Origin of the sequence: Ancylobacter sp. VNQ12, from assembly GCF_049445835.1 — a bacterium.
Lineage (GTDB): Bacteria > Pseudomonadota > Alphaproteobacteria > Rhizobiales > Xanthobacteraceae > Ancylobacter.
The window spans coordinates 228499-284141 of the sequence record NZ_JBMSDU010000001.1; the positions used below are offsets into that span (position 1 = coordinate 228499).

Below are 55643 nucleotides of genomic sequence, written 5' to 3' on the forward strand. Positions count from 1 at the left end.
TGTTCGGCGTGCAGAAAATCGTCAACCTCGCCTGCGGCTCGTTCTACGCGCTGGGGGCCTATTTCGGCATTACCGCCGTCGCCGCCGCCACTGCGCTCGGCCTGCCCGGCTACGCCGTGCTGCCGGTCCTGCTGCTGGCCGGCCTGCTCATCGGGCTGGTGGGCCTGCTGGTCGAGCGCCTGCTGCGGACCGTGTACCGGCGGGACGAGAGCCACCAGCTGCTGCTGACCTTCGGCCTGCTCCTGGTGTTCCAGGACGTGATGCGCTTCCTCTGGGGTGCGACGCCGCTGACGCTCGACAACGCCTATCTCGCCTATGGCACGGCGGAGATCGCCGGCGTCCGGGTGCCGACCTATAATCTCCTCGTCATCGCCGCCAGCATCGCCATCGCCGTCGGACTCGGCCTGTTCCTCCAGCGCACGCGCACCGGTCGCATCATCCGCGCCACGGCGGAGAACCGTGAGATGTCGGAAGGGCTCGGGGTCAATTCCAACCGTGTCTTCGCCGCCGTGTTCACGGTCGGCTGCATGCTCGGCACGGTCGGCGGCGCGCTGGTGGTGCCAGCCTCCGCCGCCTCGCTGGAAATGTCGGTCGAGCTGGTTGTCGAAGCCTTCGCGGTGGTGGTCATCGGCGGACTGGGCTCGATGCGCGGGGCGATCGCCGGCGCGCTCATTGTCGGCCTCATCCGCGCGGTCGCCATCATGGTGCTGCCGGAGGCCGAAATTCTCTCCATCTATCTGGTCGTCATCGCGGCGCTCATCCTGCGCCCGGCCGGCCTGTTCGGAAGGGCGATGGCATGAGTGCTCCCCATATCGTCGAGAGCGCGGTCGTGGCGCGTCCCCCTTCCGAGGCGTCGCGGGTCTCCGGCCTGTGGGCCTTCCTGGTGATACTGGCGGCGATGGCGGCGCTGCCGTTCTTCGCCTCCACCTACACGCTGACGCTGATGGTGCCGTTCTTCGCGCTGGCCATCGCGCTGCTGGGGTTCAACCTGTTGTTCGGCTACACCGGACTGCTCTCCTTCGGCCATGCCATGTTCCTCGGCATCGGCGCCTATACCGCGGCGGTGATGACCTCGAAGCTCGGCATCCTGTCCTTCGAGCTCATCCTGCTGGTATCGATCCTGGCCTCGGCGATCATCGCGGTGCCGGTCGGCTTCCTGTGCGTGCGCTACACCCGTATCTTCTTCGGCATGCTGACGCTGGCCTTCGGCATGCTGTTCCACTCGGTGCTGTACAAGTTCTACGGTCTTACCGGCGGCGACCAGGGCATGCGGGTGCTGCGCCCGCTGCTGTTCGGCATGGAAGTCGAGGGCGGCAAGACGGCGTTTCTCACCGGGGCGTTCTATTACTACGCACTCGGCCTGCTCGGCCTGCTCGGCCTCGTCATGTGGCGGATCGTGCGCTCGCCCTTCGGGCTGCATTTGCAAGCGATCCGCGAGAACGCCCAGAAGGCCTCCTATCTCGGCGTGCAGGTCACGCGCATGCGGCTCGCCGCCTATGTCATCTCCGGCGTCTATGGCGGCATCGGCGGGGCGATCCTCGCCATCACCATCGGCCTTGCCGACCCCGAGATCGTGTACTGGACCCAGTCTGGCAACCTCGTCTTCATGGCGGTGCTCGGCGGCTCCGGCGCCTTTGTCGGGCCGGTCGTCGGCTCGCTGGCCTTCGTGCTGCTGCAGGACACGGTGATGTCCGTGACCCAGTACTGGCGCTTCGTCATGGGCGCGGTGCTGATCCTGCTGGTGGTGTTCTTCCCCGGTGGCCTGTCCGGCATTGCCGGTAGCCTCCTCAATCGCTTCAAGCGCGGGAGCTGAGCCATGACGGCCCTTCTCGAAGCCAATACGGTCTGCAAGAGCTACGGTCCCTTCCACGCGCTGACCGATGTCTCGATCTCCATCGCCGATGGCGAGTTCATCTCCATCGTCGGGCCCAATGGCGCGGGCAAGAGCACGCTCGTCAACGTGCTCACCGGCCTGCTCAAGCCGACCTCGGGCCGCGTCTCGTTTCGCGGCACCGACATCGGCGGCATCGGGCCGGTAGAGCTGGCGCGCCGCGGCATGGCGCGCGGCTTCCAGCTGGTGAACATCTTCCCCGAGCTGACCGTGCGCGAAACCCTGGCAGTGGCGGCCTCGTCGCGGCTGAAGCGCATCGCCAACCCGCTGCGCAGCCTCGTCCGCGACCGCGAGGTGAGCGAGGCGGTCGAGGAGGTGGCGGACATCTTCCACCTTCGCCCCCGCCTCGACCAGCGCGCCCGCGCGCTGTCGCAGGGCGAGAAGAAGCTGCTCGACGTGGCAAGCGCCTTCGCCCTCAAGCCGGAACTCATCCTGATCGACGAGCCGACCTCGGGCGTCTCCACCGGCGACAAGCATTCCATCATGGAGCTGCTGATCGCCGCCTGCCGCAAGGCCGGGGTGCGGGCCATCATCCAGGTGGAGCACGACATGGATCTGGTCGCGCGCTATTCCGACCGCATCGTCGCGCTGCAGGCCGGTCGGGTACTGGCCGACGAGAAGCCGGAAGCCTTCTTCAGGGACCCGGCGCTGATCGCCGCCGTGGTCGGCACAAGACCGCCGCAGATGAAGACCAAGACCGCCGCGGACACCGCCGCCTTTGCGCCCGTGCACCGGTCCGTCGGTCTGGGCGCCGCAAACCACGGGAGCGCCGCATGCTGAACATCTCCGGTCTCAAGGTCGACATTGCGGGCAGCCGCATTCTCAACGGGCTCGACCTCACCGTGGAGCCGGGCGAACTGGTCTGCCTGATCGGCCGCAATGGCGCCGGCAAGACCACGACCTTCCGCACCATCATGGGCCATCGCCAGCCGGCAGCGGGCTCGATCACCTTCAAGGGTCAGAGCCTCGTCGATCTGCCGACCTACAGGATCGCCCAGCTCGGCATCGGCTATTCGCCGGAGGAATCCGACGTCTATGCCGATCTCACCGTGGCGGAGAACATCGCGCTGCCGACCTGGACGCGGGCTTCTCCACTCTCGGAAGAGGAGCGGGTGGAGCGCTCGCTGAAGGTCTTTCCCAAGCTCCGGCAATATCTGGCGCGCGGCGGCGCCCAGTTGTCCGGCGGCGAACGCAAGATGGTGTCGGTCGCCCGCGCACTGGCGCTCGACCCCAGCCTGCTGCTGCTCGATGAGCCGTTCGAGGGGCTGTCGCCGGCGATCATTCCGATCATTTCGGAAGGCATAGCCTCGATCCGGGCGATGGGCGAGGCGGTGCTGATGGCGGAATCCAACGTCCATCACCTGCCCGAATATGTCGACCGGCTCTATGTGGTGGAGCGCGGCGAGATGATCTTCTCTGGCACGCTGGCGCAGGCGCGTGCCGACCGCGCGGTGATGCGCGTGATCGCCGGCGAGATCGAGGTCGAGCACGGCTGATACCGACCGGGCGCCCGCCCTCGGCGCGGCGCCCGGCTCACGTCAGGCCTGCGATGTCAGTCGTCCAGCGTCTTGCGGGCGAAGGATTCGATGTAGTCGATCAGCTTGTCCGACGCGGCGGCCGCCGCCTTGCGGTCGCGGCGCGCGATCGCCGCCGCGAGTTCCGCGTGCAGATGGGCTGCGAGCGGCAGGTCGGCGACGCGCTTGTAGTGCTGGTACCAGAAGCGGCGCGAGAGCGCGTGCATCAGCCCCATGGAGCGGCTGGCGAATTCGTTGCGCGCGGCCTCGGATACCAGAGTGTTGAGCTTGCGGTCCAGCCGCATGAACTCGATGCCGTCCGCCCGCTCGGCGGCGGAGCGCATGCCCTCGGCGATCCGGGCGAACTGCTCGCATTCCTCGTCGCTTGCCCGCTCGGCGGCGAGCTCGGCCATCAGTCGCTCCAGCACGCGCCGCGTCTCCAGCAGGCGAAGCTGGGTGCGCAGGTTGATCTCCGAGACCAGCACACCGCGCCGCGGCAGCACCACCACCAGCCCGTCGCGGGCCAGGCGCTGCAACGCCTCGCGGATGGGCGTGCGCCCGATATCGAGCCTCTGCGCCAGCGTCAGCTCGGAGAGCACGGTGCCGGGCGGGAGCTGAAGCGTGGAGATCAGCTCCTCAAGCTGGCGATAGGCGCGATCCGTCAGCGTGAGGTCGTCCGGCTCCTTGCTCTTGTCCGCTCGGCGCGCGCGCGAGCCGCTGGTCTTGCGGATGTCCGGATCGGCGGCGCGTTTGGTGCCTGCTGGCGGCATGGGGGGCTCCGGTGGGAACGGCGAGAGGCGGCGTCAGGCTGGCATATCAGTGAATCGCACTTACAATATCTGGTCGCGTGGCGCCATAAAGGCGCAGCACGGCCTGCGCGAAGCGCTGGGGATCGCGCGCCATCGGATTGTGGCCGGTGTCCGGCCAGATCTCCAGCGCCGCATCGGGAATCGCGGCGGCGATGAGCCGGCCATGGGCCAGCGGGCACTGGTCGTCCTGTTCGCCGTGCAGCACCAGGGTCGGAAGGCGGATGCCGGCCAGTGCCGGGCGCAGATCCGCCATGCGGACGGATGCCCAGGCGCCGGCGACGGCGACGGGCGCGGCGCAGGCGACCAGTCCCAGCCGGGTGGCACGATCACGGGCCTCCTCGGCAATGTCCGCGGCGGACATGGCATGGAACCAGACCGCCTCGCCCGCCGGCCGTGCCGTTCCGCTGGCCAGTACCAGGCCGTCCAGCCCGTGCGCGCCGTGGCGGGCGAGAAGGGTCAGCGCAACCAGCACGCCCATGCTCCAGCCCACCAGCGTCACCGGACCCGGCACGGCCGCGATCACCGCATGAAGGTCGGCGGCGAAATGTTCGAGCGTGTAGGCGCCCGGATCTTCCGGAGCCGGCGAGCGCCCGCGTCCGCGCATGTTGGGCATGAGAACGGTGCGCTCCCCACCGAGCCGAGGCGCGACCTCGCTCCATGCCGAGGCGGTGCCCTGAATGCCGTGCAGCAGTACGAAGGCCCCGCGCGCCGGATCGGCCTGCCTGTTGACGCACAGGCATTCCAGGGCGCCGTCGGGGGTGGCGACGAACTCGGTGGTGAACGCGGTCATGAAAGGCCTCACGCCGCGCGGGCGGTGAGGGAAGCCTCTATGTCGGCGCTGGTGAATTCCCATTCATTGCCGAAATTGGCGACCACGCTACGCATGAAGCGCTCATAGTTCTGCAGGGCCGGTCCGGGCGCGCCGAAATGGTCGGCCAGTATGGCAAGGGCGAGCTGGGCTGGGGCGATGCCCTCGTAGCTCCATTCGAAACCGTCGCGGCTGATCTCCCTGATATCGGTGCGTTCCGGCAAAAGGACGCCGTCCACCGTCACCGAAACGCCATCGATGGTTCTGTCTCCACGATAAATCTTCATGGCAATCATCCATTAGCTACCGACATGTAACATATTAGATGTTTATCGAATGTCTGGCAATTGGCTTGTGGGGCCATCGACGTTCCTCGCTGCGGTTCCAGCGGGGAAGGAGCGGTACCGAGGGTGGGTTGTCGCGGACGCGGTCATGCCGGGCCGTTGTCGGATCGCGAGCATTCACATGCGCGCGTGCCGGTCTTCGGTGAAGATCGCACTATCAGCGAATAACGCGATCGCCCGCGAGCGATGCGGGGGCGCGCCCGGTGCTTCAGGGCGACCGTCGCGCATCGGCGGCGAAAATGCCTCGCCGATGCGCGACCACGCGGATCGTTAAGAGGGGCGGGACCGGTTTCAGTAGGTCGCGGCGGGATTGACCTGCCAGATCTCGTCGACCAGCTTGCCATCGCGGTAGAGCAGCACGTAGCGCACCTTGACGGTGTTCTTGCCGGCGAAGGTGGCGTCGATTGTCACGGTGCCACCCTTGGGATTGGCCGCCTCCGTTGCCGTCGCGATGTTGGCCTTCTGGGCGCCCTGGGCAGTGAAGAATTTCGACCAGACCTCCTTGATCTTGTCGGGCTGGCTGTAGGTGCCGTCGAGCGGGCCGCCGACCCAGTGCAGCGTTGCGGCGGGACTGTAAGCGGCGGTGACAGTGGCGAGATCGCCGCCGGCAATGGCATTGATGCGGGACCGTGCGAGGTCTTCGGCGGGGCCCGCCAGCGTGGCCGAGCCGGACGCGGCGACGAGGAGGAAGGCAGCGGCGAGAGTAGAAAGGCGCATGGCGGGTGTCTCCAAATGTGGCCTGCACACGGGAAGACGCCCGCCGCGCCGGTTTATTCCGTCCGGCGGAGCTGGCGTTCCGAAATTTTCGCGCCGTGCTGTATGGAGGTGCCGGACGGGCCAGGGCGAAGAACCGGAGAAAAATCCGTGCCGGGCCGGAATAATCGGGACGGCCCGGCGTCCAACCTTCCGAAGGCGCATCGCGCCGGAAGGAGAAAAGCCCATGCGACAAAGACAGCTGTCTCGTGTCGGTCTCGTGCTGGCCGCGTGCCTCGCCGGCAGCGCGGCCGAGGCGCACGACCATGGCCATGACGGCGCGGTCGTCTCCGCCCCGAGCGACGAGACGCCCTTCCTCACCGAGAATGCCGCCGCCATGGACAAGATGATGGCGGACATGGAGGTGAAGCCGACGGGTGATATCGACGCCGACTTCACGGCGATGATGATCCCGCACCATCAGGGCGCGATCGACATGGCGGTCGCCTATCTGCGCTACGGCACGAACCCGCAATTGCGGCGGCTCGCGCAGGAGATCGTCGTCGAGCAGCAGCAGGAAATCGCCGCGATGCGTCTCGCGCTCGGCCAGCCCCTGCCGCCTTCCGCGCCGGTGCCGACGCAGCCCGGTGCCGCACCCCTCCACGACCATTCCGCCATGTCTCACAGCAGCATGTCCGCCGACAGCATGACAATGCCGGCCATGCCGATGCCGACGAAGTAGGAACCGACCGATGAAAAAGCCCTTCCTGACCGGCGCGCTCGCCAGCGCCATGCTCGCCTGCGCGGCGCCCGCCTTCGCCGGACAGGCGCCCTTCGCCGCCGCTACCCCGGACATTCCGCTGAGCAGCCGCGACCGCGTCTATGCCGCCGAGCAGTTCTCCAACACCATTTCCGTCACCGATCCCGCCACCAACAAGCTGGTCGGCGTCATTCGGCTGGGCGATCCGCAGCCGATGAACTTCAGCCCGCTCTACAAGGGGCAGGTGCTGGTGCACGGCATGGGCTTCTCCCCCGACGCCAAGACCCTCGCCGTGGTATCGATCGGCTCGAACTCGGTGACATTCATCGACACCGCGAGCAACATGGTGAAGCACACCACCTATGTCGGCCGCTCGCCGCACGAGGCGTTCTTCACGCCCGACGGCAAGGAGGTGTGGGTGACGGTGCGCGGCGAGGATTACATCGCCGTGCTGGACGGGACGACCTATGAGGAGACGGCGCGCATCAAGGTGCCGAACGGTCCGGGCATGCAAATCTTCTCGCCCGACGGCAAATACGGCTATGTCTGCTCCTCCTTCATGCCGGAGACGGTGGTGGTCTCGGTCGCCGACCACACGATCGTCGGCCATGTGAAGCAGGAAAGCCCGTTCTGTCCGAACATCGCCGCGACGCCGGACGGCAAGCAGGTGTGGTTCACGCTGAAGGACATCGGCAAGACGCAGGTGTTCAAGGCCCAGCCCCCCTTCGATGTCATCCGGACGATCGACACCGGGCCGATCACCAATCACGTCAATTTCGCGCGCAATGCCAACGGCACCTTCGCCTATGTCACCATTGGCGGACTGAACGAGGTGAAGGTGTTCCGCACCGACGATTTCTCGCAGGTCGCAACCATCCCGGTCGGCAAGCTGCCGCATGGCATCTGGCCCTCGGGCGACGGCTCGCGCGTCTATGTCGGCCTGGAGAATGCCGACGCTCTCGCCGCCATCGATACGTTGGCCAACAAGGTGGTTGCGACCATCCCGATCGGTCAGGCACCGCAGGCGGTCAACTACGTGCCAGGCGCGGTGCCGGAGGGCGACGGCACCTCGAACCTTCAGCCGCTCGGCATTGCCGGACAGGCGGCCCATCTCGGCCTCACTGGCGACGGCAAGGCCGCGGACAAGGCGCCGACCAGTGTCTCGCTGTTCGACCAGGGGCTGATACAGATACTTCAGGCTTCCGTCACCGGGTTGGCGCCGAAGAAGCCCTACGTGCTGGCGCTGGCCAGTGAACCGGACGGCAAGGGCACGCTGGAGCCGCTCTCCGCCTTCATGACCAACCCGGCCGGCTCAGCCATCGTCAACGCCGCCGGCCCGATCCGCCAGATCGTGAAGAATGAGACGAAGGGCTTGCGGCGTTATCTCGTTATCGCCGAAGGCACGAGTGCGCAGCCCGGCGCCGTGGTGCAGCGCCAGACGCTAGATTGACATGCCGTTGCCGCCCTTCGGGGCGGCGATCCACGGCGGAGCGCCCTTGCCGGCATTCCGCCGCTCCCGGAAGGAGACGCCATGACCCACGAGATGGTGCATCTGATCAGGCCGCTTATTCCGGCGCTGCGGCGCTATGCGCGCGCGCTGCTGCGGGATCGTGCGGCGGCTGACGATCTGGTGCAGGACTGCCTGGAGCGCGCCATCAGCCGCTGGCACCAGCGGCGCGAGGATTACGACGCGCGGGCATGGATCTTCACCATCCTGCACAATCTCGCCATGACGCGGCTGCGCCGTTCGGCGCGGCGCCCCGTCCATGTCGGCCTCGATGAGACCGATGCGACCGGACTTTCCGTGGCGGCGTCGCAGGAGGACGGTCTGCGCCACCGCGAGCTGCTCGCGGCGCTGGCGCAACTGCCCGAGGAGCAGCGCTCCGTGCTGCTGCTGGTCACGGTCGAGGAACTCTCCTATGCCGAAGCGGCGCGGGTGCTCGACGTGCCGATCGGGACCGTCATGTCGCGCCTGTCGCGCGCCCGCGAGCGCTTGGCCCGGCTGATGTCCGCCGAGCCGCGCGCGACGATCTCCACGCCTTACCTCCGGAGCGTGAAATGAACTCCCGCCCCATTTCCGAAGACGACCTCAACGGCTTCGTGGATCGTACGCTCGATCCGGCCCGTCACGCGGAGGTGAGCGCCTATCTCGACGCCCACCCGGATATCGCACAGCGCGTCGCCCTCTATGGCGAGCAGAGCGACATGCTGCGCGCCGCCTTTGCGCCGGTGATCGATGAGCCGGTGCCCACGGAACTCGACCTGGCCCGTATGATCGATGAGCGCCGCCGCCCGAGCCAAATGCCGCGCTGGGCGATGGCGGCCGCGGCAGTGTTGCTGCTTTCGCTCGGAGGCGCGGGCGGCTGGTCGCTGCGCGGCATGGCGCCCGCGCCCAACGAGGGTGTTCAGGCCCTCGCCCGCGAGGCGGCGGCGAGCTATGCGACCTACGCACCCGATCAGGTGCGGCCGGTCGAGATCCGCGCGAGCGATCGCGACGTGCTCGCGGCCTGGACCGCCAAGCGTATCGGCCGTCCGATCGGCATTCCCGATCTGACGAGGGCGGGTTATCGCCTCATGGGCGGGCGTGTCGTGCCGACCGAGCACGGACCCGCCGCCCTGTTCATGTATGACGACGATCACGGCACCCGCCTCGTCATGCTGGCGCGTCCCATGAGGGCCGAGCCGGACATGCCGATGTCGCCGCATGTGCAGGGAAGCCTGAACGGCTTCGCCTGGGCCGACAACGGCCTCGGCTACAGCCTCGTCGGAGGCGTGGCATCCGACAGGCTGCATCCGCTGGCGGACGAAGTGCGCCGCCAGATCCGCAGCGAGGCCTGAGTATGAGGCGGTCACCATGCTTGCCGCCTATCTGAGAGCGCTGCTCGCCGGGGCGGCCGGGCTCGTCGTCAACTTCCTCCTCCTGGGTCTCGCCGACCGGCTGGGGATCGTGACCGCCCGCGGCGGCTTCCAACGCCTGGTGAAGCTGTGGACCGGGCCCGCGCTAGGCGCCCTTGGCGTCGATCGCGGCTGGGCCGCGCTCGATCTTCCCGATCCGAGCGGCCCGCTCTTCACGACCGGCTTCAAGGTCGTCGTCGGTCTCGTTATGGCGATGATCTATCTCGGGATACAGCCGCTGCTGCCGGGGCCCGCTCTCGAAAAGGGGCTGGTCTATGCGCTGCTGGTCTGGCTGATCAATGCCGCCCTCGTGCTGCCAGCCCTCGGCCAGGGCTTCGCCGGCATGAAGATGCTCAGCGCGACCGGAATTATCGTCTTCGCCATGGCCCACACGGCCTTCTTCCTCGTGCTCGCCGCGTTGATCTAGGCCGTGAGGGAGGGGCGGTCAGCTGTGGCGTCCGGGCCGCGCCGGTTCCTTGCTGTCGCGGATGATCTGATGGCGCAGGCTGGCGACATCATTCATCGTCCGCTCCGCCTCAACGGCAATCATCGCGAGGAAGCCCAGGGCCACCAGTGCCAGCGCGATCTCGACCATGTGTTTCCTCCCTGTTTTGAGGAAGCAACTGTCTTCGGTGGTTTCCGTTCCGGAACAAGGATGAACTGGAGCGTTTCTCTTCAGCCCATGGCCAGCGCCGCTACCGGATCGAGGCGGGAGGCGTTGCGGGCAGGCAGGTAGCCGAACACGATCCCGATCACCGTCGAGCACAGCACCGCCGCGACGATGGACGTGGTCGAATAGATCAGGCTGAAGCTGGTGCTGAACCAGGCGAAGGCGATGCCGAAGCCGAGTGCCAGCGCGATGCCGAGCACGCCGCCGAGCAGGCACACCAGCACGGCCTCGATCAGGAACTGCTGGAGGATGTCGCTGCGCCGCGCCCCCACCGCCATGCGCACGCCGATTTCCGACACCCGCTCGGAGACCGACACCAGCATGATGTTCATCACGCCGATGCCGCCGACCACCAGCGAGATCACCGCGATGACGGCGATCAGCAGCGTCATGGTCTGCGTCGTCGAGGTGATGGTGCGGCGGATGTCGTCGGTGTTGAGGATGAAGAAGTCCTTGGTGCCGTGGCGCTGGGTGAGCAATCGCGTCACCGCCTGCTCGGCGAGGCTGGTGGAGACATCGTCCGCCACCTTCACCGTGATGCTGCGCAGCGAAGTCGAGCCGAGCAGCCGCGCCTGAACCGTGGTGTAGGGCAGGTAGACCGACAGGTTCTGGCTGGAGCCGAAGCCGCCCTGCTGCGTCTGCGTCACTCCGACGACGCGGGCGGGCACCTTGCCGATGAGGATGACCTGCCCGACGGCGCCGCCCGGCGTGCCAGCAAACAATGTCTTGCGGGTGTTCTCGTCGATCACTGCTTCCTGCGCGCGTCCGCTCACCGCATCCGTGCCGAAGAAGCGTCCCTCGGCGATCTTCGTGCCCTTGGCAGCGAAATACTGCTCGCTGACGCCGTTCACCAGCGCGTTCGCCTCCTTCGCGCCGTGACGGACCACCACCGAGCTCGACACGGTCGGCGTGACGGCTGCGACATAGGGCTGCCCGGAGAGCGTGTCGGCATCGGCGACCACGAGCGTGCTGATCTTGGCGGAGCGCACGTCACCGAAGCTGCGGCCAGCGAAGACCTCCAGCGTGTTGGTGCCGAGACTGGAGATGTTGGTGAGCACGCGCTGGCGCGAGCCTTCGCCCAGCGCGACCACGCACACCACGGAGGCGATGCCGATGATGATGCCGAGCATGGTGAGCAGCGCGCGCATCCGGTGCGCGTTCATGGCGAGCAGCGCCATGCGGAGCGCCTCGCGGGTGCGCCCCAGCGTGCGGGCCGTTCGTGTGCGGAGGGAATCCGCGTGGAGAGTCGTTCCACCGGCGGCGGGACGGGGTTGGAGACCCGGCGGCGCGACTGCCGGCGGCGCGTCGCTGCGGCGGTCGGCGATGATCGCGCCGTCGCTGATCTCGATGATGCGCCGCGCGCGTTTCGCCACCGCGGGGTCATGCGTGACGATGACGACGGTGCGCCCTTCGGCGTTGAGTTCCTCGAGGATGCGCAGCACCTCCTCGCCGCTGGTGCGGTCCAGCGCGCCGGTCGGCTCGTCGGCGAGGATCACGTCGGCATCGTTCATCAGCGCCCGTGCGATCGAGACGCGTTGCTGCTGGCCGCCGGAAAGCTGTCCCGGCCGATGGTCGCGGCGGGGCCCGAGGCCGAGCCGCGCCAGCAGGCTGTCCGCCCGTGCGTGCCGCTGGCGCGGCGAGGTTCCCGCATAGACCGCCGGCACCTCGACATTGCCGCGTGCCGACAATTCGCCGAGCAGATGGTAGCGCTGGAAGATGAAGCCGAAATGCTCGCGCCGCAGCGCTGCCAGCTCGTTGGCGTCGAGTTCGGCGGTCTCGCGGCCGGCGATGCGGTAGCTGCCGCCGGTCGGCCGGTCGAGGCAGCCCAGTATGTTCATCAGCGTCGACTTGCCGGAGCCGGACGCGCCCATGATGGCGACCATGTCGCCGGCCTCGATGGTGAGGTCGATGCCGCTCAGTGCCGACAGATGCTCCTCGCCAGCGGCATAATCGCGCCGGACGCCCGAGAGCGACAGCAATGGCTCGCCCATGGTCTAGAACCCCATCGGCGGCGGCGGGCCGCCTGAGCTGGACGCCGCAGGCGTCGCGCTCGCCTCCTGCAGCACCACCCGATCGGTTTCACTGAGGCCGGAACGCACTTCCACGGTCATGCGGTTGTCGAGCCCGATCTCGATCTCGCGCTCGCTTGCCCGGCCATCGCTGCCCAGTATGCGCACGCGGGCCTTGCCGTCGACGGCTTGGCCGACCAGCGCGGAAGAAGGGATGGTGAGCACGCCGCGCGCGCTGCCCAGCACGATATGTACCTCGGCGGTCATATAGGTGCGCAACCGGCCATCCGGGTTCGGAACGTTGAAGATGCCGTTGTAGTAGATCGCGTCGGACGAGCTCGAACTCGTGGAGCTGGAGCTGGAGGACGTGGAGGACGAACTGAAGCTGGAATCGTTGCGTACCGATTCCGGTGCCGGCTCGATGAAGCCGAGGCTCGCCTCATAGCGCCGGTTCGGCTCGCCGAGAATGGTGAAATAGGCCGATTGTCCGGGCTCGACGTGAACGACGTCGGCCTCGGAGATCTCCGCCCGGATCATCATGGTGTCGAGCTGGCCGAGCACGATGATGGTCGGGGCGGACTGGCTCGCATTGACCGTCTGCCCCTCCTGGCTGACGATGGCGAGCACCGTGCCGTCGATCGGCGCCGTGATGCGGGTGTAGCCGAGATTGGCCTCGGCGGTGGCGACCGATACCTCCGCTTCCTCGATCTCGGCCTTCAGCGCCTCGATCTGGGCGCGGGTGACGTCCGCGTCGGCGACCGCCTCGTCGAAGCTGGTGCGCGAGACGGCCTTGGTCTCGACCAGCTGGCTTTGACGGTCGAGCGTCTTCTCGTTCAGCACCAGCGTTGCCTGCTTCTCCGCCAGCTGGGCGCGGGCCTTGGCCAGTTGCGCCTTTGCCGTGCGCAGATCGTTCTGCTGGGTGATCGAGTCGATCTCGGCCACCAGGTCGCCGGCGCGCACCCGGTCGCCCAGCGCCACCTTGACCGAAGTGATGCGACCGGACGCCTGCGCGCCGACCGCGACGAGCTTGGTCGGTTTCAGCGTGCCGGTGGCGAGCACGGTGCGCTCGACATCGCCACGTACGACCGGCGCGGTGATGTAGGCCGGCGGACCGGCGGCAAACAGGTCGCCGCGCAGCAGCCACCCGACGGCCAGGGCGGCGAGCACGGCCGCCGCGAGCATCGGACGGAAACGGAAGAACAGGCGGGAGAGAGAGTGCATAGGCCTTCGATCGTTGAACGGACCGGCCCCGTGCTGACGTCGCGGACAGGCGCAGCCGCTGGGAACCGCCATGTGAAGGGACGGCGGGCGCACCGCGAGGTGCACCCGCCTTCCCCCGAAAGCCGATCAGGTTAGGGGCGGAGATCGGCTCCCGGTTCTACCGACCTGGGCAGGGCCGGAAGAAGAATAGGGAGACATGTGCGAGGTCTGTCGGACGCGCGGCGCGGCGGCGCTGCGATCGGCGACGATGGGTGTAGCGGCATCGAGACCTCGCCAGTTGTCGATGCCGTGACCATGGCGGCGCTTGGTTTCCCGTGAAGGTCCGCATGTTGCCCGATATTGATGCGGACGCCGTTTTTGTTTCCCGATATTGCTGTAGGCGGTCGGGCAATCTTCAGTTGCCATTTCGACGTTGAACTGCAGGCGCCGTCCGCCGATGGAAAACCGCGTATCTGTGGTTTTGGAGCCGATTGTTGGAAAGCAGCCCTCATATCCTCGTCGTCGATGACGACCAGGAGATCCGCAAGCTCCTCGGCCGCTATCTCCAGGGGCAGGGCTTCCGCGTGACTCTTGTCCAGGACGGGCGCCATGCCGAGGAGGCGCTCGCTTCCAATCGCATCGACCTCGTCGTGCTCGACCTGATGCTGCCGGACACTTCCGGGCTCGAACTGTGCCGCACGCTGCGGGGCCGTTCGGACGTGCCGGTGATCCTGCTCACCGCGCTCAAGGAGGATGTCGACCGCATCATCGGTCTTGAGGTCGGCGCGGACGACTATCTCGGCAAGCCCTTCAACCCGCGCGAGCTGCTGGCGCGCATTCGCGCCGTGCTGCGGCGAACCAGCGCCCGCGAGGCGCCGCCGCCGGCCCCGGCGCAGCAGACCTTCCACTTCGCAGGGTTCACCGCCTATCCCGCGACGCGCCGGGTGCTCGACGCCGCGAGCGCGGAAGTGCCGCTGACAGGGGCGGAGTTCGAGTTGCTGCTTGCCTTCCTTCAGCGGCCGGGCCGGCTGCTCACCCGGGACCAGTTGCTCGACATCACCCAGGGGCGCAGCGCGGCCTCCTTCGACCGCTCGATCGACGTGCTGCTCAGCCGGGTGCGGCGCAAGCTGGGGGATGCCGGTAATTTCCGCATCTTCAAGACCCTGCGCAATGGCGGCTATCAGCTGACCGTTCCGGTGGAGACGATGCAGGCGCCCGCCCTTCCGCCGGAGACGCCATGAGCACGCTGCGTGCGAAAATCACCGCGCTGCTGGTCGGCGCGGTGCTGCTGGTCGTCCTGCTGGCGACCGGCCTGTCCTTCCTGCTTCTGTCACCGCCGCACTTCGAGCGGGTCGACGATGCGCTGGCGGCGCAGTGGGTGCTGCTGGTGGACCTCATTCCCGCCGGTGCCATGCAGACTGCGGGCGCCGGCTATCTCGGTGTCCGCGCCGACGAGCCGGTCGGCGAGATCATGCATATGCCGACCGAGGGCATCAACGCGGCGCTGGCGCGCCTGGGGAGGCCGGAACGGATCGCGGTGCACGGCGTGGTGGACGCGCCGTGGCCGGTCATCGCCGGGCGCCTGTCGGACGGGCGCTGGCTGGTCATGCCGCTGACGATGCCGCCGGAACCGCCAAATGGCTTTTGGGCTCTGGCACGCTGGGTGCTGATCGTCGCGCTCGGAATCACCCTGGTCATCGTCGTCGCGGTGCGCCGGCTGACGGAACCTCTCGCCCTGTTGGAACGCACAGTTGCCACGCTGGGGCCGGACGGCGAACTGCAGCCGCTCGACGAGGAGGGGCCGACCGAGGTGCGGGCGGCGGCGCGCGCGATCAACCGGCTGTCCTCGCGGCTCAAGCAGGCTATGGAAAGCCGCATCCGCCTCGTCGCCGCCGCCGGCCACGACTTGCGCACCCCGATGACGCGGATGCGGCTGCGGGCGGAGTTCCTCAACGACGAGGAGCGGCCGAACTGGATCGCCGACCTCGACGAACTCGACCGCATCGCCGACAGCGCCATAAGGCTGGTCCGCGAGGAGGTCGACGGCTCGTCGAAGAGCTGCCTGCAGCTGGACCAACTGGTGAAGGACGTGGTCGGCGAGCTGCGCGAGATCGGCATGGACGTGACGCTCACCCACGCCGACCCCGCACGGGTGGTGGCGCGGCCGCTCGCACTGCGCCGGGCGATCCGCAACCTCGCCATCAATGCTGCGACCCATGGTGTGAAGGCCGAACTCCGCGTCGAGGCCTCCGGGGACGCGGTCACTCTCTTCATCGACGACGAGGGGCCCGGCATCCCTGAGCCACTCATCGCGCGCGTCTTCGAGCCGTTCTTCCGCGTGGATCCCGCGCGCGGGGCTCCTATTCCCGGCGCCGGCCTTGGCCTTGCCATTGCCTACGAGATCATTTCGAGCAATGACGGCGTGCTCGAATTGAAGAATCGTCCGCAGGGCGGGTTGAGCCAGCATGTGACGTTTCCCATGGCGACGGGGGAGGCCGGGTAGCCCGCTGGATCAGTGCGTGGCGGCGGCGTCTCGGGCATGGCTCGGCGCCTGGGCGTGCAGCCGGCTCCAGGCCCGCCGAAGCTGGCGCGCCGAGGAAAAGCCGGCGCGCTCCGCCACCTGCTCCATGTCGAGCTTCGATCCCACGACCAGTTCGTGCGCCAGCGCCACCCGCATGCGGTTGACGAAATCGGTGACGCTCATGCCGGCATGCTCGTTGAACAGGCGAGAGAGATGGCGCGGGCTGGTGGCGGCGATCTTCGCCAGCGCTTCCACCGACCAGTCCCGCGCCGGATCGCCGGCGACGGCGTCCTGCGCGCGGTGGATCGCCGGGTGGATATGGTTGCGCCCTTCCAGCCAGGGCGAGAGCTGCGGATCGGCGCCGGCACGCCGGAGATAGACCACGAGATAGCGCGCGACCTCGACGGCGGTCGGTGGGCCCGCCTCGCGTGCGACCAGCGCGAGCATCAGGTCGATGCCGGCGGTGATGCCGGCGCTGGTCAGGCGCTCGCCATCCTCGACATAGAGCCGGTTCTCGCGCACCCGCGCCCGCGGGGCGAGCCGCACCAGTTCGTCGATCGTGCCGTGATGGGTGGTGCATTCATGGCCGTCGAGCAGGCCGGCGCGGGCGGCGAGCAGCGCACCGGAGCAGATCGTCACCAGGCGGATTCCGGGACACACCGCGTGGGCCAGCCATTCCACGATGGCCGCCTCGTCGGGCGCGTCCTGCGGCCGGCTGTCCGCCAGCGCGCCGAGCGGCTCGTCCGCCGCGCCGGAGACGATGATCATCGCCCCGGCCGGCACCGTGCCGGGCAGCTTCTCGATGCCGGAAAGGCCGAGCCCGATGGAACTGCGCACATCCGTCGAGGGGCCGACATAGGCGACCTCGAACCGCACGGCATCCTGCACCAGATTGGCCTTGCGCAGCACTTCCATCGGGCCGGCGATATCGAGCAGCAGGGCGCGCGGCGGCACCACCACGAAGACGCGGATCGTCCGCTGCGGCGCCCGTGCACTCATGCGGCGGCCTTGCGCTCAAGGCCGGCCAGCGCCTCGTCGACCGTGGCGATGCGGGCGAAGCGGCCGGCGAGCACCAATTCGGTGCGCGCGCGGATCTCGGCTGCGCTCCATTCGCGCCCGTGCGCGTCGGTCATCGGGAAGGTCAGCGTCGCCTCGCCGACATAATCGACGGCGTAGCCGAGATCGGAGGCATGGCGCGTGGTGGTCTCGCAGCACTGCTCGGTGCGGATACCGGAGACGATGACGCGGCGGATGCCGTTCTGGTTCAGCCAGACGTCGAGGCCGCTGCCGATCAGCGCGCTGTGCCGGGTCTTGCGGAACACCGCGTCCGGCGCGATCCGCAGCGGGGCGAGCGTGCGCACGAAGCCCGAGGCTTCCGAGAACGGGCCGGTGGGATCGACATGGAACACCTGCACGACCGGGATGCCGGCTGCTTTCGCGCCATCGATCAGCGCCTGCTGGCGCTCGAGATAGGGCTCCAGCTCGTCATTGCGGAAATAGGCGCGATGGCGGAAGGATTCCTGGGCGTCGATGACGAGAAGGACGGTGTCGGCGGACATTTCTGCATCTCCATGGCGAGGGGGTGCGGCCATGATAAGCGTCATCCTATACCGGGAAAGACACGCAGCAGACCATGAGCGGACATATCGCGCCAAAGTTTCGGGAAAGTTGGCGATCGCCTGCCACCACCGCTTCTCCCTAACTGCCGTGAGACGGATTGAGCCTCGCGGACAAAGTCGTGATGATGCGCCGGCCGCCGCCGGAGCGGCGCCGGAGATTCGACGGTCCATGCTTGCCCGCCTGCTGCGTCACCCCGTGCTGCTGATCGTTGGCGTGCTGGCAGGGCTGTTCGCCCTCTATGAAGTCAGCGTGCGCTTCTTCGCCTACACGGCGGACGCTTATGTGATGAGCGACATCGTCGTCATCTCCTCCGAGATCGAGGGGCCAGTATCCCGGCTTGCCGTGCAAAACAACCAGGACGTGACCGCAGGCCAGCTGCTGTTCGAGATCGAGAAGACGCCCTATCTGCTCAAGGTGCAGCAGACGCAGGCGGCATTGACGCAGGCGCAGGCCGACCTCGATCTCGCCAGGGACGAGGTGAACTCGGCCAAGGCCGGCGTCGCCTCGGCGCAGGCGGTGCTGACCAATGCGGACGCCCAGCTCGGCCGGGTGAAGTCGCTTTCCACCGAGGGCTTCTCTACCGAGGCGAGCCTCGATGTCGCCACCCGCGATGTCGCCACCGCCACCGCCAATGTGCAGACGGCGCAGGCCGCACTCGATGTCGCCAACCGCCGCGTCGCGGTGGCGGCGGCCATCATCGCCTCGGCACAGGCGGACCTCGCCCGGGCGCAGTACGACTTCTCCAAGACCGTCATGTCGGCGCCGGAGGCGGGGCGCATCGCCCCCTTCACTATCCGCCAGGGCGACTATCTCGAGCGCGGCACGCAGGTGCTCGCGGTGGTGACGGACAATCGCCGGCGCGTGGTGGCCAACGTGTTCGAGCGCCATCTCGCCCGCATCCGCCCCGGCCAGCGGGTCTGGTTGACGCTCGGCTCCGACCCCTGGGTGATTCATACCGGCCGGGTCAGCGGCATCGCCGCCGGCGTGGCGCGCTCGGCCAAGAATCCGGAGGTCGTGCCCTATGTCGAGCCGACCACCGACTGGGTGCGGCTGCCGCGCCGCTTTCCCATCGAGGTGACGCTCGACGACTGGCCGGCGGGGCTCGGCCTGTTCAACGGCGCGGATGCCCGCGTACTGATCTGGTTCTAGGGCATGGACGACGTCACCCGCCAGGCATTCGCGACGGCTTCGGGGGTGCTCGCTGCAGTCTATATGGCGCTCTGGATGGATTTGCAGGACCCTTACTGGGCGGCACTGAGCGTGATGATCATCGCCAATGTCGACCGCGACGCGCTGTTCACCAAGGGGCTGCTGCGCATCGTCGGCACGCTGGTCGGCGTGACGAGCGGCTACGTCATGGGCCAGTGGATGGAGGGCATGCAGTCGATGCAGGCCGCCTCCGTCATGATCGCGGCGGCGGTCGGCACCTATGGCCGCCAGCGCAGCGCCTATGGCTATGCCTGGTTCTACGGGGGATTGAGCTTCGCCCTGCTGATCCTCTACACCATGGTGCAACCGCAGGACCTCTACGCCTTCGCCCACTACCGCACCTACGAGATCCTCATCGGCGTGCTCTGCGGCACGCTGGCGAACTGGGCGCTGGGGCCGCGGGCGGGGGAACTGCCGGCGCATATATTAGCGCAGGCCGCCACCACGACGCGGGACAATGCGCGGCGCCAGTCCTTCATCGCCGGACTCGGCGCGCTGACCATCATCGTCACCTGGGCGCTGTTCGACCTGCCGCAACTGCCGCAGGTGCTGATTTCCAGCCTCGTCGTGCTCGACGCCGACCCGCTGGCGACGCGCCATCGCGGCGCGCAGCGCATCTTCGGCTGTATCATCGGCGGCACGGCGGGCATCCTCGTGGTGCTGATCGACGCGGCCGACCAATGGTGGTGGACCGCGGCGCTGTTCCTCGGCGTGTTCACCTTCTCGCGGCTGCATCTGTCGAAGTCGCCCAATGCCTATATCGGCACGCAGTCGGCCATCGCCTATCTGGTGACGCTGGTCAGCCTCGGCCCGCCGACCACGCTGGAGCCGCCGATCGACCGGCTGGTCGGCATCATCATCGGCGTGAGCATCATGACCGTGCTGGTCTGGGCACTGAATCCGCCGAAACCGCCGCAGCCGGCATCGGCTGCAATGACCTCGTAGATCACTGTCGCCGTCTGGTCATCGGCCGTCGTCTCGGGATCAGACCTTGCGGGCCGGCGCGATGGTCCCGACAAGCGCGGGGATGTCGGCGCCGCGCGGCACGCTCAGCCACCGTTCCGGCGCGCCGGCGGGGATGATGACGGCGGCATTCTTCGGGCAGATGTCGAGGCAGTCGACCTCGACGATGGCAATCCGGGCGCCCTTGCGGCGCGGCTTCTTCATCGGTTTGCCGCCCTCGCGCCGGGCGATCTCCGCCTTCAGCGCCTTGGGCAGGCTGTCACGGCCGTCGGCACCGAAGCCGCCCTTGAGCTTCTTCGCGCATTTGCGGCAGACGAGCACGATGTCGGTCCAGTCGGACTTGATGGGCTTCATGCGTGAAAAGGCCTCCGCGCTGCATGTGGCATCGCGGAGGCCGCTTGTCGACGTAGGCAATGGAACGGCCGGCTGGAAAGCTGCGAACCCCGAGTGCCGAGTGGGGGGCGGGACGGCACCCTGAGCCTTTCTTTCCAGCCGGCCTCGGCTCACTCCGCCGGGTGAAGGGCGGGGAGCACCTCGCCGTGCTGGCGCAGCTTGCGGTTACCCGTGAGCCTGCGCAGCAGCACATAGAAGACGGGCGTGAGGAACAGCCCGAAGAAGGTCACGCCGAGCATGCCGGCGAAGACCGCGATGCCCATGGCATGGCGCATCTCGGCGCCCGCGCCGGTGGAGAGCACCAGCGGCAGCACGCCCATGATGAAGGCGAAGGACGTCATCAGGATCGGCCGCAGGCGCAGCCTGCTGGCTTCGATCGCAGCCTCGACCGGGGTACGGCCCTGGAACTCCAGCTCGCGGGCGAACTCGACGATCAGGATGGCGTTCTTGGCGGAGAGGCCCACCAGCACCACCAGGCCGATCTGGGTGAAGATGTTGTTGTCACCCCCGCCCAGCCACACGCCGAACAGCGCTGCCAATATGCCCATGGGCACGATCATGATGATCGCGATGGGCAGAGTCAGGCTCTCATATTGCGCCGCCAGCACGAGGAAGACGAGCAGCAAGGCGAGCGGGAACACCAGCACCGCGGAATTGCCGGCGAGGATCTCCTGATAGGTGAGGTCGGTCCATTCATAGTCGAAGCCCGGCGGCAGCACCTCGGCCGCGATGCGCGCGGCTGCCGCCTGCGCCTGGCCGGAAGAGAAGCCTGGCGCGGGAGAGGCGTTGACGTCGGCGGTGAGGAAGCCGTTGTAGCGCATGGCGCGCTCCGGGCCCGCCGTCATCTCGACCTTCAGCAGAGCGGCGAGCGGGATCATCTCGCCGTTGTTCGCCCGCACCTTCAACTGGCCGATATCCTCCGGCTTGGCGCGGAACGGCGCGTCGGCCTGCGCTCGCACCGAGTAGGTGCGGCCGAACTTGTTGAAGTCGTTCACATAGAGCGAGCCGAGATAGACCTGCAGCGTCTCGAACACCGACTGGATCGGCACGCCGAGCTGGCGAGCCTTGGTGCGGTCGACATTGGCGAAGAGCTGCGGCACGTTCACCTGGAAGGTGGTGAACTGGCCGGTCAGCTCCGGCGCCTGCATCGCCTTGGCCATGAAGGCGTTGGTGACGTTCGCCAACTCCTCGTAGCCACGGCCCGCCCGGTCCTCGATCTGCATCTTGAAGCCGCCGACCACGCCCAGCCCCTGCACCGGCGGGGGCGGGAACATGGCGATGAAGGCGTCCTGGATCGCGCCGTATTTCTGGTTCAGCGACATGGCGATGGCGCCGGCTGACAGCGAGGGATCCTTGCGCTCCTCGAATGGCTTCAGCGTCGAGAAGACGATGCCGGCATTCGAGGAGTTGGAGAAGCCGGCGATCGACAGGCCGGGGAAGGCGACCGCGCTGGCGACGCCGGGCTCGGCCAGGGTGATCTCCGTCATGCGGCGGATGACTTCCTCGGTGCGGTCCAGTGTGGCGCCGTCCGGCAGCTGGGCGAAGCCGACGAGGTACTGCTTGTCCTGCGCCGGCACGAAGCCGCCCGGCACCGCCTGGAACAGCCACCAGGTGGCGCCCAGCATGACGGCGTAGAACACCATCACCAGGCTCTTGACCTTCAGCACGCCACGCACGCCGCCGCCATAGCCGGTGGAACCGCGCGAGAACGCCCAGTTGAAGCCGCGGAAGAACCAGCCGAACAGCGCGTTGATGATGCGCTGCAGCCGGTCGGGCTCGGCATGGTGGCCCTTGAGCAGGAGCGCCGCTAGCGCCGGCGATAGGGTGAGCGAATTGATCGCGGAGATCACGGTCGAGATGGCGACGGTGAGTGCGAACTGCCGGTAGAACTGCCCCGACAGGCCGGAGATGAAGGCCAGCGGCACGAACACCGCGACCAGCACCAGGGCGATGGCGATGATCGGCCCCGACACCTCGGCCATGGCGCGATAGGAAGCCTCGCGCGGTGTCAGCCCGTTCTCGATGTTGCGCTCGACATTCTCCACCACGACGATGGCGTCGTCGACGACGATGCCGATGGCGAGCACCAGACCGAACAGGCTCAGTGCGTTGATCGAGAAGCCGAACACATACATCACCGCGAAGGTGCCGACGATGGACACCGGCACGGCGAGCAGCGGGATGATCGAGGCGCGCCAGGTCTGAAGGAACACCACGACGACGATGACGACGAGCAGCACGGCTTCGAACAGCGTGTGCACCACCGCCTCGATGGAAGCACGCACGAACTCGGTCGTGTCGTAGACGATGTCGTAGTCGACGCCTTCCGGCATCGTCTTCTTCACCTCTTCCATCGTCGCCTTGACGGTGGCGGCGATTTCCAGCGCGTTGGAGCCCGGCGCCTGGAACACGCCGATGCCGACCGCCTGCTTGTTGTCGAGCAGCGAGCGCAGCGCGTAGTCGGCGGCGCCCAGCTCGATGCGGGCGACGTCGCGCAGACGCACGATCTGTCCGTCCGTGCCGGTCTTCACCACGATGTCGCCGAATTCGTCCTCGGTCTCCAGGCGGCCCTGCGCGTTGACGGAGAGCTGGAGCTCGACACCCTGCGCGGCCGGCGAGGCGCCGACGATGCCGGCGGCGGCCTGCACGTTCTGGGCGCGGATCTCGTTCACCACGTCGCCGGCGGAGAGGCCGTGCTCGGCGATCTTCTGCGGGTCGAGCCAGACGCGCATCGAGTAGTCGCCGGCGCCGAAAATGTCGATCTGGCCGACGCCGGAAATGCGCGCCAGCCGGTCCTTCACGTTGAGTACTGCGTAGTTGCGCAGATAGGTGATGTCGTAGCGGTCATTGGGCGAGACGAGGTGCACCACCATGATGAAGTTCGGCGAACTCTTCGCCGTGGTGATGCCGAGGCTGCGCACCTCTTCCGGCAGGCGCGGTTCCGCCTGCGCGACGCGGTTCTGCACCAGCTGTGTCGCCTTGTCGGGGTCAGTGCCGAGCTTGAAGGTGACGGTCAGCGTCATCACGCCGTCCGTCGTCGCCTGCGAGGACATGTAGAGCATGTCCTCGACACCGTTGATCTGCTCCTCGATCGGCGTCGCCACGGTGGCGGCGATGACCTTCGGGCTGGCACCGGGATATTGCGCGCGCACGATGACCTGCGGCGGGACGACCTCGGGATATTCCGAGATCGGCATCACGCGCAGCGCCAGCAGGCCGGCGACGAAGATGAGCACCGAGAGCACGCCGGCGAAGATGGGCCGGTCGATGAAGAATTTGGACAGATTCATAGCGTCCTCCCCCCAAGGAGGCGTTGCCGGGCTACGCTGGATTCAGGTCTCAGCGCGCGGCGACGGAGGTGGAGTTATCCGTCGCCTTGGCGGCGGAAGCGGTTTCCATGGGCACGATCTCGGGCGCGAGCAGCGCGCCGGGGCGCACCCGCTGCAGGCCGTTGACGACGACGCGCTCGCCTTCCTTGAGGCCGCTGGCAACGACGCGCAGCCCCTCGGCGGGCGCGCCGAGCTTGATTTCGCGATAGGTCGCCTTGCCCTCGCCATCGACCACGAAGACGAACTTCTTGTCCTGGTCGGTGCCGACCGCGCGCTCGTTGATCACCAGCGCCGGCTCGGTCTGGGCGCGGCCCATGCGGACGCGGGCGAACTGGCCCGGCACGAGGCGGCCGTCCTTGTTGTCGAACACGGCGCGCAGGCGGAACGTGCCGGTGGTCGCATCGACCTGGTTGTCGACGAGCTGGAGATGGCCGGCGGTCGGCTTGCCGCCGGTCGTCGCGGTGGTGATCTCGACCGGGATGCGGTCGATCTGGCCCAGCACGTCGCCGGCGCCGAGCGTGGCGAGCGCCTCGCCGACCGCGCTCTCATCGGCGGCGAAGCCGACATAGATCGGGTCGACCGAGACGAGGGTGGTCAGCACCGGCGAGGTCGGGCCGGCGGCGACGAGATTGCCCACCGTCACGTCGATGCGGCCGACACGACCGTCCACCGGGGCGCGCACCTCGGTATAGCCAAGATCAAGCTTGGCGGTCTGTAGCGCGGCCTCGGCAGCGCGCAGATTGGCCTCCGCCTCGCGATAGGCATTGGTGCGCTGGTCGAGGTCGCGCACGGAGACGACGCGGTTGTCGACAAGCTGCTTGCCGCGATCCACCTCGTTCTTGGTGAAGTCGACCTGCGCCTCGGCGGCCTGGCGCATGGCTTCGGCGCGGTCGAGCGCCGCCTGGTAGGGCTCGGGATCGATGGTGACGAGCATGTCGCCCTGTTTCACCAGCGCGCCCTCGCGGAAATGGATGGCCTTCACCGCCCCGGTGACGCGCGGGCGGACCTCGACGCGCTCGACCGCCTGGAGGCGGCCCGAGAATTCGTCCCACTTCATGGTGTCGCGGGATTTGAGCACCGCCACCGACACAGGAATGCCCTGCGGTGCCTGGGCCTGCGCCGGTGCCGGATCGGTGGCGAGAGCGGAGCTGATCGGCCAGGCGAACCACACGGCGGCCGCCGTGGCGACCGTGGCGAGGCTTAGCGCGAGGCCGGCGTCGCGCCAGCCGCGGCGGTGGGGAGTGCTGGGCAGATCGCGGGCGATTTCGGCGCGTACGATCTCAGGAACGGCGACATGGTTGCGAACGCGATCTTCGGTCATGGACGATCTCCTGGCCTCAGGCCTGAATTTTACGAAGGGCGGCCGCTTCGGGGGCCGCCAGGAATTGCGTGAACAGCGGCACCAGCTCGCGCGCCCAGGGCGGCAGGCTGGCGGCATCCGGGGCGCCGTCGTCGGCGTCTTCGGTCTCGGCGACGACATGGCTTTCGACCGGCACGCCGCAATCGGCGAGGCGTCGGCCATAGGCGAGGCTCTCATCGTGCATCGGGCAGTCATCCGAGGTGATGATCAGCGCCGGTGCGATCCCCCCGAGCCGGCGTGAGCCGAGCGGGGCGGCATAGGGGTGCGCAGCCTTGTCCGCCGTGCCGAGATAGAAATGCCAGCCATCCGCCCATTTGCATCCCGCCTGGCCAGCCTCGGCGGCATGGATCGACTTCGAGGCAAGGCAGGGGTCGAGCATGGGCGAGAGCAGGATCTGCCCGGCAACCGGCGGATGGTTCTGGTCGCGCGCCATCAATGTCAGCGCGGTGGCAATGTTGGCGCCGGCTTCCTCGCCGGCGACGAACAGCCGGGCGCCGCGACCGGCCCATTTGGCGCGCTGGCGGTGCAGCAGTTCGAGCGCCGCGAACGAGACGTTGAGCGCCGCCGGGAACGGATGCTCCGGCGCCAGCGGATAGTCGAGCGAGATGACGACCGCGCCGGCTTCCGCCATGGAACGGCAGATATACGCGCTGCAGTCGAGGTCGCCGCAGGTGAAGGTGCCGCCATGCAGGTGCAGCACCAGCGGCGTCGGCCGCAGGACGGACGCGGTGTGGTAGACGCGGACCGGCAACGCCGTCCCGTCCAGTTCCAACCGGTCTTCCGTCCATAGTGCCGACATTGCGCCCACCTTCGGAAATGGGGAGCGCCGCAACCACCCGATTTCCCTTATTGCAACGCAGCGAAACTTAGTGCGGCGTCCTCATTGAAAAAATACCGGATTTGGGATTTCATTATTCACATTAGGAAACAATCAGCCATTGGCAGCATGGACCAGATCGCCGCGATGCGGGCCTTCGCCCGCGTGGTCGAGGCGGGGAACTTCACCCGCGCCGCCGACCTGCTGGATATGCCGAAGCCCACCGTAACCAAGCTGATCCAGCAGCTGGAATCACATCTGCGCACCAAATTGCTCAACCGCACGACACGCCGCGTCGGGGTGACGCCGGACGGCGCCGCCTATTACGAGCGGGCGGTGGCGTTGCTGTCCGATCTAGATGAGCTCGACGGCTCAATGACGCGCTCGCAGGCGACGCCCTCCGGCCGGCTGCGCATCGACGTGCCGTCCTCGCTCGCCCTCTATGCGCTCATTCCCGCTCTGCCGGATTTCTTCGCCCGCTACCCCGACATCCAGCTCGATCTCGGCGTTTCCGACCGGCCGGTCGACCTGCTGGCGGAGAATGTCGACTGCGCCATTCGTGGCGGCGACCTGGTCGACCCGACGCTGATCGCCCGCCGCATCGGCCAGGTGCAGCTCACACTGTGCGCCGCGCCGGGCTACATCCAGCAATACGGCATGCCGCAGCACCCGCGCGAGCTGGAGAGCGGGCACTGCGTCATCGGCTATTTCTCCGCCCGCACCGGCCGGCGCGTGGCGTTCGACGTGGTGCGGGGCGAGGAGAGCTACGAGCTCGATCTGCCGTACTTCGTGGCGGTGAACGATTCCACCGCCTATCTCGCCGCCGGCCTTGCCGGCCTCGGCATCACCCAGTCCATCGAGCCCATGGTGCTGCCCTATATCGAGGCCGGCCGGCTGGTGCGCGTGCTGCCCGACTGGCACAGTGCGCCCATCGTGCTGCATGTCGTCTATGCGCCGAACCGTCACCTATCCAACAGGCTGCGCGTTTTCGTCGACTGGGTCGCCGAACTGTTCTCCACCGGCGGCGCCTACCGCCGGCGGGCCGCCTCGCTGCTCATGATCAATGAGCCCGGCGTCAGTGGATGACGCCGAGGAACTGCTTGAGTTCGGCCGTCTTCGGGTTGGCGAACACCTCCCCCGGCGGCCCGATCTCATGCACGCGGCCCTGATGCATGAACACGACGCGCGAGCACACGTCGCGGGCGAAGCGCATCTCGTGCGTCACCATCATGAGCGTCATGCCTTCCGCGGCCAGTTCCTTCACCACGGCGAGCACCTCGTTGACCAACTCCGGGTCGAGCGCCGAGGTGATCTCGTCGCACAGCAGGGCGATGGGCTGCATGGCCAGCGCGCGGGCGATCGCCACGCGCTGTTGCTGGCCGCCGGAGAGCTGGTCGGGATAGGCGTCGAACTTGTGGCCGAGCCCGACCCGCTCCAGCATCTTCTTGGCCATCGTCTCAGCCTCGGCCTTCGGCGTCTTCTTCACCACCATCTGCGAGAGCATGACGTTGCGCCCCGCGGTGAGGTGCGGGAACAGGTTGAAGCTCTGGAAGATCATACCGACCTTGAGGCGCAGCGCCTTGAGGTGGAGTTCGTCCGGCAGCAGCTGGGCGCCGGCGACGGAGATCGAGCCTTCATCAATGTTTTCAAGCCCGTTTATGCAGCGCAGCAGGGTGGACTTGCCCGAGCCCGACTTGCCGATGATGGCGATGACCTCGCCGGGCTCGACGTCGATATTGATACCCTTGAGCACTTCGTTGTCGCCGAAGCGCTTCTTCACTTCAGTGATTTCGATGAGCGACATTGAGCTTCCTCTCGAGGATCTGGGAAGACTTGGACAGCGGCCAGCACAGGCAGAAATAGATCAGCGCGACGAAGCCGTAGACGGTGAAGGGCTCGAAGGTGGCGTTGGTCACCATCGTCCCGGCTTTCGACAGTTCGACAAAGCCGATGATCGAGGTCAGCGCCGTGCCCTTCACCACCTGCACGGAAAAGCCGACCGTGGGCGGCACGGCGATGCGCAGCGCCTGCGGCAGGATCACCCAACGCATCTGCTGCACATAGCCCATGCCGAGGCTGGAGGAGGCCTCCCACTGGCCCCTGGTGATGGATTCGACGCAGCCGCGCCAGATCTCGGTGAGGAATGCTGCCGACCACAGGATCAGCGCCACCCCCGCCGCCAGCCAGGCCGGCACGTCGATGCCGAACAGGCCGAGCCCGAAGAAGGCGAGGAACAGCTGCATCAGCAGCGGCGTACCCTGGAACAGCTCAACATAGGTCTTCACGAAGATCTGTCCGGCCTTGTTCTTACCGATACGGGCGAACAGCAGGGCGGCGCCGACGAGGCTGCCGCCGATGAAGGAGACGATGGACAAAAGCACCGTCCAGCGCGCGGCCAGCAGCAGGTTGCGCAATATGTCCCAAGTGGTGAAGTCGCTCATGCTTGCCTCCTCACCGGGCGCTGCGCTTGGGGAACAGGGTCCAGCCGAGGCCGCGCAGCAGCTGGCGCAGCGCGATGGCGAGGGCGAGATAGATCAGCGTCGCGGCGAAATAGGTCTCGAACGCCCGGAAGGTGCGCGACTGGATGAAGTTCGCCGCGAAGGTGAGGTCCTCCGCCGCGATCTGCGACACCGCCGCCGAGCCCAGCATGACGATGACGATCTGCGACGACAGTGCCGGCCAGATGCGTTGCAGCGCCGGGATCAGCACCACGTACCAGAAGGTCTGGAGGCGGCTCATGCCGAGGCTCGCCCCAGCCTCGAACTGGCCTTTCGGCGTCGCCTGGATGCCGGCGCGGATGATCTCGCAGCCATAGGCGCCGAGGTTGATCACCATGGCGAGGTTGGCCGCTTCCAGCTCGCCCATGCGCAGGCCGAGCGCCGGCAGGCCGAAGAAGATGAAGAACAATTGGATCAGGAACGGCGTGTTGCGGATCAATTCGACATAGGCGGCGACCAGCCGGCCGAGCCAGCGCGGCCCCAGTGCCCGCGCCCAGGCGCAGGCGATGCCAAGCGACACGCCCATCACGCCGCCCACCAGCGTGAGCTCGACGGTGATGCCGATACCCCTGAGGAGAACCGGCCAGTAATCGAAGATCCAGCCGAAATCGAACGCGTAGTTCATGCCGGTGAACTCCCGCTGGCGAGGTGAGGGGGAACTCCCTCTCCCCATCGGGGAGAGGGTTGGGGTGAGGGGTCTTCAACGCTTCGCCATCGCTAGAGCCCCCTCACCGACCCGCTTCGCGGGCCACCTCTCCCCACTGGGGAGAGGAAAAGCGGGTGCTGCCTTTTGGCGGATACCTGCGCCGGGGCCCGGCTCGGCGCTTCGGCTATGCTGGCGTCGGGCCGGGACAGATGTCGCTCACAGATCAGCCGGCAGCTTGGCCCCGAGCCACTTCTGCGAGATGGCCTCGAGCGCGCCGTCCTTCTTGGCGGCGGCGATGATCGCGTCGACCTTGGCGAGCAGGGCCGGCTCGTTCTTGTTGAGGCCGATGTAGCAGGGCGAGTTCTTGATGAGGAACTTCAGCTCCGGCTTCTTCGGCGGGTTGCGCTCGATGATCGCGGCGGCGACCACATTGCCCGTCGTGACGAGGTCGACCTGGCCGGAGAGGAAGGCGGAGATGGTGCCGTTATTGTCCTCATAGCGCTTGATGGTGACGTCGGCCGGCGCCAGCTTGGTCAGCTCCAGGTCTTCCATGGCGCCGCGGGTGACGCCGACGGTCTTGCCGGACAGTTCCTTCACCTCGGAAACCTTGATGTCGGCCGGGCCGAACACGCCGGAGAAGAAGGGCGCATAGGCGACCGAGAAGTCGATGACCTTCTCGCGCTCGGCATTCTTGCCGAGCGAGGAGATGACGAGGTCGACCTTGTTGGTCTGGAGATAGGGGATGCGGTTGGCGCTGGTGACAGGCACCAGTTCCAGCTTCACGCCGAGCTTGTCGGCGATCAGTTTGGCGACATCGACGTCGTAGCCCTTGGGCTGCATGTCGGCGCCGACGCTGCCGAAGGGCGCGAAATCCTGCGGCACGGCGATGCGGATCACCTTGCCCGCCTCGATGGTGGCGAGGGCGTCGGCCTTCGCGGGGAGGGGCGCCTGCGCGGCGATGAGGAGCGCGCCGGCGGCGAGCGCGAGAAGGGTGCGGCGGTTCATGCGGTCAGTCCTCTCTTTCGTGAGACGGGGAATGGGTGTGGGCATGCACATGCGGCACGGAGGGGGCGTTGCCGGCAAAGGTCGACGGCGACAGCAGTTCGCGAAGCGCCGCGAGCGGATCGGGCTTGGCGGTGAGGTCGAGCCCGGCCTCTACCTTGCCGATGTGCTCGTCCATCAGCCGGGCGGCCAGCGCCAGGTCGCCGGCTTCCATGGCGGCGACGATGTCCTCATGGTCGTGGCTGGATTCCTCCGCCTTCTCGGTCGGCTGGTAGAGCATCGAGATCAGCGTGGTGCGGGCGGTGAGGTCGCGGATGATCTCGGTCAGCAGCCGGTTGCCGAGCGCGTCGGCGAGATGGATGTGAAAATCGCCGAGCAGGCAGGCGCGGGACGACACGTCGCCCGTCTCGATGGCCTCGCGCTCAATGGCGACATGCTCCTTGAGGCTTCTCACCACATCGGGCGGAACCTCTTTCAGGGTCTGCAGCAGGCCGGTCTCGATGACCCGCCGGGTCTGGAAGGCCTCGCGCGCCTCGTCCGCCGAGGGCTCGACGACGAACCAGCCGCGCCGGGCGCTGACCTGCACGACGCCGCGCGTCTCCAGCCGCATCATCGCCTCGCGCACACGGGTGCGCGACACGCCGAACAGGTCCGCGAGCTTCTGCTCGCCGAGCCTCGTGCCCGGATTGATGCGCCCGGCGAGGATGGCGGAGAGGATCGCTTCCTCGATATTGGCGGTGGCTGGGTTCATCACGCTTGCCTACAAACTTGTATACAAGCTGGTAAGCAATCAGCGTGCCAATGACGTTCGGTGAGATCGGCGGCTTCGCCCGCCGTGCCGGCGCGGCGGCTGTCTCCCCTCCGCAAAATGACGGATTCCGGCAGTCGCCAGAACGACTTGTTTCAATCGGGGTAGACTGCGCCCGCATCCAGCAGGGCGTCGTGCCGATCTCCGGCCGCGGCGACCGGGGCAGGCGGCGGCAGGCCGGCCCCTGCCGAGCCGCCGTGCTGCATCTTTGGTCAGCTTCGCCCGGTATCTAGGCGCCGGGGTCGCGGGGATGCAGGCTACTCCGCCGCCGCACGCTTGTGCCCGAGCCGCTCGCCCAGCTTGTCCAGCAGCCCCTCGGCGGCTTCCGCGATCACCGTGCCGGGCGGATAGATCGCCTCGGCACCGGCGGCGTGCACGGCCTCGTAATCCTGCGGCGGCACCACGCCGCCGACCACCACCATGATGTCCGGCCGCCCCTCGGCGGCAAGCGCCGCCTTGACCTGCGGCACCAGCGTGAGATGGCCGGCGGCGAGCGAGGAGATGCCGATGACATGCACGTCGTTCTCCACCGCCTGCCGCGCTGCCTCCTGCGGCGTGGCGAAGAGCGGCCCGATGTCGACGTCGAAGCCGAGGTCGGCGAAGGCGGAGGCGATGACCTTCTGGCCTCGGTCATGCCCGTCCTGCCCGACCTTGGCGACGAGGATGCGTGGGCGCCGGCCTTCCTCGTGCTCGAAGGCTTCGACACGCTCGCGCACGCGGGCCACCCTGTCGCTCATCGCTCCCGCCTCCCGCTTGTAGACGCCCGAAACCGCGCGGATTTCCGCCCGGTGCCGGCCGAACACGCGCTCCAGCGCGTCCGATATCTCGCCCACCGTCGCCTTGGCGCGGGCGGCGTCGATGGCGAGCGCAAGCAGATTACCATGTCCCGCCGCGCCGTTCTGCAAGGCGGTCAGCGCAGCTTCCACCGCCTTCGGGTCGCGCTCGGCCCTGAGGCGCGCCAGCTTTTCCAGCTGCGCCGCGCGCACGGCCGAATTGTCGACGCGGAGCACGTCGATCGGCGTCTCGCGCTCGGGCTTGTACTTGTTCACGCCGACAACGGTCTGCGCGCCGGAATCGATGCGCGCCTGCGTGGTCGCTGCGGCTTCCTCGATGCGCAGCTTGGGAATGCCGGCCTCGATCGCCTTGGCCATGCCACCCAGCTCCTCGACCTCGGCGATGTGCGCCAGCGCCTTGGCGGCGAGATCGGCGGTGAGGCGCTCGACATAGAACGAGCCGCCCCAGGGATCGATGGCGCGCGTCGTGCCGCTCTCCTGTTGCAGCAGGATCTGCGTGTTGCGGGCGATGCGGGCTGAGAAGTCGGTCGGCAAAGCGAGGGCCTCGTCGAGCGCGTTGGTGTGCAGCGACTGGGTGTGGCCCTGTGTCGCCGCCATGGCTTCGACCATGGTGCGCATGACGTTGTTGAACACGTCCTGCGCGGTCAGGCTCCAGCCCGAAGTCTGCGAATGAGTGCGCAGCGGCAGCGACTTCGGGTTCTGCGCGCCGATGTCCTGCATCAGCTTCGCCCAGATCAGCCGGGCGGCGCGCAGCTTGGCGACCTCCATGAAGAAGTTCATGCCGATCGCCCAGAAGAACGACAGGCGCGGCGCGAAGGCGTCGATGGGCAGGCCGGCGGCGACGCCGGCGCGGGCATATTCCAGCCCGTCGGCCAGCGTGTAGGCGAGTTCCAGGTCCTGCGTCGCGCCAGCCTCCTGCATGTGATAGCCGGAGATCGAGATCGAGTTGAAGCGTGGCATCTCCTTGGACGTAAAGGCGAAAATGTCGGAGATGATGCGCATCGAGGGTGTCGGCGGGTAGATGTAGGTGTTGCGGACCATGAACTCCTTGAGGATGTCGTTCTGGATGGTGCCGGAGAGCTGCGCCGGGCTCACGCCCTGCTCTTCGGCGGCCACGACATAGAGCGCGAGGATCGGCAGCACCGCGCCGTTCATGGTCATGGACACGCTCATCTGATCCAGCGGAATGCCGGAAAACAGCGTGCGCATGTCGAAGATCGAGTCGATGGCGACGCCCGCCATGCCGACATCGCCGGCGACGCGCGGATGGTCGCTGTCATAGCCGCGATGGGTGGCGAGGTCGAAGGCGACCGAGAGGCCCTTCTGCCCGGCGGCGAGGTTGCGCCGGTAGAACGCATTGGAATCCTCCGCCGTGGAGAAGCCGGCATATTGCCGGATGGTCCAGGGCTGGGTGGCGTACATGGTCGGGTACGGTCCGCGCAGGAAGGGTGCGATGCCGGGATAGCTGTCGACGACCGACAGGCCGGCAATGTCCTCCGCCCCGTAGAGCGGCTTCACCGCGATGCGCTCCGGCGTGGTCCACGGCTCGGCGGCGATGGAGGGCACGCCCGGCGCGGGGCTCGCCCAGTCGATCGCGGCGAAGTTCGGAATGCGGCTCATCGTGCCTTCCTCGCATCTGGCCCCCGCCTCGGCGGACGCCCCTTCCGGGTCCTTCGGACCCCGTTCACGCTCAGGCCTTCTTCGCGACCCACGATCCGGTGCAGGCCGGCTTCGGCGACGTCCAGTCACCCGAGGCGGTATCTCCACGCACCAGGCCGGTCGCCTTCACATGACGCCCGCCATGAGCGAGGTCCATGCGGATCAGCCCGGCCGCGTTGATGCCGCCCGTCGCCTTCACAGGCCACATACCGGCATAGGTGACCTCGCCGGCCCGGACGCGCATCTTGAAGTCGTAATTGGTGCCGCAGGAACCGTCCTCGGCGGAGGTGGTCACGGTCCAGATGCCGTCATGCCGATCGGTACGGGCGAAGGCGGGTGCGCTGTTGGCAACGATGGCGAGCACCGCGATGATGATCGACGTCTGCAATGGAAAGGTCATGGCACTTTCCTTTCGATGAAGTTGGCTCATGGGGATAACGGCCCCACGGCCATATCGATCCGCTTCCCGGCGATGCCGAGCCGTGCATGCAGGTCGCCGAGCACCTCAAGCAGATCCGCACCGGCGAAGAGGAAGCCGTCCATGCCCGCTGCGCGCCAGGCGGTCTCCTGCTCGCCTGGCTTGCCGGCAAGCAAGACGAGTTCGGCACCCGCCTGCTTCAGTGTCTGGGCCGCCGTCACGGCTTGCGTGGCATAGACCGCGTCCGAGGAGCACAGGCAGGCGAGCCGGGCACCGGAGGCGCGGAAGGCTTCCGCCAGTGCCGCCGGATCGGCGAAGCCGTCATTGGGCGGCGCTTCGATGCCGCCCGCCTCGAGGAAGGTTCTGGCGAAGCCGGCGCGGGCGGTGAAGTCCGCCGGCGTGCCGAGGCCGGCGAGGAACGCAAGCGGCGCCGGGTTCGCGGCCTCGGCCGCCTCGCGCAACCTCTCAAACGGCGCGGCGAGGCGCCCGGCCGCCAGCGGCTCGCACAACAGCGCGCCTTCCGCCGGCAGCGCGGCGGCGGCGTGGCGGGCCGGCGCCAGCACGGAGGGTACGCTCTCGCCGACCAGCGGGAATTCCGACGTGCCGGTCAGTGGCAGCCGTCGGGCGGCGACGTCCTTCGCGCGGGTCGCGCGCGCCGCCGCGATCCGGTGCTGCCAGGCGCCCGAGCTGAGGCTCTCCACCATGCCGCCCTCGCGCTCGATCTGGCGGAACAGCTCCCAGGCGGTGGACGCCAGCTTCTCCGTGCGTTCCTCGATGGCGCCGGCACCCGCATTCGGATCGGCGACGCGATGGATGTTGGATTCCTCGATCAGGATGATCTGCGTGTTGCGCGCCAGCCGGCGGGCGGCGCTGTCCGGCAGGCCGAGTCCTTGAGTGAACGGCAGCACGGCAAGGCTGTCCGCCCCGCCGACGCCCGCAGCGAAGGCGGCGACGGTGCCGCGCAACAGGTTCACATACGGGTCGCGCCGGGTCAGCGAACGCCATGCCGTCTCCATGTGGAGGGCGACGGGCCTGGCCTCCACGCCGCAGGCGCCGAGCGCCGCCGCCCAGAGCTGGCGGAAGGCGCGCGGCTTGGCCTGCGTGGCGAACTGGTCGACATCGGCGGTGAGCGCCACCTCGATGGCGGCCGCAGCATCTTCCAGCGCGAGGCCGGCGGCTTCCAGCGTGCGCAGATAAGCGGTGGCCGTTGCGAGCACGGCGGCAAGTTCCTGCGCATCGGTAGCCCCGGCGGCGTGGTGCAGCCGACCGTCCGCCCGCACCATCGGCGCGGCGAGCCCGCGCGCGCGCAGCGTCGCCACGGTCTGGCCGAGCCGGGCCGACAGCGCGTCCCATTCGATGGGCGCGGCGCCGAGCGCGGCGAAGTCGCCAATGGGATCGAGCCCGAAGCGGATGTCGAGCCGGGCCGGATCGAACGCCTCGAACTGGCGGGCCAGCAGCAGCGCGATGTCACGACCCTGATAGCGCCCCGCCTCGACGCGCAGCGTGACCAGTTCCGGCATCACGCCGTGGAGCACCCGGACGAGTTCCTCGTGCCGGACCGGCAGGCCGAAGCCGCCGGCGGAAGGCGCCGAGGCGAAGACCAGCGTGGCGCCGTCGGCCCCGCCGTTCAGGTCTTCCAGCAACTGGTCGTTTGCCAGCGCGGCGTCGTCATGGTCGATGCGCGCGATGATCTTCCACGGTGCGCCGGCCGGGCGCCCGGCGATCACCCCCGCCGCGCGCCGTCGCTCGGGCAGCGCGTCGAGGGTGTAGCCGTCGGCCGTGCGCGTCAGCATGCGCTTATCGTAAGGCGCGCCCTTCAATACGCCCTCGACCAGCTTCAGCCAGTCCTCGCGCGAGGCAGTGGGGAAGGAAGCGAGGTCGAGATCCAGGGCGGTCTGGTCCATGTCCGCTCCCCCCGTCTCAGGCGAATTCGAGGATGACGGCATCGACCGCGAGGCTGTCGCCGGCCTTGGCGATGATCCTGGCGACCGTCGCGTCGCGCTCGGCGCGCAGCACATTCTCCATCTTCATCGCCTCGACCACGGCGAGCGCCTCGCCCGCCTTCACTTCCTGCCCTTCCGAGACCGCGATGGAAACCACCAGGCCAGGCATCGGGCAGAGCAACTGCTTGCCGCTGCCGGTGTCGAGCTTCTCCGGCATCAGCGCGGCAAGCTCCGCCTCGCGTCTTGTATAGACGGTGGCGCTCACAGCGACGCCGCGATGGGCCAGCGCCACGCCGTTGAGGCGCGGGCGCACCTGTACGCTGATCGCCTCGTCGTCGAACACGCCGCTCCACACCGGTTCGCCCGGCTGCCAGCCCGCACGCAGCTCATGCGTGCCATCGGGCCGGCCATCCGCGTCGAGGAAGGTGACGATGAAGCCACCCGCCGCGCGGTCGACCTCGCAGGGCAGGTGCAGCCCACCGAGATCGACCACGCGCTGATGCTCGAACACCACCGGCCGGCCGGCGAGCTGGCCGGAGATCCGGCGCTTCCTCGCATTGCCGACATTGTCGATCACCGCCGCCACCGCCGCCAGCTTGCGCGCCAGCGCCGGGGTCGGCGCGGTGGGGTGGAAGCCGTCGGGATATTCCTCGGCGATGAAGCCGGTGGAGAGATGGCCCTTGCGCCAGCGCTCATGCGCCATCAGCGCGGCGAGGAACGGGATGTTGTGCTGGATGCCGTCAATGGCGAAGGCGTCGAGCGCGTCGGCCTGCGCCTCGATCGCCTCCTCGCGCGTCGGCGCGTGGGTGATCAGCTTGGCGATCATCGGGTCGTAATAGAGCGAGATTTCCCCGCCCTCATAGACGCCGGTGTCGTTGCGGGTGGTGACGGCGTTCTTCACGCCTTCCGCCGGCGGGCGATAGCGGGTCAGCCGGCCGATGGAGGGCAGGAAGGAGCGGTAGGGGTCCTCGGCATAGACGCGGGACTCGACCGCCCAGCCCTTGAGCTTCACCTCGTTCTGCGTGATCGACAGGGGCTCGCCGGCCGCGACGCGGATCATCTGCTCCACGAGATCGATGCCGGTGACCAGCTCGGTGACGGGGTGCTCGACCTGTAGGCGGGTGTTCATCTCCAGGAAGTAGAACGACTTGTCCTGCCCGGCGACGAACTCCACCGTGCCGGCGCTGTCATAATTCACCGCCTTTGCCAGCGCGACCGCCTGCTCACCCATGCGCTTGCGGGTGGCCTCGTCCAGGAGCGGGGAGGGCGCTTCCTCGACCACTTTCTGGTTGCGGCGCTGGATCGAGCATTCGCGCTCGCCGAGATAGATGACGTTGCCGTGCTTGTCGCCCAGCACCTGGATCTCGATGTGGCGCGGCTCGACGATGAACTTCTCGACGAACACCCGGTCGTCGCCGAAGGAGGACTTCGCCTCCGAGCGCGCACGGTCGAAACCGTCCTGCACCTCGTCGCGGGAATGGGCGATGCGCATGCCCTTGCCGCCGCCGCCGGCGGAGGCCTTGATCATCACGGGATAGCCGATCTCGTCGGCGATCTTCGCCGCGTGCTCGGCATCCTCGATCACGCCGAGATAGCCGGGCACGGTGGAGACATTCGCCGCCGCCGCCGCCTTCTTCGACTCGATCTTGTCGCCCATCGCCTCAATGGCCCCCGGATTGGGGCCGATGAAGACGATGCCGGCATCCTTCAACGCCTGCGCGAAGCTGGCGCGCTCGGACAGGAAGCCGTAGCCGGGATGCACCGCCTCGGCGCCGGTGAGCTTGGCGGCCTCGATGATCTTTTCGGCGATGAGGTAGGACTGCGCGGCCGGGGCGGCGCCGATATGCACCGCCTCGTCCGCCATCTCGACATGCAGCGCGTCCTTGTCGGCATCGGAGAAGACGGCGACCGTCTTGATGCCCATACGGCGCGCGGTCTTGATGACGCGGCAGGCGATCTCGCCGCGATTGGCTATGAGGATCTTCTTGAACATGGCTGAACCTCAGAGCGGCAGGTTGTCGTGCTTCTTCGCCGGGGCCTCGATCTTCTTCGAGGCCAGCATGGCGAGGGCGCGGGCGAGGCGTTTGCGGGTCGAGCGGGGTGTGATCACCTCGTCGATATAGCCGCGCTCGGCGGCGACAAACGGCGAGAGGAAGCGCTGCTCATATTCCTTCGTCCGTTCGGCGATCTTGGCGGGATCGTCGATGTCGGCGCGGAAGATGATCTCCACCGCCCCCTTGGCGCCCATCACCGCGATCTGCGCGGTCGGCCAGGCATAGTTGACGTCGCCGCCGACATGCTTGGAGGCCATGACGTCATAGGCGCCGCCGAACGCCTTGCGGGTGATTACCGTCACCAGCGGCACGGTGGCCTGCGAGTAGGCGAACAAGAGCTTGGCGCCGTGCTTGATCAGCCCGCCATATTCCTGCGCCGTGCCGGGCAGGAAGCCGGGCACGTCGACCAGCGTGACGATGGGGATCTCGAAGGCGTCGCAGAAGCGCACGAAGCGCGCCGCCTTGCGCGAGGCATCGGAATCCAGCACGCCGGCCAGCACCATGGGCTGGTTGGCGACGAAGCCGACCGTGCGCCCCTCGATGCGGCCGAAGCCGGTGATGATGTTGGCGGCGAAGCCCTGCTGGATCTCGAAGAAATCGCCCTCATCGGCCAGCTTTCCGATCAGCTCCTTCATGTCGTAGGGCTTGTTCGGGTTGTCCGGCACCAGCGTGTCGAGCGAGGCGTCGATGCGCTCGCCATCGTCGAAGCTCGGCCATTCCGGCACGCCGGACTGGTTGTTGGCCGGCAGGAAGTCGATCAGCCGGCGGATCTGCAGCAGGCACTCGACGTCGTTCTCATAGGCGCCGTCGGCCACCGAGGACTTGGTGGTGTGTACCTTGGCGCCGCCCAGTTCCTCGGAGGTGACGGTCTCGTTGGTGACGGTCTTCACCACCTCCGGGCCGGTGACGAACATGTAGCTCGTGTCCCGCACCATGAAGATGAAGTCGGTCATGGCGGGCGAATAGACGTCGCCGCCGGCGCAGGGGCCCATGATGACGGAGATCTGCGGGATGACGCCGGAGGCCAGCACGTTGCGCTTGAACACCTCGCCATAGCCGCCGAGCGCGGCGACACCCTCCTGGATGCGCGCCCCGCCGGCGTCGAACAGGCCGATGATCGGCGCGCGGGTCTTCAGCGCGAGATCCTGGATCTTGGTGATCTTGGCCGCATGCGCCTCCGACAGCGAGCCGCCGAACACGGTGAAGTCCTTGGCGAAGACGAAGACCCGGCGCCCGTTCACCGTACCCCAGCCGGTGACGACGCCGTCGCCGGGAATCTTCTCGGCCTTGTCCATGCCGAAATCGGCGCAGCGGTGCTGCACGAAGGTGTCGAACTCCTCGAAGGAGCCGGTGTCGAGCAGGAGCTCGATGCGCTCGCGGGCGGTGAGCTTGCCGCGCTTGTGCTGGGCATTGATGCGCTTTTCGCCGCCGCCGAGGCGGGCGCCGGCGCGGCGCTGTTCGAGCTCATCGAGAATGTGCTTCATCGGGCGCTTCCCTTGGCGTTTCCTCGGACCTTCGGTCGCCTCGCGGCCACTCGCTTTGCTTCTAGGCCCTTGCGGGACAAAACATAAGATGTGAAAATGCGGATCGTAAAACTGTAAAAAATTCACAAAATCGACGGCGCTGGCTGAGCGGGCTTTCCTCCTGCGCGCCATCATCCTGAGGCGCCCGGCCAGCGGCCGGGCCTCGAAGGATACTCGCCCTGGCGCGCTCAAGGTCCATCCTTCGAGGCTCGCTTCGCTCGCACCTCAGGATGACGGTGCTCCGTAGATCGGTCCGCTGGAGGCAGACCATGTCGAAGAAAGTGTTCGCCGGGCATGCCGTGCGCAATGTGCGCGAGCGGCTCGGCCTGACCCAGATCGATTTCTCCCGGCGGCTCTCGCTGTCGCCGAGCTACATCAACCAGATCGAAAGCAACCAGCGCCCGGTGACGGCCGCGGTGCTGCTCGCGATCAGCCGCACCTTCGACGTCGACATTACACGCTTCGGCGCCGACGATCTCGACCGTATCGTTGCGGATCTGCGCGAAGCCCTGGCCGACCCGGTGTTCCGCGGGCTGGAGCCCAGCTTGCAGGACCTGAAGAACGCCACCACCCACGCCCCCGCCTTCGCGCATGCCTTCCTGCGCCTGCACGGCGCCATGCGCCGGCTGGAGGAGCGCCGCGCCGCGCATGACGATGCGGTGGTCTCCGTCGCCCGCGAGGTGGATGGCGGCGCGGCGCCCGAGGAGGCCCGCAACCTCGCGCCTTATGAGGAGGTGCGCGACCATTTCCACTACATCGACAATTATGTCGACGGCCTCGACCGCGCGGGTGAGGAGCGCAGCGCCGCACTCGACCTGTTCGCCCGCACGGACGCGGTGGAGGTGCTGGTGCAGCATCTGCGTCAGCACCACGACATCATGGTCGATGTCGCGCCGGCTGACGACCTCGACGCGCCGCTGCTGACCTATGACCGGCACCGTCGCGCCGCGTCGCTATCGCGCACGCTCGACCGCGCCGGGCAGGCCTTCCGCCTCGCGGCGCTGATCGCCCGCTTCGAGCAGAGCGAGCTCATCGACCAGCATGTGCTCGATGCCGGCTTCCGCAGCAACACCGCGCGCGAGGTCTGTCGGCTGTCGTTGCAGAACTACTATGCCGGCGCGCTGATCCTGCCCTATCGCCGCTTCGCCCGGCTCGCCCGCGAGAAGCGGCACGACCTCGATCTGCTTTCCGCCATGACCGGGGCGAGCCTGGAACAGGTCTGCCACCGGCTCTCCACGCTGCAACGTCCGGGCGAAAAGGGCGTGCCGTTCTATTTCCTGAAGGTCGACCGCGCCGGCAACGTCATCAAGCGCCACAGCGCCACGCGCTTCCAGTTCGCCCGCTATGGCGGCGCCTGCCCGGTGTGGAACGTGCACGAGGCGTTCGAGCAGCCGGCGCGCACGCTGGTGCAGGTCGGCGAGATGCCCGACAGCGTGCGCTATCTCTGCCTCGCGCGCGTCGCCTCGCGCCCGCCGATCCGCCATGGCCAGCGAGAGCGGCGCTTCGCGCTGGGGCTCGGCTGCGAGATTTCCTATGCCGGCGAGCTGGTCTATTCCGACGGGCTGGATCTGCGCGCGGCGAGCGTGGCGCCGCTGGGCGTCAACTGCCGCATCTGCCCGCGCGCCAGCTGCCCGGAGCGCGCCTTTCCCCCGCTCGACCGCGAGATCGTGCTCGATCCCGACCGGCGCGGCATCGTGCCGTTCTCGGTGCGGGAGGGGTGAGGTTCAGCGCGGCTCGCGCGGGTAGATGATGATCGAAAGGTATGTCATCGGCCGGACCAGCAGTTCCTCCGGGCCATGGGTGGCGGCGCTGTCGAACAGCAGCGAATCGCCGGGCCGCAGGTGATAGTTGCGGTCGCCATGGCGATAGACCACCTCGCCGGAGAGCATGTGGATGAACTCCACCCCGGCATGGCGGAAGCCGGTATAGGGCACCGCCTCCTCGCTCAGCGTGATGAGGTAGGGCTCCACCGCCACCTCGCCGCCCAGCGCATGGCCGAGCAGCTCGTATTGGTGGCCGACCTTGGTGCCGCGCCGCTCGATATGCACGCCCTGTCCGGCCGGCACGAAGGAGCAGTCGCGCTTCTCCTCGAAGCCGGAGAACAGCGTCGAGATCGGCACGTTCAGCACGTTGGAGATGGACTGAAGCGTTGAGAGCGAGGGCGAGATCAGCCCGTTCTCGATCTTCGACAGCATGCCGACCGAGATCCCCGCCGCGCTGGCGAGATCGGAAACGGTGAGGTCGAGATCGCGGCGGATCGCGCGCACCTGAAGGCCGAGTGCCTGTTCGAGCGTGCGTTCATTGGCGCTGGGTGCCCCGGAGCCCGTGCTCAGTTCGTCGATGAGGGCCTCGGCGGCCTTGCCCTGCTTGTTCCTGTCGTCGCCCAATGCCCGATTCCCCTCGCGCTACCTGCCCGATGGGAGCCCGATCCTTCGCAAAAGCCAAGCCCCCGGACGGATTTCGGCGTCATCATCCGTCATAATTGTCATCCCGTCTTGGCATTCATCGTGCATTGGCAGGAGTACTTATTCCCTCCCTCCCTGCCAGCGAGCGGGCCCGCCATTCCATGTACGACTTCGACATGATCGTCATCGGCAGCGGCCCTTCGGGCCGGCGCGCCGCCGTTCAGTCCGCCAAGATCGGCAAGTCCGTGCTCGTCATCGAGAAGGGACGGCGCGTCGGCGGGGTGTCGGTCCATACCGGCACCATCCCCTCCAAAACCCTGCGCGAGACGGTGCTCAACCTCTCCGGCTGGCGCGAGCGCGGGTTCTACGGCCGCTCCTACCGGGTGAAGCAGGACATCTGTGCCGGTGACCTGATGGCGCGGCTGCACAAGACGCTCGACCATGAGGTCGAGGTGCTGGAGCATCAGTTCGCCCGCAACGGGGTGAAGACCGCACGCGGCGAGGCGCGTTTCGTCGATCCGCACACCATCGAGATCACGGAAGACAATGGTGACATCATCAAGGTCACCGGCGCGCATGTGCTGATCGCGGTCGGCACCCGCCCGTTCCGCCCGGATTATGTGCCGTTCAACGGCATGAGCGTGTTCGACAGCGACGAGATCGTCGATCTGCCCAAGCTGCCGCGCAGCCTCGCGGTCATCGGCGCCGGGGTGATCGGCGTCGAATACGCCTCGATCTTCTCGGCGCTCGACGTGGCGGTGACGCTCATAGAACCCCGCGCGAGCTTCCTCGACTTCATCGACAAGGAACTGATCGAGGAATTCATCCACGAGCTGCGCGACCGCAATGTCGGGCTGCGGCTGGGTTCCGCCGTCGCCTCGATCACGCTGGGGCCGGATGAGCGGCCGGTCTGCAAGCTGGCCGACGGGCGCACCGTGCAGTCCGACATGCTGCTGTTCGCCGCCGGGCGCGTGGGTGCCACCGACAGGCTGAATCTGGAGGCGGCGGGCCTTGCGGTCGACCATCGCGGGCGCATCGTGGTCGAGCCGAAGACTTTGCAAACCGCCGTGCCGCATATCTACGCGGCGGGCGACGTGATCGGCTTCCCCAGCCTTGCCTCCACCTCGATGGAGCAGGGCCGCGTCGCCGCCTGCCACGCCTTCGGCCTGCAACCGCCGCCGCCGCCGGAATTCTTCCCCTATGGCATCTATTCGGTGCCGGAAATGTCCACCGTCGGCATGAGCGAGGAGGAGGTGCGCAAGCGCGAGATCCCGTACGAGTGCGGCATCGCCCGCTTCCGCGAGACCTCGCGCGGCCACATCATGGGGCTGAACAACGGGATGATGAAGATGATCTTCTCGACCAAGAGCCGCCGGCTGCTCGGCGTGCACATCGTCGGCGAAGGCGCGACCGAACTCATCCACATCGGTCAGGCGGTGCTGAACCTGAAGGGCACGATCGACTATTTCATCGAGAACACGTTCAACTACCCGACGCTGGCCGAAGCCTACAAGATCGCCGGGCTCGATGCGTGGAACCGGATGAGCCGGGTGTGAGGGGGCCGGCTAGGCCCCCACCAGCCGCTTTGCCGCCGTGAGCGTGTTGGCGAGCAGGCAGGCGATGGTCATCGGGCCGACGCCGCCGGGGACCGGGGTGATGGCGCCAGCGATGCCCTGTGCCTCGTTGAACACCACGTCGCCGACCAGCCGGTTCTTGCCGTCGGCTCCCGCCACCCGGTTGATGCCGACATCGATCACCGTGGCGCCGGGCTTGATCCAGTCGCCCTTGATCATCTCCGGGCGGCCGACCGCGCCGACGAGGATGTCCGCGCGCCGGCACACGCCGGGCAGGTCGCGGGTGCGCGAATGGGCGATGGTGACGGTGCAGTCCTCGCGCAGCAGCAATTGCGCCAGCGGCTTGCCGACGATGTTGGAGCGCCCGACCACTACCGCTTCCAGCCCGGCGAGGCTGCCGAGCGTGTCCTTGAGCAGCATCACGCAGCCGAGCGGCGTGCAGGGCACAAGCGCGTCGAGCCCGACCGCGAGCCGTCCGGCATTCACCACGTGGAAGCCGTCGACATCCTTGGCCGGATCAATGGTCGAGAGCACCGCCTGCGCGTCGATATGGCCGGGCAGCGGCAACTGCACGAGGATGCCGTGCACGGCCGGGTCGGCGTTGAGTGCGCGCACCAGCGCCAGCACCTCGTCCTGCGGCGTTTCCGCCGGCAGCTTGTGCTCGAACGAGGCCATGCCGGCCTCGCTCGTTTGCTTGCCCTTGTTGCGCACATAGACCGCGCTGGCGGGGTCTTCCCCGACCAGCACCACGGCAAGGCCGGGCTTCACGCCGGTCGTGCTCTCGAAGGCGGCGACCTCGCCGGCAATGCGGGCGCGCAGCTTCTCGGCGAAGGCTTTTCCGTCGATGAGGCGGGTCTCGGTCATCTCAGCCTCCTCAGTCGCGGAACACGACGGTCTTGTGGCCATTGGTCAGCACCCGGTCGTCGAGGTGCCAGGCGAGCGCGCGCGCCAGCACGCGGCGCTCGATGTCGCGGCCCTTGCGCACGAGATCCTCGGCCGAATCCTGATGGGTGATGCGCTCGACATCCTGTTCGATGATCGGGCCCTCGTCGAGGTCGGAGGTCACGTAATGCGCCGTGGCGCCGATCAGCTTCACGCCGCGCGCATGCGCCTGGTGATAGGGCTTGGCACCCTTGAAGCCGGGCAGGAACGAGTGGTGGATGTTGATGCAGCGGCCCGACAGCTTGGCCGAGAGCCCGTCCGAGAGCACCTGCATATAGCGCGCCAGCACGGCGATCTCGGCGCCGGACTTCTGGAACAGGTCCCACAGCTGGGCCTCCTGCTCCATCTTGGTTTCCTTGGTGATCGGCAGATAGTGGAACGGGATGCCGTCGAAATCGAGATGGGCGTAGGTCTCACGCGGATAGTTGGCGATGATGCCGACGATCTCCATCGGAATCTCGCCGATGCGCCAGCGATAGAGCAGGTCGGCGAGGCAGTGGTCGAACTTGGAGACCAGCAGCATGACCTTGCGCTTGGCGCCGCGCGGGCGCAGGCGCCAGTTGAAGGAGAAGCGCTGCGCCACCGCCTCGAACTCTTCCTTCAGCGTCTCCAGCGAACCCGCATCGCCCGCGCGGCTGAACATGACGCGCATGAAGAAGCGGCCGCTCTCGGTGTCGTCGAACTGCTGCGCTTCGAGGATGTTGCCGCCGCGCTCGAACAGGAAGGTCGCGACCGCGGCGACGATGCCGGGCCGATCGGGGCAGGAGAGGGTGAGGACGTAGGGAGGTGTCGTCTCGGTCATCGGAACTCTCAACGGACTGCCGGCGGCGCTGCGCCGCGCTCGACCGGCTTTTAAGGGAGAAGCGGATTGCCGTGAAGCGCGCGTCGCGCCGCGTTCAACCTCGCCCATCGAGCTCAAGCCCATACTCCGCGGCGCTGGCGATGAGGAAGCGGCAGAACGCCGCGTGGAAGCTGCGCCCAACCAGCAGGCGCCAACGCTCCTCGCTCGCGCGCCAGAGCGTGACGCCGAGATGGGCGATGACGGTGGTTGCCGCGTCGCCGATCTGGAATACGCGCGGATCGAGATCGATCAGCGCGCCCTTGGCGAGGATGTCCGTCACTTTCGGGCCGGACAGTTCGAACACGATGTAGGCGGCACTCTGTTCGGTCACGGCGGCGAGCGGGCCGGCCGCGTTTTTCAGCGTCGCGGCAAGCTCCGCGTCCTCGTCCGACAGCGCCAGCCAGCGCGCCGGGCCGGTGCCGACGAACACGGCATTACCGGCCGCCACCGCGCGCGGCGCGTCGACGAAGGCTGGGGTAAGGGACTGCCGCAGCGCCTCCACCAGCGCCGCGCCCGCGCCCTTGCGGGCCTGTAGCGTGGCGATGGCGATGCCGTCCAGCCGCGTGGCGGTGATGCCGGTGGTGCCGGCAAGGCCGTAATGCCCGGCGGTTGCCACCGTGTCGAAGGCGAGGGCGGCGAGCGGATGGTCGAGATGGTCAGCCACGGAGCCGCTCCCCTTCCGGATCGATGAAGCCGGGTGCGCAGATCTCGACCTCGAAATCTCCGCCGCGCACCGGGTCATAGGCCCGCACGCGGTAGCCGATGCGCTCCGGCCCGTTCTTGAGAAGGCCGAGCCCGATCCAATGGCCGAGATGCGGAGAATAGGCGACCGAGGTCATGTAGCCCTCGTCATTCTCCACGCTCGCCGCCGCGCCGGGGCTGAGGAAATGCGCCCCCGCGCGCAGGCGCTGGCTGCGGTCCACCGGCCGGAAGCCGACAAGGCTCGGGCGATCGGGGTCGGTCAGGCCGGTGCGGCCGGCCATCACCCGGCCGATATAGTCCTTCTTGGTCGAGGCCATGCGCCCCAGTCCGAGGTCGCGCGCCGTGGTCTGGCCGCTCAGCTCGTTGCCGGAGACATGGCCCTTCTCGATGCGCATGACGCCGAGCGCCTCGATGCCGTAGGGCGTGATGCCGAACGCCGCGCCCGCGCTCATCAGCGCCTGCGCCAGCGCCGCGCCCTGCCGGGCGGGAACCGCGATCTCGTAGCCCAGCTCGCCGGAGAAGGAGACGCGGAACAGCCGGGCCTTCACCCCGCCCATCACGCGCGCCTCGATCGCCCCCATGAAGGGCAGGCGCTCATTGGAGACGTCGGTGTCGGCATCGACCACGCGGGCCAGCACGTCGCGCGCCTTTGGACCGGCCAGCGCGATCTGCGCCCATTGCTCGGACACCGAGGCGATGGACACGTCCAGCTCCGGCCACAGCACCTGCAGGCAGAATTCGAGGTGCTGGAAGACCTTGGCGGCGTTGGCCGTGGTCGTCGTCATCACATAGTGCTCGGGAGCGAGCCGCGCCGTGGTGCCATCGTCCATCACCATGCCGTCCTCGCGCAGCATGACGCCATAGCGCGCCTTGCCCACCGCCAGCGTCGAAAAGCCGTTGATGTAGACGCGGTCGAGGAAGGCGCCGACATCGGGGCCTTGCAGGTCGATCTTGCCGAAGGTCGACACGTCGATCAGGCCGACGGAGGAGCGAACCGCCTTCACTTCGCGGTTCACCGTGGTGAGCCAGTCCGTCTCGCCGGCGCGCGGGAAGTACTGCGCGCGCAGCCACGCGCCGGTCTCGATGAAGACCGCGCCCTGCGCCTTCGCCCATTCGTGCGTCGGCGTGAGGCGGATCGGCCGGAAGTCCTTGCCGCGATGGTGCCCGGCCAGCGCGCCGAGCGAAACCGGGGTGTAGGGCGGGCGGAAGATGGTGGTGCCGGTCTCGGGGATCGTGGAGCCGGTCAGGCTCGCCATGATGGCGAGGCCGGTGACGTTGGAGGTGCGGCCCTGGTCGGTCGCCATGCCCAAGGTGGTGTAACGCTTGAGGTGCTCGACCGAGCGGAAGCCCTCCTTGTGGGCAATGGTCACGTCCTTGGCGGTGACGTCGTTCTGGAAGTCGACAAAGGCCGGGCCCTTCGAGCCCTGCACATGCCAGAACGGCGTGACCGAGACGCTCTCTTCCGCCACGGCGGGAATGGCGAGCGGGGGCACGGGAAAGCCGAGTTCGCTGGCGGCCGCCGTGCCCTTCACCGCGCCTTCCTGCAGCGCGCGGCCGAGGGCAAAGCTCCCCAATGCCGCGCCGGCCACCGTCAGGCCGGGCGGCGTGGTGCCGGGCACGAAGGCGGCGAGGGTCTCGTTCCATGCCGGCTTGCCGCCATGGTGGCAGGTGAGGTGCACATTGGGCGACCACCCGCCGGAGACCGCCAGCGTGTCGACATAAAGCCGCTCGGAGCGCCCGCCGGCGGTGACATCGACGGCACTGAGCAGCTTGCCATGGGTGCCGGTGACGCGCCCATCGAGCAGGGTGCGGATGCCGAGCGTCGCCGCCTCGCCGGCGAGGGCGGGAGCAATGCCGCCGCGCACGTCGACGATCGCCTCGACATGCGCGCCGGCCGCCTTCATCTCGAAGGCGCCACGCCAGGCGTCGTCATTATTGGCGAAGACGGCGATACGGCTGCCCGGCGCCACGCCGAAGCGGTTGATATAGCTGCGCACCGCGCCCGCCAGCATCACGCCCGGCCGGTCATTGCCGGCGAAGACGATCGGCCGCTCGGTGGCGCCGGCGGCCAGCACCGCGCGGCGGGCGACGATGCGCCACAGCCGCTGGCGGGGTTGGAAGGCGGGCGGCACCGGAAAATGGTCGGCGACGCGCTCCAGCGCGCCATAGGTGCCGGAATCATAGACACCGAACACGGTGGTGCGGGTCATTACCCGCACATTGGGCAGGCTGGCCAGTTCGGCGGCGGTTTGGGCGGCGAAGGCGGATCCGGCATGGCCGCCGATCTCGCGGGCTTCTGCGTTCAGCCGCCCGCCGGGCAGGAAGTCCTCATCCGCCAGGATGACGCGCGCACCGGAACGCCCGGCCGCGAGCGCCGCCATCAGCCCGGCCGGGCCGGCGCCGACGATCAGCACGTCGCAGAAGGTCGTGGCCTTCTCGTAATGGTCGGGGTCGGCCTCCTCGGCCGCGCGCCCGAGGCCCGCCGCGCGGCGGATGACCGGCTCGTAGAATTTCTCCCACGCCTTGGCCGGCCACATGAAGGTCTTGTAGTAGAAGCCGGCGCCGAGGAAGGCCGAGAACAGCTGGTTGACGCTGAGCAGGTCGACATCCAGCGAGGGCCAGCGGTTCTGGCTGGTCGCCTCCAGCCCGTCATAGAGCTCGGCGACCGTGGCGCGGGTGTTGGGCTCGCGCCGCGCGCCGGAGCGCAGTTCGACCAGCGCGTTCGGCTCCTCCGGCCCGGCCGAGAGGATGCCGCGCGGGCGATGATATTTGAACGAGCGGCCCACCAGACGCACGTCATTGGCGAGCAGCGCCGAGGCCAGGGTGTCGCCGGCAAAGCCCTGATAGCTCCTGCCGTCGAAGGAGAAGGCGAGCGGGCGGGCGCGGTCGATGAGGCCGCCCTTTGCGAGACGACTCATGATCCGCTCCTCGCGAGGCTGGCGCCGCCGATGGCATGGCTGCGGGTGTCGCGCTCGACCTTCACCCACTGGCGGCAGCCATTGGCGTGGTACCACCACTCCTTGTGCGCGCCGGCCGGGTTGTCTCGGAGATAGACATAATCGTGGAAGCGCTCCTCGGCGGCGGGCGCGGCCGGGTCGGGGCGGGTCAGCGTCGCGTCGCCGAGATAGCTGAATTCATGGGCGTCGCGCTCGCCACAATAGGGACAGGGGATGCGCATCAGAGGCGGTCTCCGGGAAGAAGCCCCTCACCCGGATCGCGGGGCGATCCGACCTCTCCCCCACGGGGAGAGGTGAAGGGCGACCGGCTCCCTCTCCCCGAATCAATCTCGGCTGTTGCCGAGATTGATCTTTGGACGGGCAGAACTCGGCAACAGCCGAGTTCTGTGGAGAGGGGTGGGGTGAGGGGGAAGGTGCGCGCGGCCATCATCAGTGCAGGTTCGGCTGGGCGCCGACTCCCTTCTCGTCGATGAGATGGCCGGTGCGGAAGCGATCAAGGCGGAAGGCGCCGCCAGTCGCGTGCGGCTCGTCCTTGGCCAGCAGATGGGCGAAGCACCAGCCCGAGGCCGGCGTCGCCTTGAAGCCGCCATAGCACCAGCCGGCATTGAGATAGAGCCCCGGCAGCGGCGTCCTGTCGATGATCGGCGAGCCGTCCATCGACATGTCCATGATGCCGCCCCACATGCGCAGGAGCCGCACCCGGCCGATGCGCGGCATCAGGGCCATGCCGCCTTCGGCGACATCCTCGATGACGGGGAGGTTCCCGCGCTGGGCATAGGAATTATAGCCGTCGATATCGCCGCCGAAGACCAGCCCGCCCTTGTCGGACTGGCTGATGTAGAAGTGCCCGGCGCCGAAGGTCACCACGCCGTCGATGGTCGGCTTCAGCCCCTCGGAGACGAAGGCTTGCAGCACATGGCTCTCGATCGGCAGGCGCAGCCCGGCCTGCGAGGCGACCCGCGTCGTCGAGCCCGCCACCGCCATGCCGACCTTGCCCGCTCGGATCGGGCCGCGCGTGGTCTCGACGCCGATGACCCGCTCGCCCTCGCGCAGGAAGCCGGTGACTTCGCAGTTCTGGACGATGTCGACGCCGAGCCGGTCGGCGCCGCGGGCATAGCCCCACACCACGGCGTCGTGGCGGGCGGTGCCGGCGCGGCGCTGCATCAGCCCGCCCTGGATCGGGAAGCGCGCATTGTCATAGTCGAAGAACGGGTACATGGCCCGCACCTGCTCGCGGTCGAGCAGCTCGCTGTCCGCCCCGTTCAGCCGCATGGCGTTGCCGCGCCTTGCATAGGCGTCGCGCTGGGCATCGGAGTGGTAGAGGTTGAGGATGCCGCGCTGGCTGACCATCGCGTTGTAGTTCAGCTCCTGCTCCAGCCCTTCCCACAGCTTCATCGACCATTCGTAGAACGGTTCGTTGCCCGGCAGCAGGTAGTTGGAGCGGATGATGGTGGTGTTCCGCCCCGCATTGCCGGAACCGATATAGCCCTTCTCGATCACGGCCACATTGCGGATGCCGTGGACGCGGGCGAGGTAGTAGGCCGTGGCCAGCCCATGCCCGCCGCCGCCGACGATGATGACGTCATAAGCGGGTTTGGGCGCGGCATCGCGCCAGGCGGGGGTCCAGCCGGACTGGCCGGTGAGACCGTTCTTCAGAATGCTGAGCCAAGAATAGCGCATGAGCTCGCCTGCGAGATGACTGAATGAGCTATAGTACGAACTGTTTGTGCTGATAATATAAGTTTTGATTATAGAGTGGCGGCCTATGGCGGACACATTCCCCTTCGATCTGCGGGCGCTGGAGATTTTCCTCGCGGTCTGTGATGCCGGCACCATGGCGCAGGCGGCGCGGCGGCTCGGGCTGACCCAGCCGGCGATCTCGCAGGCCGTCGCCGAGATGGAGCGGCGCATGGGCATCGCGCTGTTCGACCGCTCCGCCCGGCCGCTGGCCCTCACGGCGGCGGGCGGCGCGCTGCGCCAGCGGGCGAGCGCGCTGCTCTCGGAAGCCCGGCAGATCGCACCGCTGCTGCGCGAGGCGGAACATGCGCGCCTGCCGCTGCTGCGCGCGGGCCTCGTCGATTCGCTCTCGCGCGTGCTGATGGCGCCGCTGGCGCAGGCGCTGGGCGAGAAGGCCGAGCAGGTCTCGCTGCTCTCTGGCCTCACCGCCTCGCATGCCGGGGCGCTGCTGACCCGGCAGCTCGATCTGCTGGTCGGCGCCGATGAACTGGAGGAGATCGAGGGGCTGGAGCGCTGGCCGCTGCTTGCCGAGCCCTATGTGCTGCTGATGCCGGCGCATCTGCCACGCCCCCAGCGCGCCGCCGACCTCGAAGAACTGGCGCGGCAGGTGCCGCTGGTGCGGTTTTCCGCCCGCTCCAAGACCGGCATCGAGGTGGAGCGGCATCTGCGCCGGCTGCGACTCGATCTGCCGCGTCCGCTGGAGTTCGACACGCCGTTCGGCGTGACCGCGAGCGTCGCCGCCGGCGGGCGCTTCGCCATCACCACGCCGCTCTGCCTCATCGAGGCAGGGCTCGCGCTGGACGGGCTGGCCTGCTGGCCGCTGCCCGGACCGGGGCTGACGCGGCACCTGACGCTGATCGCGCGCCGGCAGGAGCTCGGCCGCCTGCCGCGCGACGTCGCGGATTTCTGCCGGGCGCGGCTGGCGGTGGAAATCCCCACCATTCAGGCGCTGGTCGGCGAGAAACTGGCGGCGGAGTTCAGGGTGGAGGGGTGAGGGGTCTTCAGCCCTCGTAGCGCTTCAGCGCCAGCACGGCGTTGAGCCCGCCAAAGGCGAAGCTCGACGAGATGGCGGTCCCGATCGCAGCGTTGCGCGCGGCGTTCGGCACGCAATCGAGGTCGCACTCGGGATCGAACTCGCGAAAACCCATGGTCGGCGGCAGGAAGCCCTCGCGCAGCGCGAGCACCGTGGTCACGAGGTCCAGCGCGCCCGAGGCGTTCATGGTGTGGCCATATTGCGACTTCGACGACGACACCGGCAGCTTCGCCAGGTGAGCGCCGAACAGATGGCGCAGCGCCGCCGTCTCGGTCTTGTCGTTCAGCGCGGTGGCGGTGCCGTGGGCGCTGACATAATCGACCGCCTCCGGTGCAAGGCCGGCATCCTCCAGCGCGAAGCGCATCGAGGCGGCGGCGCTCTCCATGTCGGGGGCGGTGATGTCCCGGCCGTCGGCGCTCATGCCGAAGCCGATCATCTCGGCATGAATGGTGGCGCCGCGGGCGATGGCGCGCTCCATGTTCTCCAGCACCACGGCGCCGCCGCCCTCGCCGACGACGAGGCCGCCGCGATCCTTCGAGAAGGGCCGGCAGCCATCGGTGGCGAGCACCCGCAGCGCCTCCCAACTCTTCAGCATGCCGTAGGTGAGCTGCGATTCCGCCCCGCCGGCGACCGCGACATCCAGCATGCCGGAACGGATCATGTGGAAGGCCGTGCCGACGGAATGCGACGCCGAGGAGCAGGCCGAGGCGATGGAGAAGGAGGGGCCGTGAATGCCGAGATCCATGGTGATATGGCTCACCTGGCCGCTGGGCATGGCGCGCGGCACGGTGAAGGGGTGCGGGCGCGGCGCCTTCTCGAAATAGAGCTTGTGGTAGCTGTCGTCGACGGCGTGGAAGCCGACCGAGGCGGCGAAGATGGCGCCGGCGCGGTGGCGTGCCACGCCCTCCAGCGCCGGGCCGGCATCGGCCAGCGCCTGACGGGCGACGACGACGGCGAATTGCGAGGTGCGGTCGATCAGCCCGAGCTGGCGCGGCTCGAAATGCTCCTCCGGCCGGAAGCCGCGCACCTCGGCGGAGATCTTCGTCTTCATCGAGGAGACGTCGACGCCCTGCGTCTCGCCAATGCCGACCGTGCCGGCGCGCAGCCCCGCCAGATGCGCGGCCACGTCATTGCCGAGCGCGGAGAGCGAGCCGAGGCCGGTGATCGCGACGCGCGCTGCCATCACGCGGACGCGGCGTTCTTCGCGGCGAGCAGGGCGGCGACATGCTCGACCAGCGTGCCGACCGTAACGTCGTTGCCGTTCAGCGGGCCGTCATTGGGAATCTCGATGCCGAAGCGGCTCTCCAGCTTGAAGATGGTCTCGATCAGGTCGAGCGAGGAGATGCCGAGTTCCGCTACCGGCGTGTCGGGGGTCAGCAGCGTTGCGTCGACGCCCACTTCGCCAGCGATGAAGGCGACGATTTCGGCAATGGCGGGATCGTCTGTCTGCATGGTCCGCTCGACTTTCACTCTCGCCCCGGCACTCCTGCCGTGGCCTTTTGCCTGACATTCTTGCCCGCCATCCGCCGGGATGACGTCCGCTCGCATCGCGCTTGGTAGCACAATCCAGGTTCGCGCGAATACCAGCGTCAGATGAACGACATATGTGTCCGGCGCATGTCACGCCAGTGGCAGGGGCGCACCGTTCGCTACGGCGTGGCGGCGCGGCCCTGCGCCCGCATGAGCTGCGAGAGGTAGAGCAGCGAGGCTTTCGGCGTGCGCGCCAGCGTGTCGAAATCGACGTGGGTCACGCCGAAGCGCCGCCGCTTGCCCTCGGCCCACTCGAAATTGTCGAGCAGCGACCAGACGAAATAGCCGTTCAGCGCGCAGCCCTGGCTGATGGCGGCGGCGCAGGCGTCGAGATGGGCGCGGATGTAGGCGGTGCGCTCGGGATCGTTCACCACGCCGTTCGCCGGGGCCGGGTCTTCGTAGCAGGCGCCGTTCTCGGTGATGAAGGTGGTGGGGTTGCCATAGCCGTCGCGCAGCCGCACCAGCACCTGCGTCAGCCCCTGCGCGCTGATCGGCCAGCCGAGCAGCGTGCGCGGCGTGCCGTCCGGCACCGCGCCATAGCCGGCCTGCGCGAGGAAGGCAGCGGGGTCGTGCTTGATCCAGGACGGGCCGTAATAATTCACCCCGAGGAAGTCCACCGGCACGCGGATCGCCGCCATGTCGTTCGCCTGCACCAGCGGCGCGAAGGCCTGCTCGAAGCCGGCGGGGTAGCGGCCGTGGAACAGCGGGTCGAGGTTGATGGTGTTCCAGCAGGCGTCGAAGCGGCTCGCCGCCGCCACGTCCTGCGGCTGTGGCGAGGAGGGGAAGATCGGCTGCAGCGAGAACACCGTGCCGAGCTTGAGGTCGCTGCGCACGCTGCGCAGGGCAGTGATGGCCGTGCCCTGCGCGAGGTTCTGGTGGTGCTGGGCGCGCACATAGCTCTCCCAGCCGGTGAGCCCCGGCGCGTGATTGCCGAAGCCATGGCCGAAGATGGCGTGCACCGAGGGCTCGTTCAGCATCGCCCACGGCTTCACCCGGTCGCCGAGGCGCGAAACGGTGGCGCGGGCATAGTCGGTGAACCAGTTCGCAATGTCACGATTGTGCCAGCCGCCGCGGTCCTGCAACGCCTGCGGCAGGTCCCAGTGGTAGAGGCAGGCCATGGGCAGGATGTTGCGCGCCAGCAGCTTGTCGACGAGGCGGTCGTAGAAGTCGAGCCCCGCCGGGTTCACCGGGCCGGTGCCCTGCGGCATGACGCGCGGCCAGGCGATGGAGAAGCGGTAGGCCTGGAAGCCGGCCTGCGACATCAGGTCGACGTCGCCGGCATAGCGGTTGTAGTGGTCGCAGGCGACGTCACCATTGGTGCCGTCGGCGATGCGGCCCGGCGTGTGCGAGAAGGTGTCCCAGATGGAGGGCAGCCGCCCGCCTTCCTTCACCGCGCCCTCGATCTGGTAGGCCGAGGTCGAGGCCCCCCAGACGAAGCCGGGCGGAATGCGCGGCGCGCCGGCGGGCGAAGCGGCGGTCTGCGCTGAAACGCCGGCCGGCAGCACCGGCAGGGCTGCAGCGGCTGCGGCGGAAGCGAGGAAGTCTCGGCGGCGAAGCATCGGCATGGGTCCAGCCTAGTGGAAGAACAGGCGCAGCACGATCAGCGCGGCGAGCGCGGCCATGCCCTGTACCGCCGTTGCCAGCGAGAACCGGGCGAGCACCGAGCCGGCCGGCAGGCGTGCGGCCTGCCCAACCAGCCAGAACAATCCGTCATTTATATGCGAGACGGTCATCGCGCCGGCACCGATGGCCAGCGCCGCCAGCGTGCGCCCGGCCGGATCGTCGAGGCCGAGCGGGCCGACCAGCTCCATCATCATCCCGGCGGCGGTGATCGAAGCAACCAGCGAGGAGCCTTGCAGCGTCTTGACGATGGCGGCGAGGGCGAAGGGCAGGATGAGTGCCAGCGCGCCGGACGGCGCGATGCCGAGCAGGCGCTCGGCGTTCATCTCCGGCATGCCGGTTTCCTGCGCGATCTTGGTGAGGCCGCCGGCGGCGCCGATGAGCAGCACCAGCCCGGCGGAGCGGCGGATCGCCCGCCCGGCCCAACCTTCCTCGGTCAGCCCGCCCGGCTCCCAGTGCCAGCTCAGCAGCAGGAGCAGGCCGGTGCCGACGATGAGCAGCAGGGTCGGTCGGCCGAGCGCGATGAGGAATTCGCGGTTCGAGCCGCCGCCCAGCGGCTCAGAGGCGATGTCGCCGAGCGACTGGGTGATGAGCAGGCCGACCAGCACCGCGCTCGCCAGCCACAGCGCCCAGGCGCCGCGCCGGGGGGCGTGCAGGCTGGTGCCGGCGATGGTGGCGGCGGTGTCGACCGGCAGGGCTTCGCCGCTCGTTGTCGCCCGCGCCAGCCCGAGGCCGACAAGTGCCAACAGCACCGCGACCGGCAGGCCGAAGGCGACCGAGAGCGTCCAGTCGGCAGCGAGAATGGTGAGGCTCGCCAGCATGACCGGGGCGGGAATGATGAGGCCGTGGCTCGCCGAGAGCGACAGGCCGAGCACCAGTGCCGAGCGCGGACTGTCGCCGCCAAATCCCCGCCGCAGCGGGTTCAGCACCGCGAAGGCGGCGGCGGGCGTGGAGGCGAGGCCGCCAACGAGGCCGATGAGCGCCAGCGGCAGCGAGCGGCGGCGTCGGCCGGCGGCGGCATGCTGCAGCCAGGCGGTGGCGCCGGTCGCGTCGGCGATCTCCGCCATGAGCGCGGCCGCGACCACGGTGAGCCCGAGTGCGTTCACGCTCTGCGCGAAGCCGAGGCCGAACGCCTTGCCGACATGGCTGGTC

The 55643-nt window shown here is 68.1% G+C and carries 51 protein-coding genes (2 of these 51 only partly in view); 17 read left to right on the plus strand and 34 right to left on the minus strand.

Going from position 1 to position 55643, the window contains the following annotated elements; translation table 11 throughout:
- The 4 genes in view from ACO2RV_RS01015 to ACO2RV_RS01030 are tightly spaced (at most 3 nt apart) and all read left to right on the plus strand, a layout consistent with a single transcriptional unit that may run on beyond the window.
- Window positions 1-800 carry the 3' portion of a branched-chain amino acid ABC transporter permease gene (locus tag ACO2RV_RS01015; RefSeq protein ID WP_423288880.1) on the plus strand. Its footprint begins 82 nt before the window's first position, so 800 of the gene's 882 nt are visible here — the last part of the coding sequence; the start codon falls outside the window, past its left edge; the stop codon is at window positions 798-800.
- Window positions 797-1813 (plus strand): branched-chain amino acid ABC transporter permease, encoded by a 1017-nt coding sequence (locus ACO2RV_RS01020; RefSeq protein WP_423288882.1) that lies wholly within the window; start codon window positions 797-799, stop codon window positions 1811-1813. Before ACO2RV_RS01015 ends, ACO2RV_RS01020 begins: the two co-directional genes overlap by 4 nt.
- A 3-nt stretch (window positions 1814-1816) precedes the next feature.
- On the plus strand, window positions 1817-2671 hold the full coding sequence (locus tag ACO2RV_RS01025) for an ABC transporter ATP-binding protein (RefSeq protein WP_423288884.1): 855 nt from the start codon (window positions 1817-1819) through the stop codon (window positions 2669-2671).
- On the plus strand, window positions 2665-3387 hold the full coding sequence (locus ACO2RV_RS01030; protein WP_423288886.1) for an ABC transporter ATP-binding protein: 723 nt from the start codon (window positions 2665-2667) through the stop codon (window positions 3385-3387). The genes ACO2RV_RS01025 and ACO2RV_RS01030 overlap by 7 nt, the downstream gene beginning before the upstream one ends.
- Window positions 3388-3443: 56 nt before the next feature.
- Here ACO2RV_RS01030 and ACO2RV_RS01035 read toward each other — a convergent pair whose 3' ends face one another.
- The 4 genes from ACO2RV_RS01035 to ACO2RV_RS01050 form a co-directional block, all read right to left on the minus strand.
- Window positions 3444-4175 carry a GntR family transcriptional regulator gene (locus ACO2RV_RS01035; protein ID WP_423288888.1) on the minus strand — a complete coding sequence of 244 codons (732 nt, stop codon included), beginning with the start codon at window positions 4173-4175 and terminating at the stop codon, window positions 3444-3446.
- Window positions 4176-4221: 46 nt separating this feature from the next.
- Window positions 4222-5004, minus strand: a complete 783-nt coding sequence (locus tag ACO2RV_RS01040) for an alpha/beta fold hydrolase (protein ID WP_423288890.1) — start codon at window positions 5002-5004, stop codon at window positions 4222-4224.
- 8 nt (window positions 5005-5012) lie between these two features.
- Window positions 5013-5309 (minus strand): DUF6166 domain-containing protein, encoded by a 297-nt coding sequence (locus tag ACO2RV_RS01045; protein WP_423288892.1) that lies wholly within the window; start codon window positions 5307-5309, stop codon window positions 5013-5015.
- Window positions 5310-5657: 348 nt separating this feature from the next.
- Entirely contained in the window at window positions 5658-6083 is a 426-nt protein-coding gene (locus ACO2RV_RS01050; protein WP_423288894.1) for a nuclear transport factor 2 family protein, read from the minus strand.
- A gap of 223 nt (window positions 6084-6306) precedes the next feature.
- Between ACO2RV_RS01050 and ACO2RV_RS01055 the strand changes: the two genes are divergently transcribed.
- The 5 genes from ACO2RV_RS01055 to ACO2RV_RS01075 all read left to right on the plus strand — a co-directional run bounded on the left by ACO2RV_RS01055 (window position 6307) and on the right by ACO2RV_RS01075 (window position 10141).
- A complete protein-coding gene (locus ACO2RV_RS01055; RefSeq protein WP_423288896.1) occupies window positions 6307-6801 on the plus strand; it encodes a DUF305 domain-containing protein in 495 nt (164 codons plus the stop codon).
- Between the two features lie 10 nt (window positions 6802-6811).
- On the plus strand, window positions 6812-8269 hold the full coding sequence (locus ACO2RV_RS01060; RefSeq protein WP_423288898.1) for a YncE family protein: 1458 nt from the start codon (window positions 6812-6814) through the stop codon (window positions 8267-8269).
- Between the two features lie 81 nt (window positions 8270-8350).
- On the plus strand, window positions 8351-8881 hold the full coding sequence (locus tag ACO2RV_RS01065) for an RNA polymerase sigma factor (RefSeq protein WP_423288900.1): 531 nt from the start codon (window positions 8351-8353) through the stop codon (window positions 8879-8881).
- Window positions 8878-9657, plus strand: coding sequence for an anti-sigma factor family protein (locus ACO2RV_RS01070; RefSeq protein WP_423288902.1), 780 nt, complete (start codon window positions 8878-8880; stop codon window positions 9655-9657). Before ACO2RV_RS01065 ends, ACO2RV_RS01070 begins: the two co-directional genes overlap by 4 nt.
- 16 nt (window positions 9658-9673) lie before the next feature.
- Window positions 9674-10141 (plus strand): hypothetical protein, encoded by a 468-nt coding sequence (locus ACO2RV_RS01075; protein WP_423288904.1) that lies wholly within the window; start codon window positions 9674-9676, stop codon window positions 10139-10141.
- Window positions 10142-10159: 18 nt separating this feature from the next.
- On the opposite strand, the gene ACO2RV_RS01080 is transcribed toward ACO2RV_RS01075, so the two are convergent.
- The 3 genes from ACO2RV_RS01080 to ACO2RV_RS01090 all read right to left on the minus strand — a co-directional run bounded on the left by ACO2RV_RS01080 (window position 10160) and on the right by ACO2RV_RS01090 (window position 13614).
- On the minus strand, window positions 10160-10309 hold the full coding sequence (locus ACO2RV_RS01080; protein WP_423288906.1) for a hypothetical protein: 150 nt from the start codon (window positions 10307-10309) through the stop codon (window positions 10160-10162).
- An 80-nt stretch (window positions 10310-10389) separates the two neighbouring features.
- On the minus strand, window positions 10390-12375 hold the full coding sequence (locus tag ACO2RV_RS01085) for a MacB family efflux pump subunit (protein ID WP_423288908.1): 1986 nt from the start codon (window positions 12373-12375) through the stop codon (window positions 10390-10392).
- A gap of 3 nt (window positions 12376-12378) precedes the next feature.
- Window positions 12379-13614: an efflux RND transporter periplasmic adaptor subunit gene (locus ACO2RV_RS01090; protein WP_423288910.1), complete on the minus strand. Its 1236-nt coding sequence runs from the start codon at window positions 13612-13614 to the stop codon at window positions 12379-12381.
- Window positions 13615-14087: 473 nt separating this feature from the next.
- Between ACO2RV_RS01090 and ACO2RV_RS01095 the strand changes: the two genes are divergently transcribed.
- On the plus strand, window positions 14088-14834 hold the full coding sequence (locus ACO2RV_RS01095; protein ID WP_423288912.1) for a response regulator: 747 nt from the start codon (window positions 14088-14090) through the stop codon (window positions 14832-14834).
- Window positions 14831-16096 (plus strand): ATP-binding protein, encoded by a 1266-nt coding sequence (locus ACO2RV_RS01100; RefSeq protein ID WP_423288914.1) that lies wholly within the window; start codon window positions 14831-14833, stop codon window positions 16094-16096. Before ACO2RV_RS01095 ends, ACO2RV_RS01100 begins: the two co-directional genes overlap by 4 nt.
- A 9-nt stretch (window positions 16097-16105) precedes the next feature.
- Here ACO2RV_RS01100 and ACO2RV_RS01105 read toward each other — a convergent pair whose 3' ends face one another.
- The gene (locus ACO2RV_RS01105) at window positions 16106-17113 is read right to left on the minus strand and encodes a GlxA family transcriptional regulator (protein WP_423288916.1); all 1008 of its coding nucleotides are present in this window, start codon (window positions 17111-17113) and stop codon (window positions 16106-16108) included.
- The gene (locus ACO2RV_RS01110) at window positions 17110-17673 is read right to left on the minus strand and encodes an isochorismatase family protein (RefSeq protein WP_423288918.1); all 564 of its coding nucleotides are present in this window, start codon (window positions 17671-17673) and stop codon (window positions 17110-17112) included. Before ACO2RV_RS01110 ends, ACO2RV_RS01105 begins: the two co-directional genes overlap by 4 nt.
- Window positions 17674-17902: 229 nt before the next feature.
- On the opposite strand from ACO2RV_RS01110, the gene ACO2RV_RS01115 reads away from it, so the two are divergent.
- Both ACO2RV_RS01115 and ACO2RV_RS01120 read left to right on the plus strand, forming a co-directional pair.
- The gene (locus ACO2RV_RS01115; RefSeq protein ID WP_423288920.1) at window positions 17903-18883 is read left to right on the plus strand and encodes an HlyD family secretion protein; all 981 of its coding nucleotides are present in this window, start codon (window positions 17903-17905) and stop codon (window positions 18881-18883) included.
- Between the two features lie 3 nt (window positions 18884-18886).
- On the plus strand, window positions 18887-19888 hold the full coding sequence (locus tag ACO2RV_RS01120) for an FUSC family protein (RefSeq protein ID WP_423288922.1): 1002 nt from the start codon (window positions 18887-18889) through the stop codon (window positions 19886-19888).
- Between the two features lie 39 nt (window positions 19889-19927).
- On the opposite strand, the gene ACO2RV_RS01125 is transcribed toward ACO2RV_RS01120, so the two are convergent.
- The 4 genes from ACO2RV_RS01125 to ACO2RV_RS01140 all read right to left on the minus strand — a co-directional run bounded on the left by ACO2RV_RS01125 (window position 19928) and on the right by ACO2RV_RS01140 (window position 25787).
- On the minus strand, window positions 19928-20260 hold the full coding sequence (locus ACO2RV_RS01125) for a (2Fe-2S) ferredoxin domain-containing protein (protein ID WP_423288924.1): 333 nt from the start codon (window positions 20258-20260) through the stop codon (window positions 19928-19930).
- 149 nt (window positions 20261-20409) lie between these two features.
- Entirely contained in the window at window positions 20410-23589 is a 3180-nt protein-coding gene (locus tag ACO2RV_RS01130; protein ID WP_423288926.1) for an efflux RND transporter permease subunit, read from the minus strand.
- Window positions 23590-23638: 49 nt separating this feature from the next.
- Window positions 23639-24949: an efflux RND transporter periplasmic adaptor subunit gene (locus tag ACO2RV_RS01135; protein WP_423288928.1), complete on the minus strand. Its 1311-nt coding sequence runs from the start codon at window positions 24947-24949 to the stop codon at window positions 23639-23641.
- 16 nt (window positions 24950-24965) lie between these two features.
- Entirely contained in the window at window positions 24966-25787 is an 822-nt protein-coding gene (locus ACO2RV_RS01140) for an alpha/beta hydrolase (RefSeq protein WP_423288930.1), read from the minus strand.
- Window positions 25788-25934: 147 nt separating this feature from the next.
- On the opposite strand from ACO2RV_RS01140, the gene ACO2RV_RS01145 reads away from it, so the two are divergent.
- Window positions 25935-26891: a LysR family transcriptional regulator gene (locus ACO2RV_RS01145; protein ID WP_423288932.1), complete on the plus strand. Its 957-nt coding sequence runs from the start codon at window positions 25935-25937 to the stop codon at window positions 26889-26891.
- Here the strand turns inward: ACO2RV_RS01145 and ACO2RV_RS01150 are convergent.
- The 10 genes from ACO2RV_RS01150 to ACO2RV_RS01195 all read right to left on the minus strand — a co-directional run bounded on the left by ACO2RV_RS01150 (window position 26881) and on the right by ACO2RV_RS01195 (window position 39111).
- Entirely contained in the window at window positions 26881-27609 is a 729-nt protein-coding gene (locus ACO2RV_RS01150) for an amino acid ABC transporter ATP-binding protein (RefSeq protein ID WP_423288934.1), read from the minus strand. The two genes, ACO2RV_RS01145 and ACO2RV_RS01150, sit on opposite strands and share 11 nt — an antisense overlap.
- On the minus strand, window positions 27587-28246 hold the full coding sequence (locus ACO2RV_RS01155; protein WP_423288936.1) for an amino acid ABC transporter permease: 660 nt from the start codon (window positions 28244-28246) through the stop codon (window positions 27587-27589). Before ACO2RV_RS01155 ends, ACO2RV_RS01150 begins: the two co-directional genes overlap by 23 nt.
- Window positions 28247-28256: 10 nt before the next feature.
- Entirely contained in the window at window positions 28257-28928 is a 672-nt protein-coding gene (locus ACO2RV_RS01160) for an amino acid ABC transporter permease (protein ID WP_423288938.1), read from the minus strand.
- A 237-nt stretch (window positions 28929-29165) separates the two neighbouring features.
- The gene (locus ACO2RV_RS01165; protein WP_423288940.1) at window positions 29166-29954 is read right to left on the minus strand and encodes a transporter substrate-binding domain-containing protein; all 789 of its coding nucleotides are present in this window, start codon (window positions 29952-29954) and stop codon (window positions 29166-29168) included.
- A gap of 4 nt (window positions 29955-29958) precedes the next feature.
- Complete coding sequence (locus tag ACO2RV_RS01170; RefSeq protein WP_423288942.1) at window positions 29959-30702, minus strand: GntR family transcriptional regulator; 744 nt, start codon at window positions 30700-30702, stop codon at window positions 29959-29961.
- Between the two features lie 314 nt (window positions 30703-31016).
- The gene (scpA, locus tag ACO2RV_RS01175) at window positions 31017-33173 is read right to left on the minus strand and encodes a methylmalonyl-CoA mutase (protein ID WP_423288944.1); all 2157 of its coding nucleotides are present in this window, start codon (window positions 33171-33173) and stop codon (window positions 31017-31019) included.
- A gap of 70 nt (window positions 33174-33243) precedes the next feature.
- Entirely contained in the window at window positions 33244-33612 is a 369-nt protein-coding gene (locus tag ACO2RV_RS01180; RefSeq protein WP_423288946.1) for a hypothetical protein, read from the minus strand.
- Between the two features lie 26 nt (window positions 33613-33638).
- A complete protein-coding gene (locus ACO2RV_RS01185; RefSeq protein WP_423288948.1) occupies window positions 33639-35534 on the minus strand; it encodes a methylmalonyl-CoA mutase family protein in 1896 nt (631 codons plus the stop codon).
- Between the two features lie 16 nt (window positions 35535-35550).
- On the minus strand, window positions 35551-37566 hold the full coding sequence (locus tag ACO2RV_RS01190) for an acetyl-CoA carboxylase biotin carboxylase subunit (RefSeq protein WP_423288950.1): 2016 nt from the start codon (window positions 37564-37566) through the stop codon (window positions 35551-35553).
- Window positions 37567-37575: 9 nt separating this feature from the next.
- Entirely contained in the window at window positions 37576-39111 is a 1536-nt protein-coding gene (locus ACO2RV_RS01195) for an acyl-CoA carboxylase subunit beta (RefSeq protein ID WP_423288952.1), read from the minus strand.
- A 308-nt stretch (window positions 39112-39419) separates the two neighbouring features.
- Between ACO2RV_RS01195 and ACO2RV_RS01200 the strand changes: the two genes are divergently transcribed.
- Entirely contained in the window at window positions 39420-40871 is a 1452-nt protein-coding gene (locus ACO2RV_RS01200) for a helix-turn-helix domain-containing protein (RefSeq protein ID WP_423288954.1), read from the plus strand.
- A gap of 3 nt (window positions 40872-40874) precedes the next feature.
- Here ACO2RV_RS01200 and ACO2RV_RS01205 read toward each other — a convergent pair whose 3' ends face one another.
- On the minus strand, window positions 40875-41537 hold the full coding sequence (locus ACO2RV_RS01205; protein ID WP_423288956.1) for a helix-turn-helix domain-containing protein: 663 nt from the start codon (window positions 41535-41537) through the stop codon (window positions 40875-40877).
- Between the two features lie 179 nt (window positions 41538-41716).
- Between ACO2RV_RS01205 and sthA the strand changes: the two genes are divergently transcribed.
- Entirely contained in the window at window positions 41717-43111 is a 1395-nt protein-coding gene (sthA, locus tag ACO2RV_RS01210) for a Si-specific NAD(P)(+) transhydrogenase (protein ID WP_423288958.1), read from the plus strand.
- A gap of 9 nt (window positions 43112-43120) precedes the next feature.
- Here sthA and folD read toward each other — a convergent pair whose 3' ends face one another.
- From folD to ACO2RV_RS01240, 6 genes are all read right to left on the minus strand, one after another.
- Window positions 43121-43993: a bifunctional methylenetetrahydrofolate dehydrogenase/methenyltetrahydrofolate cyclohydrolase FolD gene (gene folD, locus ACO2RV_RS01215; protein ID WP_423288960.1), complete on the minus strand. Its 873-nt coding sequence runs from the start codon at window positions 43991-43993 to the stop codon at window positions 43121-43123.
- A gap of 10 nt (window positions 43994-44003) precedes the next feature.
- Entirely contained in the window at window positions 44004-44873 is an 870-nt protein-coding gene (gene purU, locus ACO2RV_RS01220; protein WP_423288962.1) for a formyltetrahydrofolate deformylase, read from the minus strand.
- A gap of 94 nt (window positions 44874-44967) precedes the next feature.
- Window positions 44968-45576: a sarcosine oxidase subunit gamma gene (locus ACO2RV_RS01225; protein ID WP_423288964.1), complete on the minus strand. Its 609-nt coding sequence runs from the start codon at window positions 45574-45576 to the stop codon at window positions 44968-44970.
- Complete coding sequence (locus tag ACO2RV_RS01230; RefSeq protein WP_423288966.1) at window positions 45569-48532, minus strand: sarcosine oxidase subunit alpha family protein; 2964 nt, start codon at window positions 48530-48532, stop codon at window positions 45569-45571. Before ACO2RV_RS01230 ends, ACO2RV_RS01225 begins: the two co-directional genes overlap by 8 nt.
- On the minus strand, window positions 48529-48792 hold the full coding sequence (locus ACO2RV_RS01235; protein ID WP_423288968.1) for a sarcosine oxidase subunit delta: 264 nt from the start codon (window positions 48790-48792) through the stop codon (window positions 48529-48531). Before ACO2RV_RS01235 ends, ACO2RV_RS01230 begins: the two co-directional genes overlap by 4 nt.
- Before the next feature lie 208 nt (window positions 48793-49000).
- Window positions 49001-50251 (minus strand): sarcosine oxidase subunit beta family protein, encoded by a 1251-nt coding sequence (locus tag ACO2RV_RS01240; RefSeq protein ID WP_423288970.1) that lies wholly within the window; start codon window positions 50249-50251, stop codon window positions 49001-49003.
- A gap of 85 nt (window positions 50252-50336) precedes the next feature.
- Here ACO2RV_RS01240 and ACO2RV_RS01245 point away from each other — a divergent pair, with 85 nt between their 5' ends.
- Window positions 50337-51302, plus strand: a complete 966-nt coding sequence (locus ACO2RV_RS01245) for a LysR family transcriptional regulator (protein ID WP_423288972.1) — start codon at window positions 50337-50339, stop codon at window positions 51300-51302.
- Between the two features lie 7 nt (window positions 51303-51309).
- Here ACO2RV_RS01245 and ACO2RV_RS01250 read toward each other — a convergent pair whose 3' ends face one another.
- The 4 genes from ACO2RV_RS01250 to ACO2RV_RS01265 form a co-directional block, all read right to left on the minus strand.
- Window positions 51310-52524 carry a beta-ketoacyl-[acyl-carrier-protein] synthase family protein gene (locus ACO2RV_RS01250; protein WP_423288974.1) on the minus strand — a complete coding sequence of 405 codons (1215 nt, stop codon included), beginning with the start codon at window positions 52522-52524 and terminating at the stop codon, window positions 51310-51312.
- Window positions 52524-52793 carry an acyl carrier protein gene (locus tag ACO2RV_RS01255; RefSeq protein WP_423288976.1) on the minus strand — a complete coding sequence of 90 codons (270 nt, stop codon included), beginning with the start codon at window positions 52791-52793 and terminating at the stop codon, window positions 52524-52526. Before ACO2RV_RS01255 ends, ACO2RV_RS01250 begins: the two co-directional genes overlap by 1 nt.
- Window positions 52794-52990: 197 nt before the next feature.
- The gene (locus ACO2RV_RS01260) at window positions 52991-54430 is read right to left on the minus strand and encodes a GH1 family beta-glucosidase (RefSeq protein WP_423288978.1); all 1440 of its coding nucleotides are present in this window, start codon (window positions 54428-54430) and stop codon (window positions 52991-52993) included.
- A 15-nt stretch (window positions 54431-54445) separates the two neighbouring features.
- Window positions 54446-55643: the 3' portion of a GntP family permease gene (locus ACO2RV_RS01265; protein WP_423288980.1), read on the minus strand. The gene runs 134 nt beyond the window's last position; 1198 of the gene's 1332 nt are visible here — the last part of the coding sequence; the start codon falls outside the window, past its right edge; it ends in the stop codon at window positions 54446-54448.

Coding starts and splice junctions, on each gene's coding strand:
- ACO2RV_RS01075 (WP_423288904.1), top strand. CDS start 9,674: ATGCTTGCCGCCTATCTGAGAGCGCTGCTCGCCGGGGCGGCCGGGCTC.
- ACO2RV_RS01045 (WP_423288892.1), bottom strand. CDS start 5,309: ATGAAGATTTATCGTGGAGACAGAACCATCGATGGCGTTTCGGTGACG.
- ACO2RV_RS01180 (WP_423288946.1), bottom strand. CDS start 33,612: ATGACCTTTCCATTGCAGACGTCGATCATCATCGCGGTGCTCGCCATC.
- ACO2RV_RS01255 (WP_423288976.1), bottom strand. CDS start 52,793: ATGCAGACAGACGATCCCGCCATTGCCGAAATCGTCGCCTTCATCGCT.
- ACO2RV_RS01170 (WP_423288942.1), bottom strand. CDS start 30,702: ATGAACCCAGCCACCGCCAATATCGAGGAAGCGATCCTCTCCGCCATC.
- ACO2RV_RS01110 (WP_423288918.1), bottom strand. CDS start 17,673: ATGTCCGCCGACACCGTCCTTCTCGTCATCGACGCCCAGGAATCCTTC.
- scpA (WP_423288944.1), bottom strand. CDS start 33,173: ATGAGCCGCATTCCGAACTTCGCCGCGATCGACTGGGCGAGCCCCGCG.
- ACO2RV_RS01020 (WP_423288882.1), top strand. CDS start 797: ATGAGTGCTCCCCATATCGTCGAGAGCGCGGTCGTGGCGCGTCCCCCT.
- ACO2RV_RS01090 (WP_423288910.1), bottom strand. CDS start 13,614: ATGCACTCTCTCTCCCGCCTGTTCTTCCGTTTCCGTCCGATGCTCGCG.
- ACO2RV_RS01135 (WP_423288928.1), bottom strand. CDS start 24,949: ATGACCGAAGATCGCGTTCGCAACCATGTCGCCGTTCCTGAGATCGTA.
- ACO2RV_RS01250 (WP_423288974.1), bottom strand. CDS start 52,524: ATGGCAGCGCGCGTCGCGATCACCGGCCTCGGCTCGCTCTCCGCGCTC.
- ACO2RV_RS01050 (WP_423288894.1), bottom strand. CDS start 6,083: ATGCGCCTTTCTACTCTCGCCGCTGCCTTCCTCCTCGTCGCCGCGTCC.
- ACO2RV_RS01040 (WP_423288890.1), bottom strand. CDS start 5,004: ATGACCGCGTTCACCACCGAGTTCGTCGCCACCCCCGACGGCGCCCTG.
- ACO2RV_RS01080 (WP_423288906.1), bottom strand. CDS start 10,309: ATGGTCGAGATCGCGCTGGCACTGGTGGCCCTGGGCTTCCTCGCGATG.
- ACO2RV_RS01125 (WP_423288924.1), bottom strand. CDS start 20,260: ATGAAGCCCATCAAGTCCGACTGGACCGACATCGTGCTCGTCTGCCGC.
- sthA (WP_423288958.1), top strand. CDS start 41,717: ATGTACGACTTCGACATGATCGTCATCGGCAGCGGCCCTTCGGGCCGG.
- ACO2RV_RS01085 (WP_423288908.1), bottom strand. CDS start 12,375: ATGGGCGAGCCATTGCTGTCGCTCTCGGGCGTCCGGCGCGATTATGCC.
- ACO2RV_RS01235 (WP_423288968.1), bottom strand. CDS start 48,792: ATGCGCATCCCCTGTCCCTATTGTGGCGAGCGCGACGCCCATGAATTC.
- ACO2RV_RS01160 (WP_423288938.1), bottom strand. CDS start 28,928: ATGAACTACGCGTTCGATTTCGGCTGGATCTTCGATTACTGGCCGGTT.
- ACO2RV_RS01115 (WP_423288920.1), top strand. CDS start 17,903: ATGCTTGCCCGCCTGCTGCGTCACCCCGTGCTGCTGATCGTTGGCGTG.
- ACO2RV_RS01195 (WP_423288952.1), bottom strand. CDS start 39,111: ATGAAGCACATTCTCGATGAGCTCGAACAGCGCCGCGCCGGCGCCCGC.
- ACO2RV_RS01100 (WP_423288914.1), top strand. CDS start 14,831: ATGAGCACGCTGCGTGCGAAAATCACCGCGCTGCTGGTCGGCGCGGTG.
- ACO2RV_RS01070 (WP_423288902.1), top strand. CDS start 8,878: ATGAACTCCCGCCCCATTTCCGAAGACGACCTCAACGGCTTCGTGGAT.
- ACO2RV_RS01185 (WP_423288948.1), bottom strand. CDS start 35,534: ATGGACCAGACCGCCCTGGATCTCGACCTCGCTTCCTTCCCCACTGCC.
- ACO2RV_RS01150 (WP_423288934.1), bottom strand. CDS start 27,609: ATGTCGCTCATCGAAATCACTGAAGTGAAGAAGCGCTTCGGCGACAAC.
- ACO2RV_RS01230 (WP_423288966.1), bottom strand. CDS start 48,532: ATGAGTCGTCTCGCAAAGGGCGGCCTCATCGACCGCGCCCGCCCGCTC.
- purU (WP_423288962.1), bottom strand. CDS start 44,873: ATGACCGAGACGACACCTCCCTACGTCCTCACCCTCTCCTGCCCCGAT.
- ACO2RV_RS01190 (WP_423288950.1), bottom strand. CDS start 37,566: ATGTTCAAGAAGATCCTCATAGCCAATCGCGGCGAGATCGCCTGCCGC.
- ACO2RV_RS01060 (WP_423288898.1), top strand. CDS start 6,812: ATGAAAAAGCCCTTCCTGACCGGCGCGCTCGCCAGCGCCATGCTCGCC.
- ACO2RV_RS01065 (WP_423288900.1), top strand. CDS start 8,351: ATGACCCACGAGATGGTGCATCTGATCAGGCCGCTTATTCCGGCGCTG.
- ACO2RV_RS01030 (WP_423288886.1), top strand. CDS start 2,665: ATGCTGAACATCTCCGGTCTCAAGGTCGACATTGCGGGCAGCCGCATT.
- ACO2RV_RS01165 (WP_423288940.1), bottom strand. CDS start 29,954: ATGAACCGCCGCACCCTTCTCGCGCTCGCCGCCGGCGCGCTCCTCATC.
- ACO2RV_RS01120 (WP_423288922.1), top strand. CDS start 18,887: ATGGACGACGTCACCCGCCAGGCATTCGCGACGGCTTCGGGGGTGCTC.
- ACO2RV_RS01140 (WP_423288930.1), bottom strand. CDS start 25,787: ATGTCGGCACTATGGACGGAAGACCGGTTGGAACTGGACGGGACGGCG.
- ACO2RV_RS01200 (WP_423288954.1), top strand. CDS start 39,420: ATGTCGAAGAAAGTGTTCGCCGGGCATGCCGTGCGCAATGTGCGCGAG.
- ACO2RV_RS01245 (WP_423288972.1), top strand. CDS start 50,337: ATGGCGGACACATTCCCCTTCGATCTGCGGGCGCTGGAGATTTTCCTC.
- folD (WP_423288960.1), bottom strand. CDS start 43,993: ATGACCGAGACCCGCCTCATCGACGGAAAAGCCTTCGCCGAGAAGCTG.
- ACO2RV_RS01260 (WP_423288978.1), bottom strand. CDS start 54,430: ATGCTTCGCCGCCGAGACTTCCTCGCTTCCGCCGCAGCCGCTGCAGCC.
- ACO2RV_RS01130 (WP_423288926.1), bottom strand. CDS start 23,589: ATGAATCTGTCCAAATTCTTCATCGACCGGCCCATCTTCGCCGGCGTG.
- ACO2RV_RS01105 (WP_423288916.1), bottom strand. CDS start 17,113: ATGAGTGCACGGGCGCCGCAGCGGACGATCCGCGTCTTCGTGGTGGTG.
- ACO2RV_RS01035 (WP_423288888.1), bottom strand. CDS start 4,175: ATGCCGCCAGCAGGCACCAAACGCGCCGCCGATCCGGACATCCGCAAG.
- ACO2RV_RS01145 (WP_423288932.1), top strand. CDS start 25,935: ATGGACCAGATCGCCGCGATGCGGGCCTTCGCCCGCGTGGTCGAGGCG.
- ACO2RV_RS01025 (WP_423288884.1), top strand. CDS start 1,817: ATGACGGCCCTTCTCGAAGCCAATACGGTCTGCAAGAGCTACGGTCCC.
- ACO2RV_RS01240 (WP_423288970.1), bottom strand. CDS start 50,251: ATGCGCTATTCTTGGCTCAGCATTCTGAAGAACGGTCTCACCGGCCAG.
- ACO2RV_RS01155 (WP_423288936.1), bottom strand. CDS start 28,246: ATGAGCGACTTCACCACTTGGGACATATTGCGCAACCTGCTGCTGGCC.
- ACO2RV_RS01055 (WP_423288896.1), top strand. CDS start 6,307: ATGCGACAAAGACAGCTGTCTCGTGTCGGTCTCGTGCTGGCCGCGTGC.